General features: G+C 37.5%; 67 protein-coding genes and 1 pseudogene (2 of these 68 cut by a window edge). 65 read left to right on the top strand and 3 right to left on the bottom strand.

Translation table 11 applies throughout. The annotated features are described in order from the left end of the window. The 36 genes and pseudogenes from rpsC to OCV53_RS08015 form a co-directional block, all read left to right on the top strand. Positions 1–596, top strand: partial view of a 30S ribosomal protein S3 gene (rpsC, locus tag OCV53_RS08190; RefSeq protein WP_055197624.1) — the 3' portion only. Its footprint begins 55 nt before the window's first position; only the last 596 of its 651 coding nucleotides appear in the window; its start codon lies beyond the left edge, outside the window; its stop codon occupies positions 594–596. Further along, entirely contained in the window at positions 596–1,033 is a 438-nt protein-coding gene (gene rplP / locus OCV53_RS08185; protein ID WP_008393397.1) for a 50S ribosomal protein L16, read from the top strand. Before rpsC ends, rplP begins: the two co-directional genes overlap by 1 nt. Continuing rightward, entirely contained in the window at positions 1,023–1,226 is a 204-nt protein-coding gene (gene rpmC / locus OCV53_RS08180; protein WP_055197622.1) for a 50S ribosomal protein L29, read from the top strand. Before rplP ends, rpmC begins: the two co-directional genes overlap by 11 nt. Before the next feature lie 27 nt (positions 1,227–1,253). After that, the gene (rpsQ, locus tag OCV53_RS08175) at positions 1,254–1,508 is read left to right on the top strand and encodes a 30S ribosomal protein S17 (RefSeq protein WP_055197619.1); all 255 of its coding nucleotides are present in this window, start codon (positions 1,254–1,256) and stop codon (positions 1,506–1,508) included. A gap of 30 nt (positions 1,509–1,538) precedes the next feature. Next, positions 1,539–1,907, top strand: coding sequence for a 50S ribosomal protein L14 (gene rplN, locus OCV53_RS08170; protein WP_055197618.1), 369 nt, complete (start codon positions 1,539–1,541; stop codon positions 1,905–1,907). Between the two features lie 12 nt (positions 1,908–1,919). Beyond that, positions 1,920–2,231, top strand: coding sequence for a 50S ribosomal protein L24 (gene rplX / locus OCV53_RS08165; RefSeq protein ID WP_055197616.1), 312 nt, complete (start codon positions 1,920–1,922; stop codon positions 2,229–2,231). A 22-nt stretch (positions 2,232–2,253) separates the two neighbouring features. After that, complete coding sequence (gene rplE / locus OCV53_RS08160) at positions 2,254–2,793, top strand: 50S ribosomal protein L5 (protein WP_008393391.1); 540 nt, start codon at positions 2,254–2,256, stop codon at positions 2,791–2,793. 14 nt (positions 2,794–2,807) lie between these two features. Next, positions 2,808–2,993: a type Z 30S ribosomal protein S14 gene (locus OCV53_RS08155; protein WP_008393389.1), complete on the top strand. Its 186-nt coding sequence runs from the start codon at positions 2,808–2,810 to the stop codon at positions 2,991–2,993. Between the two features lie 24 nt (positions 2,994–3,017). Continuing rightward, positions 3,018–3,419, top strand: a complete 402-nt coding sequence (gene rpsH / locus OCV53_RS08150) for a 30S ribosomal protein S8 (protein ID WP_055197614.1) — start codon at positions 3,018–3,020, stop codon at positions 3,417–3,419. Positions 3,420–3,508: 89 nt separating this feature from the next. After that, positions 3,509–4,051 (top strand): 50S ribosomal protein L6, encoded by a 543-nt coding sequence (gene rplF, locus OCV53_RS08145; RefSeq protein ID WP_055197612.1) that lies wholly within the window; start codon positions 3,509–3,511, stop codon positions 4,049–4,051. A gap of 14 nt (positions 4,052–4,065) precedes the next feature. Further along, positions 4,066–4,434 (top strand): 50S ribosomal protein L18, encoded by a 369-nt coding sequence (gene rplR, locus OCV53_RS08140; protein ID WP_008393386.1) that lies wholly within the window; start codon positions 4,066–4,068, stop codon positions 4,432–4,434. Positions 4,435–4,448: 14 nt separating this feature from the next. Further along, complete coding sequence (rpsE, locus tag OCV53_RS08135) at positions 4,449–4,958, top strand: 30S ribosomal protein S5 (RefSeq protein WP_055197610.1); 510 nt, start codon at positions 4,449–4,451, stop codon at positions 4,956–4,958. Positions 4,959–4,971: 13 nt separating this feature from the next. Continuing rightward, positions 4,972–5,154, top strand: coding sequence for a 50S ribosomal protein L30 (gene rpmD, locus OCV53_RS08130; protein WP_008393384.1), 183 nt, complete (start codon positions 4,972–4,974; stop codon positions 5,152–5,154). A gap of 27 nt (positions 5,155–5,181) precedes the next feature. Continuing rightward, on the top strand, positions 5,182–5,625 hold the full coding sequence (rplO, locus tag OCV53_RS08125; protein ID WP_055197608.1) for a 50S ribosomal protein L15: 444 nt from the start codon (positions 5,182–5,184) through the stop codon (positions 5,623–5,625). 1 nt (position 5,626) lies between these two features. Then, complete coding sequence (gene secY, locus OCV53_RS08120) at positions 5,627–6,943, top strand: preprotein translocase subunit SecY (protein WP_055197606.1); 1,317 nt, start codon at positions 5,627–5,629, stop codon at positions 6,941–6,943. A gap of 128 nt (positions 6,944–7,071) precedes the next feature. Continuing rightward, positions 7,072–7,713, top strand: coding sequence for an adenylate kinase (locus OCV53_RS08115; RefSeq protein WP_055197604.1), 642 nt, complete (start codon positions 7,072–7,074; stop codon positions 7,711–7,713). 10 nt (positions 7,714–7,723) lie between these two features. Then, positions 7,724–8,479: a type I methionyl aminopeptidase gene (gene map, locus OCV53_RS08110; RefSeq protein ID WP_055197602.1), complete on the top strand. Its 756-nt coding sequence runs from the start codon at positions 7,724–7,726 to the stop codon at positions 8,477–8,479. A gap of 10 nt (positions 8,480–8,489) precedes the next feature. Continuing rightward, positions 8,490–8,708, top strand: coding sequence for a translation initiation factor IF-1 (gene infA, locus OCV53_RS08105; protein ID WP_008393377.1), 219 nt, complete (start codon positions 8,490–8,492; stop codon positions 8,706–8,708). Between the two features lie 78 nt (positions 8,709–8,786). Beyond that, a complete protein-coding gene (gene rpmJ, locus OCV53_RS08100) occupies positions 8,787–8,900 on the top strand; it encodes a 50S ribosomal protein L36 (protein WP_009203726.1) in 114 nt (37 codons plus the stop codon). 274 nt (positions 8,901–9,174) lie between these two features. Further along, complete coding sequence (rpsM, locus tag OCV53_RS08095) at positions 9,175–9,543, top strand: 30S ribosomal protein S13 (RefSeq protein ID WP_008393376.1); 369 nt, start codon at positions 9,175–9,177, stop codon at positions 9,541–9,543. A 122-nt stretch (positions 9,544–9,665) separates the two neighbouring features. Further along, positions 9,666–10,058, top strand: a complete 393-nt coding sequence (rpsK, locus tag OCV53_RS08090) for a 30S ribosomal protein S11 (protein WP_008393375.1) — start codon at positions 9,666–9,668, stop codon at positions 10,056–10,058. A 20-nt stretch (positions 10,059–10,078) separates the two neighbouring features. Continuing rightward, positions 10,079–10,672 carry a 30S ribosomal protein S4 gene (gene rpsD / locus OCV53_RS08085; protein WP_055197600.1) on the top strand — a complete coding sequence of 198 codons (594 nt, stop codon included), beginning with the start codon at positions 10,079–10,081 and terminating at the stop codon, positions 10,670–10,672. A gap of 39 nt (positions 10,673–10,711) precedes the next feature. Further along, positions 10,712–11,668, top strand: a complete 957-nt coding sequence (locus OCV53_RS08080) for a DNA-directed RNA polymerase subunit alpha (protein WP_008393371.1) — start codon at positions 10,712–10,714, stop codon at positions 11,666–11,668. Between the two features lie 66 nt (positions 11,669–11,734). Continuing rightward, entirely contained in the window at positions 11,735–12,271 is a 537-nt protein-coding gene (locus OCV53_RS08075; protein WP_055197599.1) for a bL17 family ribosomal protein, read from the top strand. Positions 12,272–12,498: 227 nt separating this feature from the next. Continuing rightward, positions 12,499–13,350, top strand: a complete 852-nt coding sequence (locus tag OCV53_RS08070; protein WP_022374216.1) for an energy-coupling factor transporter ATPase — start codon at positions 12,499–12,501, stop codon at positions 13,348–13,350. After that, on the top strand, positions 13,335–14,195 hold the full coding sequence (locus OCV53_RS08065) for an energy-coupling factor transporter ATPase (RefSeq protein ID WP_055197597.1): 861 nt from the start codon (positions 13,335–13,337) through the stop codon (positions 14,193–14,195). Before OCV53_RS08070 ends, OCV53_RS08065 begins: the two co-directional genes overlap by 16 nt. A 1-nt stretch (position 14,196) precedes the next feature. Beyond that, entirely contained in the window at positions 14,197–15,006 is an 810-nt protein-coding gene (locus OCV53_RS08060) for an energy-coupling factor transporter transmembrane component T family protein (protein WP_055197595.1), read from the top strand. Between the two features lie 6 nt (positions 15,007–15,012). Next, complete coding sequence (gene truA, locus OCV53_RS08055; protein ID WP_055197593.1) at positions 15,013–15,771, top strand: tRNA pseudouridine(38-40) synthase TruA; 759 nt, start codon at positions 15,013–15,015, stop codon at positions 15,769–15,771. Continuing rightward, positions 15,761–16,702, top strand: a complete 942-nt coding sequence (locus OCV53_RS08050; RefSeq protein ID WP_055197591.1) for an AEC family transporter — start codon at positions 15,761–15,763, stop codon at positions 16,700–16,702. The genes truA and OCV53_RS08050 overlap by 11 nt, the downstream gene beginning before the upstream one ends. A gap of 258 nt (positions 16,703–16,960) precedes the next feature. Continuing rightward, a complete protein-coding gene (gene rplM / locus OCV53_RS08045) occupies positions 16,961–17,395 on the top strand; it encodes a 50S ribosomal protein L13 (protein WP_008393360.1) in 435 nt (144 codons plus the stop codon). Between the two features lie 21 nt (positions 17,396–17,416). Then, the gene (gene rpsI, locus OCV53_RS08040) at positions 17,417–17,809 is read left to right on the top strand and encodes a 30S ribosomal protein S9 (RefSeq protein ID WP_022091912.1); all 393 of its coding nucleotides are present in this window, start codon (positions 17,417–17,419) and stop codon (positions 17,807–17,809) included. A 114-nt stretch (positions 17,810–17,923) separates the two neighbouring features. After that, the gene (locus OCV53_RS08035) at positions 17,924–18,373 is read left to right on the top strand and encodes a hypothetical protein (protein WP_055197589.1); all 450 of its coding nucleotides are present in this window, start codon (positions 17,924–17,926) and stop codon (positions 18,371–18,373) included. A 209-nt stretch (positions 18,374–18,582) separates the two neighbouring features. Beyond that, positions 18,583–19,506, top strand: coding sequence for a leucine-rich repeat protein (locus OCV53_RS08030; protein WP_055197587.1), 924 nt, complete (start codon positions 18,583–18,585; stop codon positions 19,504–19,506). 226 nt (positions 19,507–19,732) lie between these two features. Next, a complete protein-coding gene (gene eno, locus OCV53_RS08025; protein ID WP_055197585.1) occupies positions 19,733–21,031 on the top strand; it encodes a phosphopyruvate hydratase in 1,299 nt (432 codons plus the stop codon). Positions 21,032–21,352: 321 nt separating this feature from the next. Next, positions 21,353–21,532, top strand: a pseudogene (locus OCV53_RS12435) (metal ABC transporter permease); the annotation flags it as partial. 41 nt (positions 21,533–21,573) lie between these two features. Then, positions 21,574–21,747, top strand: a complete 174-nt coding sequence (locus tag OCV53_RS08015) for a hypothetical protein (protein WP_155492460.1) — start codon at positions 21,574–21,576, stop codon at positions 21,745–21,747. 92 nt (positions 21,748–21,839) lie between these two features. Here OCV53_RS08015 and OCV53_RS08010 read toward each other — a convergent pair whose 3' ends face one another. After that, the gene (locus OCV53_RS08010; RefSeq protein WP_055197581.1) at positions 21,840–22,946 is read right to left on the bottom strand and encodes a 5-methyltetrahydropteroyltriglutamate--homocysteine S-methyltransferase; all 1,107 of its coding nucleotides are present in this window, start codon (positions 22,944–22,946) and stop codon (positions 21,840–21,842) included. A 363-nt stretch (positions 22,947–23,309) separates the two neighbouring features. Between OCV53_RS08010 and OCV53_RS08005 the strand changes: the two genes are divergently transcribed. The 5 genes from OCV53_RS08005 to OCV53_RS07985 all read left to right on the top strand — a co-directional run bounded on the left by OCV53_RS08005 (position 23,310) and on the right by OCV53_RS07985 (position 29,705). Then, positions 23,310–24,755, top strand: a complete 1,446-nt coding sequence (locus tag OCV53_RS08005) for a 4Fe-4S dicluster domain-containing protein (RefSeq protein ID WP_055197579.1) — start codon at positions 23,310–23,312, stop codon at positions 24,753–24,755. Positions 24,756–24,981: 226 nt separating this feature from the next. Then, on the top strand, positions 24,982–26,142 hold the full coding sequence (locus OCV53_RS08000; protein ID WP_055197577.1) for an FprA family A-type flavoprotein: 1,161 nt from the start codon (positions 24,982–24,984) through the stop codon (positions 26,140–26,142). A gap of 1,078 nt (positions 26,143–27,220) precedes the next feature. Beyond that, positions 27,221–28,147, top strand: a complete 927-nt coding sequence (locus tag OCV53_RS07995) for a radical SAM protein (RefSeq protein WP_055197574.1) — start codon at positions 27,221–27,223, stop codon at positions 28,145–28,147. Positions 28,148–28,161: 14 nt separating this feature from the next. Then, positions 28,162–29,034, top strand: coding sequence for a pyridoxamine kinase (locus tag OCV53_RS07990; protein ID WP_055197572.1), 873 nt, complete (start codon positions 28,162–28,164; stop codon positions 29,032–29,034). Positions 29,035–29,057: 23 nt separating this feature from the next. Beyond that, complete coding sequence (locus OCV53_RS07985) at positions 29,058–29,705, top strand: chloramphenicol acetyltransferase (RefSeq protein WP_055197570.1); 648 nt, start codon at positions 29,058–29,060, stop codon at positions 29,703–29,705. Between the two features lie 72 nt (positions 29,706–29,777). Here OCV53_RS07985 and OCV53_RS07980 read toward each other — a convergent pair whose 3' ends face one another. Next, a complete protein-coding gene (locus tag OCV53_RS07980) occupies positions 29,778–30,353 on the bottom strand; it encodes a TetR/AcrR family transcriptional regulator (RefSeq protein ID WP_022374850.1) in 576 nt (191 codons plus the stop codon). A gap of 166 nt (positions 30,354–30,519) precedes the next feature. On the opposite strand from OCV53_RS07980, the gene glgB reads away from it, so the two are divergent. From glgB to OCV53_RS07895, 17 genes are all read left to right on the top strand, one after another. Continuing rightward, positions 30,520–32,322: a 1,4-alpha-glucan branching protein GlgB gene (gene glgB / locus OCV53_RS07975; RefSeq protein ID WP_055197568.1), complete on the top strand. Its 1,803-nt coding sequence runs from the start codon at positions 30,520–30,522 to the stop codon at positions 32,320–32,322. A 257-nt stretch (positions 32,323–32,579) separates the two neighbouring features. After that, the gene (gene trxB / locus OCV53_RS07970; RefSeq protein ID WP_055197567.1) at positions 32,580–33,500 is read left to right on the top strand and encodes a thioredoxin-disulfide reductase; all 921 of its coding nucleotides are present in this window, start codon (positions 32,580–32,582) and stop codon (positions 33,498–33,500) included. Between the two features lie 365 nt (positions 33,501–33,865). After that, positions 33,866–34,396, top strand: coding sequence for a ribosome hibernation-promoting factor, HPF/YfiA family (gene hpf / locus OCV53_RS07965; protein WP_055197565.1), 531 nt, complete (start codon positions 33,866–33,868; stop codon positions 34,394–34,396). Positions 34,397–34,633: 237 nt separating this feature from the next. Further along, complete coding sequence (gene secA, locus OCV53_RS07960) at positions 34,634–37,204, top strand: preprotein translocase subunit SecA (RefSeq protein ID WP_055197563.1); 2,571 nt, start codon at positions 34,634–34,636, stop codon at positions 37,202–37,204. A 14-nt stretch (positions 37,205–37,218) separates the two neighbouring features. Beyond that, positions 37,219–38,340 carry a peptide chain release factor 2 gene (gene prfB, locus OCV53_RS07955; protein ID WP_055197562.1) on the top strand — a complete coding sequence of 374 codons (1,122 nt, stop codon included), beginning with the start codon at positions 37,219–37,221 and terminating at the stop codon, positions 38,338–38,340. Between the two features lie 41 nt (positions 38,341–38,381). Further along, the gene (locus OCV53_RS07950; protein WP_055197560.1) at positions 38,382–39,017 is read left to right on the top strand and encodes a SanA/YdcF family protein; all 636 of its coding nucleotides are present in this window, start codon (positions 38,382–38,384) and stop codon (positions 39,015–39,017) included. Positions 39,018–39,122: 105 nt separating this feature from the next. Next, positions 39,123–39,563 carry an ACT domain-containing protein gene (locus OCV53_RS07945; protein ID WP_022374865.1) on the top strand — a complete coding sequence of 147 codons (441 nt, stop codon included), beginning with the start codon at positions 39,123–39,125 and terminating at the stop codon, positions 39,561–39,563. 37 nt (positions 39,564–39,600) lie between these two features. Next, entirely contained in the window at positions 39,601–40,800 is a 1,200-nt protein-coding gene (locus OCV53_RS07940) for a cofactor-independent phosphoglycerate mutase (protein WP_022374864.1), read from the top strand. Positions 40,801–40,825: 25 nt separating this feature from the next. Continuing rightward, positions 40,826–42,028, top strand: a complete 1,203-nt coding sequence (locus tag OCV53_RS07935) for an aspartate kinase (RefSeq protein ID WP_055197558.1) — start codon at positions 40,826–40,828, stop codon at positions 42,026–42,028. A 470-nt stretch (positions 42,029–42,498) separates the two neighbouring features. Further along, the gene (locus OCV53_RS07930; protein ID WP_022375368.1) at positions 42,499–42,978 is read left to right on the top strand and encodes a deoxycytidylate deaminase; all 480 of its coding nucleotides are present in this window, start codon (positions 42,499–42,501) and stop codon (positions 42,976–42,978) included. Positions 42,979–42,987: 9 nt separating this feature from the next. Next, a complete protein-coding gene (locus OCV53_RS07925) occupies positions 42,988–45,144 on the top strand; it encodes a Tex family protein (RefSeq protein ID WP_022375367.1) in 2,157 nt (718 codons plus the stop codon). A gap of 404 nt (positions 45,145–45,548) precedes the next feature. Next, entirely contained in the window at positions 45,549–47,060 is a 1,512-nt protein-coding gene (locus OCV53_RS07920) for a spore germination protein (RefSeq protein ID WP_055197556.1), read from the top strand. Beyond that, complete coding sequence (locus tag OCV53_RS07915) at positions 47,050–48,105, top strand: GerAB/ArcD/ProY family transporter (RefSeq protein ID WP_055197553.1); 1,056 nt, start codon at positions 47,050–47,052, stop codon at positions 48,103–48,105. The genes OCV53_RS07920 and OCV53_RS07915 overlap by 11 nt, the downstream gene beginning before the upstream one ends. Then, positions 48,092–48,607 (top strand): Ger(x)C family spore germination protein, encoded by a 516-nt coding sequence (locus OCV53_RS07910; protein ID WP_022375364.1) that lies wholly within the window; start codon positions 48,092–48,094, stop codon positions 48,605–48,607. Before OCV53_RS07915 ends, OCV53_RS07910 begins: the two co-directional genes overlap by 14 nt. A 157-nt stretch (positions 48,608–48,764) precedes the next feature. After that, the gene (nrdD, locus tag OCV53_RS07905) at positions 48,765–50,885 is read left to right on the top strand and encodes an anaerobic ribonucleoside-triphosphate reductase (protein ID WP_055197551.1); all 2,121 of its coding nucleotides are present in this window, start codon (positions 48,765–48,767) and stop codon (positions 50,883–50,885) included. Between the two features lies 1 nt (position 50,886). Continuing rightward, complete coding sequence (gene nrdG, locus OCV53_RS07900; RefSeq protein WP_055197804.1) at positions 50,887–51,378, top strand: anaerobic ribonucleoside-triphosphate reductase activating protein; 492 nt, start codon at positions 50,887–50,889, stop codon at positions 51,376–51,378. A gap of 148 nt (positions 51,379–51,526) precedes the next feature. Further along, positions 51,527–51,703: a hypothetical protein gene (locus OCV53_RS07895; protein WP_155492459.1), complete on the top strand. Its 177-nt coding sequence runs from the start codon at positions 51,527–51,529 to the stop codon at positions 51,701–51,703. Between the two features lie 324 nt (positions 51,704–52,027). Here the strand turns inward: OCV53_RS07895 and OCV53_RS07890 are convergent, their stop codons facing one another. Continuing rightward, positions 52,028–52,570, bottom strand: a complete 543-nt coding sequence (locus OCV53_RS07890; protein WP_055197549.1) for a stage V sporulation T C-terminal domain-containing protein — start codon at positions 52,568–52,570, stop codon at positions 52,028–52,030. 117 nt (positions 52,571–52,687) lie between these two features. On the opposite strand from OCV53_RS07890, the gene OCV53_RS07885 reads away from it, so the two are divergent. The 7 genes in view from OCV53_RS07885 to ispD are tightly spaced (at most 16 nt apart) and all read left to right on the top strand, a layout consistent with a single transcriptional unit that may run on beyond the window. After that, positions 52,688–53,266: a YcxB family protein gene (locus OCV53_RS07885; protein WP_055197546.1), complete on the top strand. Its 579-nt coding sequence runs from the start codon at positions 52,688–52,690 to the stop codon at positions 53,264–53,266. Positions 53,267–53,282: 16 nt separating this feature from the next. Continuing rightward, the gene (tsaE, locus tag OCV53_RS07880; RefSeq protein ID WP_022374174.1) at positions 53,283–53,708 is read left to right on the top strand and encodes a tRNA (adenosine(37)-N6)-threonylcarbamoyltransferase complex ATPase subunit type 1 TsaE; all 426 of its coding nucleotides are present in this window, start codon (positions 53,283–53,285) and stop codon (positions 53,706–53,708) included. Further along, complete coding sequence (gene tsaB / locus OCV53_RS07875) at positions 53,709–54,419, top strand: tRNA (adenosine(37)-N6)-threonylcarbamoyltransferase complex dimerization subunit type 1 TsaB (RefSeq protein WP_022374175.1); 711 nt, start codon at positions 53,709–53,711, stop codon at positions 54,417–54,419. Beyond that, a complete protein-coding gene (gene rimI, locus OCV53_RS07870; protein WP_055197544.1) occupies positions 54,406–55,140 on the top strand; it encodes a ribosomal protein S18-alanine N-acetyltransferase in 735 nt (244 codons plus the stop codon). Before tsaB ends, rimI begins: the two co-directional genes overlap by 14 nt. A gap of 10 nt (positions 55,141–55,150) precedes the next feature. Then, on the top strand, positions 55,151–56,065 hold the full coding sequence (locus OCV53_RS07865) for a ribonuclease Z (protein ID WP_022374177.1): 915 nt from the start codon (positions 55,151–55,153) through the stop codon (positions 56,063–56,065). A gap of 9 nt (positions 56,066–56,074) precedes the next feature. Next, a complete protein-coding gene (gene tsaD, locus OCV53_RS07860; protein WP_055197542.1) occupies positions 56,075–57,103 on the top strand; it encodes a tRNA (adenosine(37)-N6)-threonylcarbamoyltransferase complex transferase subunit TsaD in 1,029 nt (342 codons plus the stop codon). Between the two features lie 3 nt (positions 57,104–57,106). Continuing rightward, positions 57,107–57,164: the 5' end (the start) of a 2-C-methyl-D-erythritol 4-phosphate cytidylyltransferase gene (gene ispD / locus OCV53_RS07855; RefSeq protein ID WP_055197540.1), read on the top strand. 731 nt of this gene lie beyond the right edge of the window; only the first 58 of its 789 coding nucleotides appear in the window; the start codon lies at positions 57,107–57,109; its stop codon lies beyond the right edge, outside the window.

Genomic DNA, 57,164 nt, shown 5'->3' with positions numbered 1-57,164 from the left:
ATTCTAGATGGTATGCAGAAGACGCTTTTGCAGACAACCTTGTAGAAGACGACAAAATCAGAAAATATGTAAAGAAAAGATTATACAATGCTGGAATTTCTAAGATTGAAATCGAAAGAGCTTCCGACAGAGTAAAATTAATCGTATATACAGCAAAACCTGGAGTAGTAATCGGTAAAGGTGGATCTTCCATCGAAGAACTGAAAAAAGATCTTCAGAAAATGACAGACAAAAAATTACTGATCGATGTTAAAGAAGTAAAAAGACCAGACAAAGATGCTCAGTTAGTTGCAGAGAATATTGCACAGCAGCTTGAAAATCGTATTTCTTTCAGACGTGCAATGAAATCTTGCATGCAGCGTACAATGAGAGCTGGAGCTCTTGGAATCAAAACATCTGTATCCGGACGTTTAGGTGGAGCAGATATGGCACGAACAGAATTCTACAGCGAGGGAACAATTCCTCTACAGACACTTCGTGCTAACATTGATTATGGATTTGCAGAAGCAGATACAACATATGGTAAAGTCGGAGTTAAAACATGGATTTACCATGGTGAAGTACTTCCATCAAAAAAGGAAGGGGGAAATAAATAATGTTAATGCCAAAAAGAGTAAAACGTCGTAAACAGTTCCGTGGAAGCATGCGCGGAAAAGCATTACGCGGTAATAAGATCACTTACGGTGAGTATGGTATCGTAGCAACTGAGCCAGCATGGATCACAGCAAACCAGATCGAAGCAGCCCGTGTAGCTATGACTCGTTACATCAAACGTGGTGGTAAAGTTTGGATTAAAATTTTCCCTGACAAACCAGTAACAGCTCAGCCAGCTGAAACTCGAATGGGTAAAGGTAAAGGTAACTTAGAATATTGGGTAGCAGTTGTTAAACCAGGACGTGTAATGTTCGAAATTTCTGGTGTAAGCGAAGAAATTGCAAAAGAAGCATTACGTCTTGCAGTACACAAATTACCAATTAAGTGTAAGATTGTTTCTCGTGAAGCTTTAGAAGGCGGTGACAACAGTGAAAACTAGAGATTTTGTAAAAGAATTAAATAATAAGTCAGTAGACGAATTAAATAATGAGCTAGTAGCTGCGAAAAAGGAATTATTCAACTTAAGATTCCAGAATGCAACAAACCAACTTGAGAATACAAGCAGAATTAAAGAAGTTAGAAGAAATATTGCACGTATTCAGGGTGCAATTACAGCAAAAGCAAACGCTTAGTAATCATTTCGAAAGGAGGAATTTGTTGTGGAAAGAAATTTAAGAAAAACCCGTGTAGGGAAAGTCGTTAGTGATAAAATGGATAAAACAATCGTAGTTGCAATCGAAGACAACGTAAAACATCCTTTATATAAAAAGATCGTTAAAAGAACTTACAAATTAAAAGCTCATGACGAAAATAACGAATGTAACATTGGAGATAGAGTAAAGGTTATGGAAACAAGACCTCTTTCTAAAGATAAGAGATGGAGACTTGTTGAAATTATCGAAAGAGCAAAATAATTTTGCTTGGTTGGAAAGGAGAATAAAGGCATGATTCAGCAGGAGTCAAGACTTAGAGTAGCCGACAACACAGGAGCAAAAGAAATCCTTTGCATTCGTGTGTTAGGAGGATCTACAAGAAGATATGCTAACATCGGTGATGTTATCGTTGCTACAGTCAAAGATGCAACACCAGGCGGTGTTGTAAAAAAAGGTGACGTAGTAAGAGCAGTTGTTGTTCGTACAAAGAAAGGTGCCCGTCGTAAAGATGGTTCTTATATCAAATTTGACGAAAATGCTGCTGTAATTATTAAAGATGATATGAACCCAAAAGGAACTCGTATCTTCGGACCAGTGGCAAGAGAGCTTAGAGACAAGAAATTCATGAAGATTGTTTCATTAGCACCAGAAGTATTATAAGGAGGAAACACTGTGTCAGCAATTAAAATTAAAAAAGGCGATTTAGTTAAGATTATCGCTGGTAAAGATAAAGACAAAGAAGGAAAAGTAATTGCTGTTGATCATAAAAAAGGTACTGTAACAGTTGAAGGTGCCAACATGATCACAAAGCATACAAAACCAAGTCCTGCAAACCAGCAGGGTGGTATCGTAAGCCAGGAAGGCCCAATGGATGTTTCCAATGTAATGTTAGTGCACAATGGAAAAACAACAAAAATTGGATATAAAGTAGTTGACGGTAAAAAAGTTCGTGTTGCACGTGCAACAGGCGAAGTCATTGACTAATTAAGAGAGGAGGTTTACGCAAGTGAGTAGATTACATGAACAGTATAGCAATCAGATCAAAGATGCTATGATGAAGAAATTCGAATACAGCAATATTATGCAGGTACCAAAACTCGAGAAGATCGTAATCAACATGGGTGTTGGTGAAGCAAAAGAAAATAAAAAAGTTTTAGAATCTGCAGTAGCTGATCTTGAAAAGATCGCTGGACAGAAAGCAGTCGTAACAAGAGCAAAGAAATCTGTTGCGAACTTCAAATTAAGAGAAGGTATGCCTATCGGATGCAAAGTTACATTACGTGGTGAAAGAATGTATGAATTCGCTGATCGTTTAATTAACTTAGCATTACCTCGAGTACGTGACTTCAGAGGAGTTAACCAGAACTCTTTCGATGGAAGAGGTAACTATGCATTAGGTATTAAAGAACAGTTAATTTTCCCAGAAATCGAATACGATAAAGTAGACAAAGTAAGAGGTATGGACATCATCTTCGTTACAACAGCGAACACTGATGAAGAAGCTCGTGAATTATTAACTTTATTTGGTATGCCGTTTAAGAAATAGTTAGGAGGGTTCCCATGGCTAAGAAGTCAATGGTTGCAAAACAGAAAAGAAAAGCAAAATTCTCAACAAGAGAATACAGCCGTTGCAGAATCTGCGGACGTCCACATGCATATTTAAGAAAATATGGTATCTGCAGAGTTTGCTTCCGTGAATTAGCATATAAAGGACAGATTCCAGGTGTCAAAAAGGCAAGCTGGTAAGATTAAGGAAGGAGGAACACGAAAATGACAATGAGCGATCCTATTGCAGATATGCTTACAAGAATCCGTAACGCAAATACTGCGAAACATGATACAGTAGAAATTCCTGCTTCTAAGATGAAGACAGCGATTGCAGAAATCTTATTAAAAGAAGGTTTCATCAAAGCATATGACATCAAAGAAGAAGGTTCTTTCAGCACAATCGTAATCACATTAAAATATGGTGCTAACAAAAATGAAAAAATCATTACAGGACTTAAGAGAATCTCTAAACCAGGACTTAGAGTATACGCAGGAGCTGAAGAGCTTCCTAAAGTATTAGGAGGACTTGGTATTGCGATCATCTCTACAAACAAAGGACTGTTAACAGATAAAGAAGCAAGAAAACAGAACGTGGGTGGAGAAGTATTAGCATTTGTTTGGTAAGATTTACCTTACAAACACCGATATTCACAAATTCTGAAAACAGAAGGGACACCAACCCTGTCCCTTCCGACAATTTAAGGAGGTAACCTATGTCTCGTATAGGTAGATTACCAATCGCTATCCCTGCAGGAGTAGAGGTAAAGATTGAAGAAGGAAACAAAGTGACTGTAAAAGGTCCTAAAGGAACATTAGAAAAATGTTTACCAGTAGAAATGACAATCAAACAGGAAGATAATCAGGTTGTCGTAACAAGACCAAATGACTTAAAGAAAATGAAATCTTTACATGGTCTTACAAGATCTTTGATCGCAAACATGATCACAGGTGTATCTGAAGGATACGAAAAGAAGCTTGAAATCAACGGTGTTGGTTACAGAGCACAGAAAAAAGGAAAAGAAATCACTTTCAACCTTGGTTTCTCTCATCCGGTAGTTATGACTGATCCAGAAGGAATCGAAACAGAGATGGACGGACAGAACATTATTATCGTTAAAGGTATCGACAAAGAAAAAGTTGGACAGTACGCAGCTGAAATCAGAAGTCTTAGAAAACCAGAACCTTACAAAGGTAAAGGTATTAAGTATGCTGATGAAGTTATCAGACGTAAAGTTGGAAAAACTGGGGCTAAATAAAGGAGTGATATAGGATGATTAGAAAAGAATCAAGAAGCAAGATTCGTGCGAAAAAACACTACAAGCTTCGTAATCGAATCAATGGAACAAGCGAAAGACCTCGCTTAAGTGTATTTAGAAGTAATGATCATATGTACGCTCAGATTATTGACGACACTGTTGGAAATACATTAGTATCTGCTTCAACAACTCAGAAAGACGTAAAGGCAGAACTGGAAAAAACAAATGATGTTGCCGCAGCTAGCTACTTAGGTAAAGTAATCGCTGAAAGAGCTTTAGCAAAAGGTATCACAGAAGTTGTCTTTGACAGAGGCGGATTTATTTATCATGGTAAAATTGAAGCATTAGCAGATGCAGCTCGTGAAGCTGGTCTGAAATTCTAATAGGAGGAAGTCAAATGAAGCATACACTTATTGACCCTAGTCAGTTAGAGCTGGAAGAAAGAGTTGTATCCATCAAACGTGTTACTAAAGTAGTAAAAGGTGGACGTAACATGAGATTTGCAGCACTGGTTGTAGTAGGGGATAAAAATGGTCATGTTGGTGCTGGATTAGGGAAAGCAGCTGAAATTCCAGAAGCTATCCGCAAAGGAAAAGAAGCAGCTATGAAGAGCCTTGTTGAAGTACCAATCGATGAAAAAGGAACAACACCACACGACTTTACAGGAAACTTCGGTGGAGCATCTGTATTATTAAAAACATCTCCAGAAGGTACTGGTATCATCGCTGGTGGACCTTCCCGTATCGTTCTGGAACTTGCAGGATATACAAACATCCGTTCAAAATCTTTAGGTTCTAACAACAAACAGAATGTTGTATTAGCAACAATCGAAGGATTAAAGAACTTAAAAACTCCAGAGCAGGTAGCAAAACTACGTGGAAAATCAGTAGAAGAGCTCTTAGGATAGGAGGAATTTTGAAATGGCAGATAAATTAAAAATTACATTAGTAAAATCTACAATTGGTGCAATTCCAAAGCACAAAAAAACTGTTGAAGCATTAGGTCTTAAAAAACTTCACAAAACAGTTGAGCTGCCTGATAACGCAGCAACACGCGGAATGATTCACCAGGTGAAACATTTAGTTAAAGTAGAAGAAATCTAATAATATTCGGCAAGGAGGTGTAACGGAATGGAATTATCAAACTTACGCCCTGCAGAAGGATCTAAGCACAGCGACGCTTTCAGAAGAGGTCGTGGACATGGTTCAGGAAATGGAAAAACTGCAGGTAAAGGACATAAAGGACAGAAAGCTCGTTCAGGTGGTGGAGTAAGACCTGGATTCGAAGGTGGACAGATGCCTTTATACAGACGTCTTCCTAAGAGAGGTTTCAAATGCAGAAACTCTAAGGAAATCGTTGGTATCAACCTTTCAGCTTTAGAAAGATTTGAAGACGGAGCAGAAGTATCTGTAGAAGCTTTAATCGAAGCAGGAATCGTTAAAAATCCTAGAGATGGAGTTAAAATCTTAGGAAACGGTGAATTAACAAAGAAATTAAATGTAAAAGCAAATGCGTTTAGTGCTAGTGCTAAGGAGAAGATCGAAGCACTTGGAGGAAAAGCTGAGGTGATCTAGTATGTCAAACGCTGTTGTCAGCGCTTTTAAAAACAAGCAATTAAGAAAGAAGCTATTATTTACGACACTAATTCTTATTGTTGTACGTTTTGGATCACAATTACCAATTCCGGAGATAGATAGTGCACAGATCAGTGCCTACTTAAAGAGTACATTAGGTGATTCGTTCAACCTTTTGAACTCTTTTACCGGAGGCTCCTTCATGCAGATGTCAGTATTTGCATTAAGTGTAACACCGTATATCACATCTTCCATCATCATGCAGCTGATGACGATCGTTATTCCAGCGCTTGAAGAGATGCAGAAAGATGGAGAAGACGGAAGAAAAAGAATGGCAAAGATTACAAGATATGTAACGGTTGTACTCGCAGTGATTGAGGGTGCTGGTCTTGCGATCGGATTTGCCAATCAAGGTGCATTAGGCACCAATTATACAACGTTTACCATTTTTACAATGATCATTGCTTTAACCGCAGGTGCAGTTCTGGTTATGTGGCTTGGAGAACGTATCACAGAGAGTGGAATTGGAAATGGTATTTCCATTATCCTGCTCGTAAACATTGTATCCGGAATGCCGGGAGACTTTACTTCTCTTTATAATCAGTTTATGAAGGGAAAACAGATCGGACCAGCTCTGATCGCAGGATGTGTGATCGTAGGAGTTGTTCTGGCAGTTGTCGTATTCGTTGTCATTTTATCTGATGCGGAAAGACATATCCCAGTACAGTATTCTAAGAAGATGCAGGGAAGAAAACTGGTTGGCGGACAGCAGAGTAATATTCCACTGAAAGTCAATACAGCAGGTGTAATCCCAATCATCTTTGCATCATCCATTATGCAGTTCCCAATCATGCTGCAGAATGTCTTAAAATACGAAAATAACGGATTCATTGGAAAAGCATTAACAAGTTTGAACTCATCTACCTGGTTTGATGCATCCCATCCGAAGAGATCAATCGGTTTATTGATCTACATTGTTTTAGTAATACTGTTTGCTTATTTTTATACATCGATTACATTTAATCCATTAGAGATTTCAAACAATATGAAGAAACAGGGTGGATTTATCCCAGGAATCCGACCGGGAAAACCTACAGTAGATTATTTGAATAAAATATTAAAATATATTATATTTATAGGTGCTGCAGGACTGACAATCGTGGCAGTCGTTCCATTCTTCTTTAACGGAGTATTTGGAGCAAGCGTTTCATTTGGAGGAACATCCATCATCATCGTCGTTGGAGTTATCCTTGAAACGATCAAACAGATCCAGTCACAGTTGTTAGTACAGAATTATTCTGGTTTTTTAAGTGAGTAACTATAAGAAAAGCTGTAGTTTTGTGCTACAGCTTTTTGTGCTTTTATTAGATGTTTTTATAAAAGCACAAAAAAACGATTGTATGGTAACAAGGTGAAATGAAAGAAAGACAAGAAGGAGGATTTGTCATGAAAATTATTATGTTAGGAGCTCCAGGTGCTGGAAAAGGTACTCAGGCAAAACAGATTGCACAGGCGTACGATATTCCACACATCTCAACAGGTGATATTTTCAGAGCAAACATTAAAGAAGGAACAGAACTTGGAAAGAAAGCACAGGAATACATGGACAAAGGTCTGTTAGTACCAGATGAACTTGTATGTGATCTTGTTGTTGATCGTATCCACAAAGATGACTGTGAAAAAGGTTATATCTTAGATGGATTCCCAAGAACAATTCCACAAGCAAATGCATTAGATGAAGCACTTGCAAAAGACGGAGAAAAGATTGAATATGCAATTGATATCGAAGTTCCAGATGAAAATATCATCAACAGAATGTCTGGAAGAAGATCTTGTAAAGACTGTGGAGCAATCTTCCATGTTCAGTATAATCCTCCAAAGAAAGAAAACTGTTGTGACGTGTGTGGTGGAGAATTAGTTCTTCGCGATGACGACAAAGCAGAAACTGTAAAAAAACGTCTGGACGTTTATCATGAACAGACAGCTCCATTGATCGCACATTATAAAGAAGCAGGAAGCTTACATGAGATTGATGGAACACAGGATATCAAAGTTGTTTTTGAAGAAATCAAATCTATTTTAGGATAAGAGGCAGACCATGGCAGTTACGATCAAATCAAAAAAAGAAATCAAACTTATGCGGGAAGCTGGAAAAATGTTAGAAGAGGTTCACAATAAGCTAGCTGATTTCATAAAACCAGGAATCTCTACATTAGAGATTGACCAGTTTGGAGAAAAAGCGATCAGAGATCTTGGATGTGTACCAAACTTTTTAAACTATAATGGATATCCGGCATCCATCTGTGTATCTGTCAATGACGAAGTCGTACATGGTATTCCAAGAAAAGACCGGATTTTACAGGATGGAGATATTGTAAGTCTGGATGCAGGGCTGATCCATGAAGGATATCATTCCGATGCAGCAAGAACGCATGCTGTTGGAAATATTTCCGAAGAAGCAAAGAGACTTATTGAAGTTACAAAACAAAGTTTCTTTGAAGGAATCAAACTTGCAGTTCCAGGAAATCATTTGTTTGACATATCTGAAGCAATTCAGAAATATGTAGAAAGTAATGGATATTCCGTAGTCAGAGATTTGGTGGGACATGGAATTGGAACACATCTTCATGAAGACCCACAGATTCCGAACTTCAAACAAAGAAGAAAAGGAATGAAATTAAGACCGGGAATGACACTTGCCATTGAACCAATGGTAAATGAAGGTAGTTATGATGTCGTCTGGCTAGATGATGACTGGACAGTTGTTACAGAAGATGGAAGTCTGGCGGCACATTATGAAAACACGATCGTCATCACAGAAGATGGTTGTGAAATATTGACTTTGTCTGAATAGGAGGAGTAAAATGGCAAAATCAGAAGCAATTGAAGTAGAAGGAGTAGTGTTAGAGAAGTTACCAAACGCTATGTTCAAAGTAGAAATCGAAGGTGGACACGTAATTTTAGCTCACATTAGTGGAAAGCTTAGAATGAACTACATCAAGATTTTACCAGGTGACAAAGTAACATTGGCATTATCACCATATGATTTATCAAAAGGAAGAATTATCTGGAGAGACAAATAAATTTAGAAAAAAGTCTTGAAATATTCAGAATATGATGATATAATCATACCCGAACGTTTTTTGAAAGGAGATATTCAAGTGAAGGTTAGAGCATCTGTAAAACCAATTTGCGAAAAATGCAAGGTTATCAAGAGAAAAGGATCTGTCAGAGTAATCTGTGAGAATCCAAAACACAAACAGAGACAGGGATAATTACGACGTTCGATAAGAATATCGCAATAACCCTTGGTTTGTTGTGTATTCACCTATTTACTGCAAGAACAGTTTAGAGGTGTATTTTGTGATGTGTAGAGATACACACGCATAATTTAGGCGGCTGCAGTGTGAGTACAGGTACGCTCATACTGATTATTTATAGATAGAAAGATAATTTGAGGAAGAGACATATATATCATTTCACCGTACTGCGGATATATGGATTGCCCTTAATAGACAAGTAATTATTTATTTTGGAGGAAAGAAAAACATGGCTCGTATTTCAGGTGTTGATTTACCAAGAGAAAAGCGTGTAGAGATTGGTCTTACTTATATTTATGGAATCGGTCTTTCAAGCGCAAAACGTATTTTGGCAGAGGCAAATGTTGATCCTGATACTCGTGTACGCGACTTAACTGATGATGAAGTTAAAAGAATCAGTGCAGTCATCAATGATACACAGGTTGTAGAAGGTGATTTAAGAAGAGAAATCGCTCTTAACATTAAGAGATTAAAAGAAATTGGATGCTACAGAGGAAAACGTCATAGACAGGGACTTCCTTGCCGTGGACAGAAAACAAAAACAAACGCAAGAACACGTAAAGGTCCTAAGAAAACAGTAGCTAACAAGAAGAAATAATAAACACTAGATTTGTAGTGTTATGACACACCCGGCTGTATGGACAGTCCGGAATAGCATAAGATTTGCAGTATCGGCAATCTTTTTGGAATTGAAATGAAGAAAGAAAGGTATACGTAATTATGGCTAAAGTTACAAAGAAAAGTGCAAAAAAACGTGTAAAGAAGAATGTACAGCACGGACAGGCACATATTCAGTCATCTTTTAATAATACAATCGTTACATTAACAGATGCACAGGGAAATGCTCTTTCTTGGGCAAGTGCAGGTGGATTAGGATTCAGAGGATCCAAAAAATCTACACCATATGCAGCTCAGATGGCAGCTGAAACTGCAACAAAAGCAGCATTAGTGCATGGATTAAAATCAGTAGATGTAATGGTTAAAGGTCCAGGATCAGGAAGAGAAGCAGCAATCCGTGCTTTATCAGCAGCAGGATTAGAAGTTACAAGCATCAGCGATGTAACACCTGTTCCACATAATGGATGTCGCCCACCAAAACGTAGAAGAGTCTAATTATAGGAGGATAATTAAAGATGGCAGTAGATAGAACTCCAGTCTTAAAGAGATGCAGATCCTTAGGTTTAGATCCTGTCTTTTTAGGAATTGATAAAAAATCAAACAGAAGTTTAAATAGATCAAACAGAAAGAAAAGTGAATACGGACTTCAGCTTTGCGAAAAACAGAAAGCTAAATTCATCTATGGTGTATTAGAAAAACCTTTCCGTAACTACTATGCAAAAGCAGAAAGAATGAAAGGTCAGACTGGTACAAACCTGATGACATTATTAGAGCTTCGTTTAGATAACGTATTATTCCGTTTAGGATACGGAAGAACAAGAAAAGAATGCAGACAGATCGTTGACCATAAACATGTATTAGTTAATGGAAAACAGGTTAACATTCCTTCTTACCAGGTAAAAGCTGGGGACGTTATCGAAATTAAAGAAAAACACAGAACATCTCCAAGATACAAAGAGATCTTAGAAGTAACAGAAGGAAGAATGATCCCTTCATGGTTAGAAGCAGATCATGATAACTTTACAGGAACTGTAAAAGAACTTCCATCTAGAGATGAAATCGACGTACCAGTTAACGAAACATTAATCGTCGAGTTATATTCTAAATAATAACCCTCAAGTTAAACCTAAGCCAAAAGGAGGGCACGTATGTTTGAATTTGAAAAACCAAATATTGAGATTAATGAGATTTCAGAAGATAACCGTTTTGGACGCTTTGTTGTGGAACCTTTGGAAAGAGGTTATGGTACAACTTTAGGAAATTCCTTAAGACGTATCATGCTTTCTTCTCTGCCAGGTGCAGCAGTAAGTTCAGTAAAGATCAAAGGTGTTCTGCATGAATTCAGTTCCATCCCGGGAGTTAAGGAAGATGTACCTGAGATCATCATGAATATCAAATCTCTGGCAATTAAAAACAACAGCTCATCCGCTGAAACAAAGCAGGCTTATATCGAGTTTTCAGGAAAGGGTGTAGTAACTGCCGGAGATATTAAAGCGGACAGTGATATCGAAATCTTAAATCCAGAGCTTGTGATCGCAACATTAAGTGATGACAGCAGCAAACTGGATATGGAGCTTACAATCACAAACGGACGCGGATATGTAGGCGCAGACAAAGCAGACAAAGAAGGAAAAGCAATCGATGAGATCGCTGTTGATGCAATTTACACACCAGTAGAACGTGTAAACTTAAAAGTTGAGAATACTCGTGTAGGTCAGATCACAGATTATGACAAATTAACATTAGATGTATTCACAAACGGAACATTAACACCAGATGAGTCTGTAAGTTTAGCAGCGAAAGTATTATGCGAGCACTTAAACTTATTCGTTGATCTTTCTGAGAATGCCAAGACAGCAGAAGTCATGGTAGAAAAAGAAGACGACGAAAAAGAAAAAGTTCTTGAAATGAGCATTGACGAATTAGAATTATCAGTTCGTTCTTACAACTGCTTAAAGAGAGCTGGCATCAATACAGTAGAAGAATTAACAAATAAAACTTCTGAAGATATGATGAAAGTTCGTAACTTAGGACGTAAATCATTAGAAGAAGTTTTAGCTAAATTAAGTGAATTAGGATTATCCCTAAGTTCAGGAGAAGAATAGAAACCAAGACCCGCCTAGGCTGAAGGAATAAGTAAGCAAGGCGAAAAAACACAGGAGGTCATTATAATGGCAAAATATAGAAAATTAGGAAGATCAGCTTCCCAGAGAAAAGCACTGATCCGTGCAGAAGTAACAAATCTGTTACATCATGGAAAAATCATTACAACTGAAGCAAAAGCAAAAGAAATCCGCAAGGTAGCTGAAAAACTTATCGCTTTAGCTGTAAGAGAAAAAGACAACTTTGAAACAGTTACAGTTGACGCTAAAGTTGCTAAAAAAGATGAAAACGGAAAACGCGTGAAAGAAGTTGTAGATGGTAAGAAAGTTACTGTTTATGAAACAGTTCAGAAAGAAATCAAAAAAGATTTACCATCCCGCTTACATGCAAGAAGACAGATGTTAAAGGTATTATATCCTGTAACAGAAGTTCCTACAGCAGCAGCTGGTAAGAAAGCTAATACAAAGAAAGTTGATTTAACAGCTAAGTTATTCGACGAGTATGCACCAAAATATGCAGAACGTAACGGTGGTTACACAAGAATCGTTAAGATTGCTCAGCGTAAAGGTGATGCAGCATTAAAAGTAGTACTTGAATTAGTTTAATCAACAGTTCAGTACTGACTATATTATTTAAATTCCAAATCGACAACAACAACAAAGAGGTCTTATCTCGGAACCACCGGGATAAGACTTTTCTTTATTCTATAGGAAAATCCTAGGGAATCACTTATGAAATCTTGCGTCCGCTTCCAAGGTATACTATACTAACATTATTATGGCTTGAAATAGGTTTAAGAAATAAAAGCCAAAAATCAGATTGGAGGATATTTATGTCCATACTAAAAATCAAAGACTTAGTTCACAAATATGTGACTTATGGAGATACAGAAGAAGACAAACAAGAGATTGCAGCGATCGATCATATTGATATCAATGTCGAGAAGGGGGAATTTGTAGCAATCCTTGGAAAGAATGGTTCTGGTAAATCATCTCTTGCAAAACACATCAACGGATTGTTAATGCCAACAGAAGGAGCAGTCTATATTAAAGGGATGGATACAAAAGATGAAAGTACACTTTTAAATGTCAGACAAAGTGCAGGAATCGTCTTTCAGAATCCAGATAACCAGATCGTAGGAACGACTGTCGAAGAAGATACAGCCTTTGGTCCAGAGAATCTTGGAGTCGAACCAAAAGATATCTGGACAAGGATTACAGCAGCTTTGACAGGCGTAGGAATGATGGCCTACAAAGAAGCAAGTCCCAATCACCTCTCAGGAGGACAGAAGCAAAGAGTAGCGATCGCAGGAATCATGGCAATGGAACCAGAATGTATCGTATTAGATGAACCCACAGCCATGTTAGACCCAGAAGGCCGCAGACATGTTTTATCACTTGTCAAAGCATTGAATAAAGAAAAGAATATCACGATTCTTATGGTAACTCATCATATGGAAGAAGTGATTTTAGCTGACCGCATCATTGTGATGGATCAGGGTAAGATTGTTATGGATGGAAAACCAAAAGAAATCTTTTCAAGAGTCGATGAGATGAAAGCGTTAGGTCTGGAAGTTCCATACGCAACTGAACTTGCATGGGAACTCAAAAAAGAAGGTGTCAACTTGTCGGATACGATCACAACAAAGGAAGAGCTGGTGGAAGAATTATGTCAATTCGTTTAGAACATGTAAGTTACGCATATGAAGATAATTCCAGTAAGAAGAATTATGCATTAAAAGATGTAAATTTAGAAATAAAAAAAGAAGAATTTATCGCAGTGATCGGCCATACAGGCTCTGGAAAGTCAACACTGATTCAGCATCTCAATGGTCTGATCCGCCCAACATCAGGAAAGATTTATTTTGATGATGAAGATATCTATGCAGATGGATATCCATTACGGGAACTTCGAGGGAAAGTTGGAATCTGCTTCCAGTATCCAGAACATCAGTTGTTTGAGACAACAATCTTGGATGATGTATGTTTTGGACCAATGAACTTTGGTAAGACAAAAGAAGAAGCCAAAGAAATAGCTATTAAATGTTTAAAAGATGTCGGATTACCAGAAAAACTATATGAGAAATCTCCATTTGAGTTATCAGGTGGGCAGAAACGAAGAGTAGCGATCGCAGGAATTCTTGCAATGGAACCAGAATACTTTATTCTTGATGAGCCAACTGCAGGATTAGATCCAGTCGGAAAAGATCAGATATTAAATCTCTTAAAGAAACTTCATGAAGAAAAGAAGATCACGATCATCTTAGTCTCTCATAGCATGGAGGATGTTGCAGATTATGCACAGAGAGTTATTGTTATGAATCATGGTCAGGTCATGTATGAAGGAGATAAAAAAGAAGTATTTTCTCATAAGAAAGAATTGGAAGCGGCAGGACTTGCTGTACCATTTTATCGTCAGGTATGCGAAGAACTTGCAGACAGAGGTTTTCCAATTCAAAGAGACTTACTGACATTAGAAGAAACAAAAGGCGCGATCATACAAGGATTAAAGGAACTGAGAGGAAAATAAAATGCTCAAAGATATAACAATTGGACAATACTATAAAGAAGACTCTCTGATCCACAGATTAGATCCGAGAGTGAAATTATTTGCAGTCTTGATCTATGTCATTACATTATTTATGCATAAATCACCTGCAACTTATGTGATGTCACTGCTATTTTTAGTTTTAACGATCAAGATATCAAAAGTACCAGTAAAATATATTTTAAGAGGACTCAAAGCAATTGCAGTGATCTTGTTGTTCTCTGTGATGATCAATATGCTATTTATTCCAGGAAAGCCAGTGATCCAGTTTTGGATCATATCCATTTCTGCGGAAGGAATCAGGACAACGATCTATCTAGGAAGTCGTCTGATCATGTTAGTTTTAGGAACATCCTTACTGACATTTACAACAACACCAAATGAGCTGACAGACGGATTGGACAAATCCTTAGGATTTTTAAATAAGATCGGAGTGCCAGTTCACGAGATTGCAATGATGATGTCAATTGCCTTAAGATTTATTCCAATTTTGACTGAGGAATTAGAAAAGATCATGAAAGCCCAGACAGCCAGGGGAATTGATTTTGAATCTGGAGGACTTTTAAAACGAGTGAAAAGTATGGTACCGATCATCGTACCTCTGTTTGTTGCGGCAATCCGAAGAGCCAATGACCTTGCGATGGCAATGGAATCTCGTTGTTATCATGGCGGAGTTGGAAGAACCAAATTAAAACCATTAAAATATGAAAAAAGAGATAAAATGGCATACATTTTCCTATTTGCATTTTTAGCAGTGATGATCTATTTATCTTTTTTTAGTCCATGGAGGTAAGACACGATGAAACGAGTGAAATTAGTCGTAGCCTACGATGGAACAAATTATTGCGGATGGCAGGTACAGCCAAATGAGATTACGATCGAAGGTGTTTTAAATAAGCATATTTCAGAACTTACAGGAGAAGATATCAAAGTCATCGGAGCCAGCAGAACCGATTCTGGAGTACATGCCCTTGGAAATGTAGCAGTATTCGATACAGAAAGCCGTATTCCAGGAGAGAAGATGGCAAAAGCATTAAATGCAAGACTTCCAGAAGATATCATCATTCAGGGTTCCAAAGAAGTGCCACTAGATTACCATCCAAGATTTCAGGATACAAGAAAGACATACGAATATACATTTTATAATGCAAGATACGACAATCCTGTAACGAGTCGCCACCATCATTTTGTATATGTACCACTTGATGTAGAGAAAATGAAAAAGGCAGCTTCTTATTTTTTAGGAGAACATTGTTTTATCAGCATGTGCAGCAGCAAGGCCCAGGTTACATCCTATGTAAGAGAAATCTACGAATGTAATGTCACACAAAATGGCAGATATATCACCATGAGGGTCACAGGAAGCGGTTTTCTCTATAATATGGTACGATTAATGGCAGGAACACTTTTAGAGGTCGGAAGAGGTAAAAAAGAGCCAGAATGGGTCAAAGAAATCTTAGCATCCAAAGAAAGAGTCACACCAGGACCAAAACTTCCAGCCAAAGGACTGACATTAATTCAGATTGAATATCCGGAGGACAGAGCGAATGCAGAATAGCTTTATCATTTTTCAGAAATTATTAGTGCTGTTTGGGTTTATGTTCATTGGATATTTAAGTTACAAAAAAGAATGGATCACAGACCACACAGAATCACAATTATCAGGACTGGTACTTAATATATTTAATCCAGCTCTGATCATTTCAGGAGTCGTTGGATCTTCTGAAAATGGGAATTGGACAATGGTGCTTATAAATCTGCTTCTTGCAGTTATCTTATTTGCAATATTGATCTTCATTAGTCCATTGTTTGTGAGAATTCTAAGAATACCAAAGAATGAAAGAAATATTTATTCCGTGATGCTGATCTTTTCAAATCTTGGATTTATGGGAATCCCGATCATAGAAGAATTATATGGAAAAGGTGCGATCATTTATGTTGTACTGTATTCCTTTGTTTACAGCATTATTTTCTATTCATATGGAATTTATCTGTTTGAGAAAGAGAAGGCATTGCAGACAGGGGAAAAAGCAAAGATCAAGTTTGAATGGAAAAAGATGATCAATCCAGGGATTGCAGCGAGCTTGATTGCAATGGTTATTTTCCTATTTCAGATTAAGGTGCCGGCACCAGCAGTAAGTTTCGTGGATTATCTTGGAAATTCATGTATTCCATTGTCTATGATCCTGACAGGAGTATCGGTAGCAAAACTTCCATTGATAGAAGTTTTCAAGGATAAGAAAATGTATTTCTTTACATTTTTAAAGATGTTGGTGATTCCAATCATTGCAGCAGTTTTGATCAGAAACTTTCATCTTGATCCAGTACTTTCAGGAATCATGGTATTAATGTTTGGAATGCCGAATGGAAGTATGGCGGTAATGATGTCGATCGATTATGGTTTAGACAGTTCAATCTGTAGTCGAGGAATCGTACTGACAACACTGTTATCAATCATAACGCTGCCGATCGTGGCATATTTGATATAAAAAATAAGATTTATCAACACAATTTCAACATAGACAGGCATAATATACCCATATATTGTGGACAGAATATAAAAATACAGACCATCTTGTGGATAACATCAAAAAATTATCAAAAACAACGAGAAAAAATCTTGACACACCCGGCGCTGTATTATATAATAAGAAACTGTGACATGAGAGAGAATACTACCCCAATGCCCCGGTGGGAGTATTTAATATAGACACATATGATTGATAGAAATTTTAAGGAGGAACACCATGAAAAGTTTTATGGCCAGCCCATCAACAATTGAAAGAGAATGGTATGTAGTTGATGCTACAGGACATACATTAGGACGTTTAGCATCTGAGATCGCAACAATCTTAAGAGGAAAAAACAAACCAACTTATACACCACATATCGACACAGGAGATAACGTGATCGTTATCAACGCTGAAAAGATCAAAGTAACTGGTAAGAAATTAGACCAGAAGATCTACTATCATCATTCAGACTATGTTGGTGGAATGAAAGAACAGACATTAAAAGAAAAATTAGCTAAGAAACCTGAAGACGTAATCTATCTTGCAGTTAAAGGAATGCTTCCAAAAGGACCTTTAGGAAGACAGATGATTAAGAAACTTCACGTATATGCAGGTGCAGAGCACAATCATGCAGCTCAGCAGCCAAAAGCATTAGAGATCAAGTATTAATTTTTGAAGGAGGAAGAAGCAGTGGCTACAGCAAAATATTACGGAACTGGTAGAAGAAAACACAGTGTTGCCAGAGTATATTTAGTACCTGGAACAGGAAAAATCACAATCAACAAAAGAGATATCGATGAATATCTTGGATTAGAAACATTAAAAGTAGTTGTACGTCAGCCATTAGTTGCAACAGATACAATTGACAAATATGATGTATTAGTAAACGTTCATGGTGGTGGATTTACAGGACAGGCTGGAGCAATCCGTCATGGTATTTCCAGAGCTTTATTACAGGTTGATGGAGAATTCCGTTCAACATTAAAGAAAGCTGGATTCTTAACAAGAGACCCAAGAATGAAAGAAAGAAAGAAACCAGGTCTTCGCAAAGCACGTCGTGCACCACAGTTCTCAAAACGTTAATCATACGTTACGGAAGATACAAAGAATATACAGAGCCTTTCAGTGGAGAAATCTACTGGAAGGCTTTTCTTTTTGTATTCAAAAATGCTACAATATTCCAGATGGAGCAATTCTATGAAGTCATACCTAACAGCATTGGACGATGGTTCATTTATGAGGGTACAGTATGGAAGTAAGATTATAGGTAAGGAATTACCAGTTTTTGGTGGATTTTATGCAACAAAAGATAATTATTATGTCGTAACAGGAGAGAATAACACAGACGAAGACAATACAAAAGAAGTATATCGAATTACAAAATACGATAAACACTGGAACAAGATAACATCAACAGGATTAACAAACTGCAATACAACAAAACAATTTAATGCAGGATCATGTAGAATAGATGTTTCAGGAAATTCTATGATCATTCATACATGTCATGAAATGTACAAAAGTGATGACGGATATAACCATCAGGCAAATGTTACGATTCAAGTAGATATTGATAAGATGAAGATCACAGATTCTTATACAGGAGTTATGGACCAGAGGGGATCAAGGATACTACACAATGGTTGATAATAATGGAGATTATCAGTCAACCATATAACAGAGATTCATAATGGACATCAGTATGCCTATGATCCAGATTCTGACACAGATGATACGATCACATTCCGCTGTACAGCATGTGATGCCCAAAAGATAGAAAAGAAAATTGTATTAGATCAAGTGTATTGGAGAAACAGTGAGGCAACCGATGATTCTTATTGGTGGTATGAAAGAGGATGGAAACAGAAGGCAGGAACAATCTAAAAGATTATCTTCCTTCCGATATTTCCAATACATCTTATGAAGCAAAGATAACAAATGTATCTAATGAAATTGTGACAGAAGCACAGAAAACAGATGCAAGCTATAGCTATAATGTAAGCAAAAATGGAAATATTGGTAATCAGGCAGAGATTGAATTTACGATCCACAGCAATAATTATGAAGATATTACATTTAAAGTTTATATAACATTAACTGATAGAATCACAGTAACTCCAAAAGAAGGCACAGAACCTGCAATTGAAGGAAGTAATGAACTATATTATGGACAAACAATTTCTGAATTAAAATTAAATACAAAAAAAGCAAAGTTTGTAACACCAGACGGAACAGAAGTATCTGGAATATTAAAATTTAACACTCCAGATGAGATGCCAGAAGTTGGTACCAAAACAGTAGAATATACATTTACACCGGATGAGGAACAATATAAATCATACATAGGAAACATAGCAATCAATGTAACCAAACAGACTCCAAAATTAGAAGGTATGAGATTGGATGGAAGTATCTATGATTCACAAAAGACATTTAAGGAGATTGCTATTGATACAGGTGTTGCTTCCGTAATGATCAATGGAATTACCTATAAAGTTACAAAAGTAGTAAATACTAAAAATGCACAGGTGATGATCAAGAGCTTGAATAAAAAGAAATCATCCATCGTGATTCCAGATTATGTCACAGTAAAAAGAGTAAAATGTAAAGTTGTATCTATCAATAAGAAAGCTTTGTATAAAGACACAAAACTAAAGAAACTTACGATAGGAAAGAATGTACAGACAATAGAAGATAATGCATTTAATGGATGTAAGAATTTAAAATCCATTACGATCAAATCCACAGTTCTTAAGAAACCAATGAAATTAAAAAAATAATCAACCAGGGGATATATGATAATTATTATCATATATCCCCATTGATTTTTTCAGACAAATCTAGTATCATAAATATCAGTTAGACAACACTAACTAAAACGTGAATGAATCATGTGGACTCCTCGATTGAGATCGACACCTGCAACAAAACGATCTCAAACTGGAAGCTTACTCTTCTTCCAGCGAGGAGTACTGCTATGTATAGGGAAAGGAGTCACAATCGAAAATGAATTATTTAGAAATTGAAAAAGTAGTCGGAAGAGAAATCTTAGATTCCAGAGGAAATCCAACAGTTGAGGCTGAGATCACATTGGTAGACGGAACAGTCGCAAGAGGAACAGCTCCAAGTGGTGCATCGACAGGAGAATTTGAAGCACTGGAATTAAGAGATGGAGATAAAGAAAGATATTTAGGAAAAGGTGTTACAAAAGCCGTAGAAAATATCAATACAAAGATCAGTGAAGCAATCATCGGATTAGACGCTTCTGATACATATGCAGTAGACAAAGCAATGATTGATGCAGATGGAACAAAAGATAAATCAAACTTCGGAGCAAATGCAATCTTAGCTGTATCTATCGCAGCAGCAAGAGCAGCAGCTACATCTCTTGAAGTACCTTTATACAGATTTTTAGGTGGGGTGTCAGGAAACAGACTTCCAGTGCCAATGATGAACATCGTAAATGGTGGATGTCATGCATTATCATCAGGACTTGATGTACAGGAATTCATGATCATGCCAGTTGGAGCTCCATCCTTCAAAGAATGTTTAAGATGGTGTGCTGAAGTATTCCACGCATTAGCAGGAATCTTAAAAGAAAGAGGACTTGCTACATCCGTAGGTGATGAAGGTGGATTCGCACCAGCATTAAAATCAGATGAAGAAGCAATCGAAACTATCTTAGAAGCAGTGAAAAAAGCAGGATACGAGCCAGGAAAAGACTTCAAGATCGCTATGGATGCTGCATCTTCAGAATGGAAGAGCGAAAAAGGAAAAGGATATTACAAACTGCCAAAAGCAGGAACAGAGTATACAGCTGAAGAACTGATCGAGCACTGGGCTGCATTATGTGAAAAATATCCAATCATCTCAATCGAAGATGGATTAGATGAAGAAGACTGGGAAGGATGGCAGAAACTTACGGAAAGACTTGGAGATAAAGTACAGTTAGTTGGAGACGACTTATTTGTAACAAATACAGAAAGACTTTCCAAAGGAATCGAAATGGGAGCAGGAAACTCTATCCTGATCAAATTAAACCAGATCGGATCTATCTCTGAAACATTAGAAGCGATCAAGATGGCACACAAAGCTGGATACACAGCCGTAACATCTCATCGTTCTGGTGAAACAGCAGATACAACGATCGCTGACTTAGCCGTTGCATTAAATACATGCCAGATCAAGACAGGAGCACCTTCAAGATCTGAACGTGTTGCAAAATACAATCAGTTATTAAGAATTGAAGAAGCTTTAGGAGACAGTGCAGTATATCCTGGAATCAAAGCATTCAACGTAAAATAATAAATAATAAGAACACAATTATAAAAAATGTAAATAATAGCCCTTTTAAGCCTCTGGATGTTATTGTCCAGAGGCTTTTTTCAATCGTGACAGTTCAATAATTTAACAATAAAATGAAAATCATTTTCAAATTAGGATATACGGAGGAAGACCAATTGCCAAGGAAATCACAATATAGAACCAAACAAATGATACAGTTATTAGAATATTAAAAAAGCATTCCAAGAGAACATCTGGATAAAAGATGCTACAGAGAATTGTCTGGTGGGCAGCAGCAAAGAGTTTTATTTCCAATATCCGTTTGTATGGTATGCATTGATCGTAGGAACACTTGCTATTGGATATCTTTTGATGAATATATTTTCGACAGGACCGAATCTCTCTGGCGATGTATGTAGTACATTATTTGGATCAACATCCATCCTTACGTTAACACACGAGGAAGTTTTATTATGTGCGGTTCTTTCAATCACGGTTGTGATATTATTCATCCTGCTGTATTTGGCAAAAAATATATAAGACTCATGGCGGGAATCTTCCTGATGATAGTTATATTTACAGGATGTGGAAATCATACGATATCGAAGAAAACATCAAAAAAGGAAATAGATTATGATCTGGTAAAGATGGATAAAGATGAAGTATATGCAACAGTTTATCAGATTGATGGGGATAATAATAAATATTGCAGATTAGCCAATGCAGTTATAAAATAGTTGTTAAAGATAATAGAGGATGTATCATCAAGTTTATGATACATCCTCTATTATTTTTGATATATTATTATGAAATATGCTTTACGGATATCCTATCCCCAGACTTCCTCAGCAATCTCCTTGATCAGAGCCATCTTTTTCCACTGATCGTCATCTGTTAAGATATTTCCTTCCTCTGTAGAAGAGAAACCACACTGAGGGCTTAAGCAAAGCTGATCAAGAGCAACATACTGTGTAGCTTCTTTGATACGCTCTTTGATCTCTTCTTTATCTTCAAGCTGAGGATCTTTAGAAGTAACAAGACCTAATACAACTTTCTGATCTTTGATGAAACGTAAAGGTTTGAAATCACCAGCACGATCACTGTCATACTCTAAGAAGAAACCATCAATCTTGCATCCGCCAAATAAAGTTTCAGCAACTGGCTCATATCCACCAGAAGAGAACCATGTAGAACGGAAGTTACCACGGCAGATATGCATTGTGATCGTCATATCCTCAGGTTTTGCTTCTAAAGCTTCATTAATCATCTTCACATAATTTTTTGCAATCTGGTCAAGATCAAGCCCACGGCTTGCATAATCATCACGTTTGCTCTGGTCACAGAATTCTCCCCAAGATGTATCATCAAACTGTAAATAACGGCATCCACGAGCGTAGAATGCTTTGATCGCTTTCTGATAAGCAAGAGCAATCTCATGATACAGATCATCTTCATTTTTGTAACGATCGATTGGCTGATAAGATTCACTTCCACGAACACAGCAGATTAAGTGAAGCATTGTAGGAGAAGGAATTGTCATCTTGCAGTCAATATCTCCAGCAACTTCTTTTAAATAAGAAAAATGATCTAAGAATTCACTGTTCTCATCAAAATCAACTTTATCAACGATCTCAAGAGTTGCAGCTTTTGGCTGATGTCCTTTAAAAGCAACAGACCAGTGATCTGCTTTGATCTCTTCAACCCCAACTAAAGAAGCAAGGAAATCAAGATGCCAGTAACGACGTCTTAATTCTCCGTCTGTCACTGCTTTTAATCCAGCAGCTTTTTCTTTTTCAACTAATTCTTTGATCGCTTTATCTTCCACTTCACGTAACTGGTCAGCAGATAAAGTCCCCTCTGCATATTCCGTACGTGCATCTTTTAAATAATCTGGTCGTAAAAAACTACCAACGATATCATATCTGTAAGGTCTCATAAGTATAAATCCTTTCTATATTAAATATTTTATTATTTGCCTACTAATATTATATAGAATATCAAATATAAATAAGAAAGTGAAATAACTATAAATAACAGTTTGCCATAACCTGAAGCTATAATGAGAATAATTTTCAGATAATTATGTCTTTCTTTTAACAATGATTGTATGCAATGTACGGACAATGTTTCTGATAAGAAATTGTTAATTGTACAATATTAAAAAAATTGCATATTTTTTGTACTTTTCTTTAAGCATTGTAGAGAAAAAAGAAAATATTTGTTATAATGCACATAGATAAAAAAATAACAATATCTAGGGTGTTTTAGTTAAGTGTTTTATAAGGAAGGGTAAACTATTATGTATGATGTAACAAGCATTCAGAATCTGAAAAAAGATGTACTGTATTTAGTAGCAAAGGCATCGTTTGAAGGAACATTAGAAGAAGAACGCGATCACATTCCAGAGAAGATGATCGAAGGACCAGAACCAACATTCCGTTGCTGCATCTACAAAGAGAGAGAAATCGTAAGACAGAGAATCCGTTTAGCAGAGGGAAAAGCTCCAGGAGCAGAAGACGATGGAAATATCGTGCAGGTGATCAAATCTGCATGTGCAGACTGTCCAATCTCAAGCTATGTTGTAACAAACAACTGTCAGAACTGTCTTGGAAAAGACTGTATCAAAGCATGTCGTTTCGGAGCAATCGAACCAGGACATACAAGATCAAGAATCGATTCTCAGAAATGTAAAGAATGTGGTATGTGTGCGAAAGCCTGTCCATACAATGCGATCGCTCATGTATCAAGACCATGTAAAGACAGCTGTCCAGTAGACGCAATTTCTTATGATGAATACGGAGTATCAGTGATCGATGAAGAAAAATGTATCCGTTGCGGACAGTGTGCAGCAAAATGTCCATTCGGTGCGATCGGAACAAAGACATGGATCACAAATGTAATCGCAGACTTAAAAGCAGGTAAGAAAGTCTATGCGATCCTTGCACCAGCAACAGAAGGACAGTTCGGAAAAGACATTACAATGGAAAGCTGGAGACAGGCAGTAAAGAAAGCTGGATTTGAAGATCTTATCGAAGCAGGTTTAGGTGGAGATATGACAACATGCAGCGAAGCAGAAGAATGGTTAGAAGCTTACAGAAATGGTGAGAAGAGAACAACTTCATGTTGCCCAGGATTCGTAAATATGATCCGCAAACATTATCCAGATCTTGCAGATCTTATTTCTACAACAGTATCTCCAATGTGTGCAGTATCAAGAATGATCAAAGCAAAAGATCCAGAAGCTGTCACAGTATTCGTTGGACCATGTGTAGCTAAGAAGTCAGAAGTAGCAGATCAGAAGATCGAAGGAAATGCAGATTACGCATTAAACTACAACGAGATCTTAGCAATCCTGAAAGCAAAAGACGTAGAATTAGAACCAGCAGAGAATACATACCAGGATGCTACAACATTCGGTAAATTCTATGGAAACTCTGGTGGAGTTACAGATTCTGTATTAGAATACATGAAAGAAACAGAACAGAACGAAGATATCAAAGTATGCAAAGCCAACGGAGCAGCAGAATGTAAGAAAGCATTAATGTTCTTACAGAGAGGAAGATTACCAGAAGACTTCATCGAAGGTATGGCATGCGAAGGCGGATGCGTTGGTGGACCAAGCCGTAACGAAGAGATCATCAAAGCACGTAAAGTCAGAGAAAATCTGATCAAATCCGCAGATGATCGTAAGATCACAGACAACTTAAAACGTTATGATATGGACAGCTTCTCAATGCATAGATAATCATGCAGTTAGTAAGTATATGAAGCATTAAAGTAAGATAAATAACATTCTGAGTAGAACATAATTATTTTATGACTCAGAATGTTATTTTGTTTTATGGGAAAGTTTTATAAAATAAGTGTAAATTGTATTAAAAACAGTAACTATTACTACTAGATATTTCCATAAAACTATGTTATAGTAAGAACAGTTAAAATAAAAACAATCTTATTTTGGAGGTAATACAATGAAAGATATTAAAGTTACAGATTCAGTAAAATATATTGGTGTAGATGATCATGATATTGACTTATTTGAGAGCCAGTATGTAGTACCAAACGGTGTTTCTTATAACTCTTATGTAATCTTAGATGAGAAAGTAGTCGTTATGGATACTGTAGATGCACGCAAGACAGATGAATGGCTTGCAAACTTAGAAGAAGCATTAGAGGGAAGAAATGTAGATTACATTGTAGTATCTCATATGGAGCCAGACCATGCAGCAAGCTTACAGGTATTAGCAGAAAAATATCCAGAAGCACAGATTGTTGGTAATGCCAAGACATTTAATATGATCCCTCAGTTCTTCGCATTCGATCTAGAAGGACGTAAAGTGGTAGTAAAAGAAGGAGATACATTATCTCTTGGATCACATACATTACAGTTTGTTATGGCACCAATGGTTCACTGGCCAGAAGTTATGGTAGCTTACGAAACATCAGAGAAGATCTTATTCTCAGCAGATGGATTTGGTAAATTCGGTGCTTTAGATGCAGATGAAGACTGGGCATGTGAAGCAAGACGTTATTACTTTAACATCTGTGGTAAATACGGAGTACAGGTACAGAATCTGTTAAAGAAAGCAGCAGGATTAGATATCGAGATCATTTGTCCATTACACGGACCAATCTTAAAAGAAAACCTTGGATATTATATCGGATTATATGATACATGGAGCAAATACGAACCAGAAGATAAAGGAATTCTGATCGCATACGCATCTATCCATGGAAATACAGCAGCTGCAGCAAAGAAATTAGCAGAGATCTTAGAAGCAAAAGGAGCTCCAAAAGTCGTAGTAGCAGATCTTTCAAGAGATGACATGGCAGAAGTGATCGAAGATGCTTTCCGCTATGACAGACTCGTATTAGCAGCAGCAACATACGATGCAGGAATCTTCCCATGCATGGAAGACTTCTTACATCACTTAAAAGCTAAGAACTATCAGAAACGTAAAGTAGCATTCATGGAAAATGGATCTTGGGCACCAATGGCTGCGAAGATTATGAAGGGTATCGTAGAAGGATTTAAGAATATTGAGATCGTTGATCCTGTTGTTACGATCAAGTCTACGATGAATGATGAGAATGTTAAGACTATGGAAGAATTGGCTGATAACTTACTTTAAATTCTAATTTGTGAGTTGGTTGGCCAACTGTAGATTTCGAGTATATGATAAAAAATAAATAAGCAACCGAACGCGATGCGGTGGAATTTTGCTCATATTTTGAACAAATCGCTGATCCGCCCAATTTCCTACGAAAACTCGCTTTGAAGTTTTGTTTAAGACAAAAATCTTTGAAGCTCAGACATTCGTCCAATTGGGCTGCGAATTTGTTCAAAATATGGCAAAATTCCAATGCATCGTGTTCGGTTGCTTATTTATTTTTTATCATATAGCTGAAGTCTATAGAGTGGACAATTCACAAGATTGGAAAATTTGAGGTGGTGTGTATGGAAAATAATATTGTATGGGGTTTCAATCATTCGCTATCTCCTTCGTTTTATCAAAAATTGACTGTTTTATCAGTAACTTCCGCTGTTCCTTTCATATTTCCCATCTAATTCTTCTTTTCTCAATTCAGCATATATTGTCCCCGAAGCTTCGAAATATACTGCCTGCAGTTTAAAAGTTTCTGGCACAGTTTCATCGAAAGAAGCTGAGGAAGTCTGGTATCCCGCTTCATTCTTGGAACAAGATCCTGATCCCATGGGATGTGCAAGACATATTTGTATAAAAAAGCAAGGTTTGTAGCCAAGATATTTCATAAATAGACTGATAAAAACCTCCATGATGATAACGACATAAAAAAGAAGCTACCAGTCTCATGGAGGTCCTCGTAAGAAAGAAAATCTTTTGTCAGTGAATACAAAAATTATTATCCAATACCGTTTAACATACACATCTCTAGTGGTTTCGATAACTGAAATTATTGAATATTATAAAAAGGGTTATATGTCGGCAGACCGTAGGAACACGTTGGCACTTAATGAGCAGTGATGATTTATCATCGCTGTCGAATTTAGTGTCCACTACGTGTGAGTCGAGCGAGAGCGCGTCACAGACATATAACCCTTTTTATAATATTCCACCAATAACTTCAGCTTATCAAACTACCTACAAATCACAATTTTTATAGACAAATTTTGTATACCTGCCGTATAATAAGAATTATACAAAATTAATAGGAAAAGGAAACATCAACATGAGCGATTTTAAATATGTATTCGGTCCAATTCCATCCAGAAGATTAGGAAGATCTTTAGGGATCAGTCCATTGCCTAAAAAGACTTGCAACTATTCTTGTATCTACTGTCAGTTAGGAAGAACCGATAAAATGACAAATAAACGTCAGGAATTTTATAAAACAGAAGATATCATTGCAGAATTTAAACAATATCTGAAAGACTCTGATAAATTCGATATCGTAACCGTGGTTGGAGAAGGAGAGCCTACGTTAGCATCGAATCTTGGTGAATTAGTAGATGCATTAAAAGCATTAACAGACAAGCCTGTTGCAGTGATCACAAATGGTGCATTACTTTCTGATCAACAGGTCAGAGAAGAATTGTGTCATGCCGATATGGTATTGCCATCCTTAGATGCTTATGATCAGAAAATTTCCAAGAAGATCGACCGTCCTTATGGAACGATTAAATTTGAAGAAGAATTTGATGGTCTTAAAAAGTTCACTCACATGTATGAGGGAGAACTTTGGTTAGAAATCATGTTAGTTGACGGAATTAATGATGATGAGCATTCTATTCTTGAATTTAAAAAGTTATTAAAAGAATTAAAATATGACAGATTATACCTAAACACACCAGTTCGTCCGCCAGCAGAAGCAGATGTGAATGTTGTATCAGAAGAACGTATGCGATATGCAGTTGAGACGCTTGGTGGTATTTCTATCGAGATGATGAGTTCAGGTGCATTTTTTAGTGAGATTGAAGATGACTATGAAGCGGTCAAATCGATTATCGGAAGACATCCAATGAATCAGTTTGAAGTAAGAGGATTCTTAGAAAGCAGAGATGTCAAAGATCCAGAAGCAATGATGGAGCAGATGAAACAAGATGAAGAAATCAATGTGATCGATTATAAAGGAATCTTGACATTCCGCTTAAAATAGTAAGGAGAAATAATATGAAACACAGTGTAAAAAGAGTGGCAGCGATCCACGATCTTTCAGGATTCGGAAGAGCCTCACTGACAGCGATCATACCAATCCTTTCATCCATGGGAATTCAGGTTTGTCCATTGCCAACAGCAATCCTGTCTAATCATACTGGTGGATTTGATACTTTTAGTTTTGTAGATTTTACAGATCATATGCAGGACTATATCGATCACTGGAAAGAATTAAAGATTGATTTTGACTGCATTTATTCTGGATTTTTAGGGTCTGAACGTCAGATTGAGATTGTTTCTGGATTTATTGATGATTTTGGAACGAAAGATAACATGGTCGTGATCGATCCAGTACTTGGAGATAATGGAAATTTATATTCAACGATGGATCAGGGATTGGTTGAAGGAATGAAACATCTGGTGACAAAAGCAGATATCATTACACCAAACTTTACTGAAGTAAGCCTTCTGTTAGGAGAAGAATATAAACAGACAACGACCGATGAAGAGATCAAAGAATGGGTAAAACGCCTGTCAGATATGGGACCAGATATTGTGGTTGTGACAAGTGTTCCAGATAAAGAAAAAGATAAAGATTCTAATGTAATCGCCTATGATAGAAGTTGTAATACATACTGGAAGATTAAATGTCGCTATATCCCAACATTCTATCCGGGAACAGGGGATGCTTATACTTCTGTTATGATCGGAAGTCTGTTAGACGGAGACAGTCTGCCAATTGCATTGGATAAGGGTGTACAGTTTATCACACAGGCAATTAAAGCAAGTTATGGATTTGATTATCCAAACAGAGAAGGAGTATTGCTTGAGAGAGTACTGGAAGTGCTGAAAATGCCAGTAGTTTTGGGCGGATATGAGATGATCTAGAAAACAGACAGGAGGTGTCTGATATGTTTCATTTACTAGATTCAGATAAATGGGAACGACAGAAACATTTTGAATATTATATGCAGATGATACCATGCGGTTATACCGTCACAGTACGTTTAGATGTGGAAAATCTGTACCAGCAGGTCAAAAAATGTGGATTAAAGTTTTATCCATCATTTATTTACTGCGCAGGGAAAGTCATTAACGAGAAAAAAGAATTTAAGATGGGAGTCGATCAGGAAGGAAGACCTGGCTATTTTGATGTGATGCATCCAAACTTTACGATCTTTCACAAAGACGACCATACATTTTCAGACATCTGGTCTTATTATGATGACGACTTTCAGATATGTTATCAAAATATCATAAATGATATGGAAACTTACAAAGATGTCAAAGGACCAAAAGGAAAAGAAGGGCAGCCACCAAACTTCTTCTGTATTTCCTGTGTGCCATGGATGGATTTTACAGGATACAGCACATGGGTACCAACCGGAAGACCAAATCTATTTCCAATTATTACATTTGGAAAATATGTGGAAGAAGATGGAAGAAGAAAATTATCTGCTGCCTTGACGATATCCCATGCATCGGCAGATGGATATCATGCTAGTATGTTTTTTGAAAGATTGCAGGAAGTATTGAATGAGTTTGTAATTCATTTTTAAGTGAAAAAATTGATGATTATAACAGCAGTATGTATTATGAAAAAAATAGCTTTTAAGAATAAAAAGATAAAATTATTTCCCTTGCAAAAATCCTACCGAAGTAGAAGCAGACAATTTCTCCAACATCAAAGATACTTCCTCTTCAGACTCCTGAAAACCACCCGTGATCCACTGCCGGATCACAGCCATACAGCCACTCACAATATAAATATGCAAAGAAGATAAAGTCTCTGCATCATAATCCGGTCTTCGGCTCTGCCACATCGGCATTGTCCAGCGCTGTGTGGCAAACAGAAGTTTATTCTGAAATCCAGGATCACCATGATCTGAAAACAGAAGCCTTACTAACTGCTTATGCTCGCTGATATAAAAGATAATCGAATTCATCAGCTGAGAAATCGAATTTTCCTTTTCAAACTGGATCATATCTTCTTCCAGCGTATTCAAAATCTCATCCTCAATGGATTCCAAAAGATCCATCGGACTGGAATAATAAGTATAAAATGTACTGCGGTTAATATCTGATTTCTCACACAGAAGGGAAACGGATATTTTCTGTATTGGCTGCTCTTTTAATAAATAAAGCAAGCTCTCCCTGAGCACACGTTTCGTCTTTAAAATACGACGATCAGTTTTCTTCTCTACCATATCAAAAACTCCTTTAAAATCATATAAAAAGATAATCTACAAAACAATAAAAAATGTTTGATACCCGCCAAAAACTCTATTTTTGTGGTTGTTCTATATACATATATTTATTATAATATACATATGAATGAAAAACAACAGTTGTAGGATAAAAGGAGGCACAGACATGAACCGGCAAGATTTTTATGATGGAAAATTATTTGACGCATATCGTTATATGGGTGCACATAAAGACGGTGACAAGATCCGTTTTGTAACCTATGCACCAAGAGCCTCCAGGATATCGATCATTGGAGAATTTAATGACTGGAATGAAGAATTTATGGAACAGGACGCACAAAGCGGTTTCTTTTTATTCTACTCAGACAAAGCCAAGGAAGGCCAGATGTACAAATACTGCATCTACGGACCTGATGGAAATAGGCAGGAACATTGTGATCCTTATGGATTTGAGATGGAATTAAGACCAGGAGCATGTTCTATTATTCGTGACATTACGACATATCAGTTTCATGATGATTCATGGATGCAGATGAGAAGTGTTGGCATGGAAGATGCTGTCAATGTCTATGAGATGCATATGGGATCGTGGCGAATGAACGAAAAGGATGAAAATGGCTGGTATCAGTATGACGAGATTGCCGAGATGCTTGTGCCTTATTTAAAGAAGAATAACTATACCCATGTAGAATTAATGCCGTTATCTGAACATCCATTTGACGGATCATGGGGATATCAGAATACTGGATTTTTCGCACCGACCAAGCGTTATGGAACCCCGGATAAATTAATGAAATTTGTTGATATGATGCATCAGGCGGGAATTGGAGTCATCATGGATTTTGTACCAGTTCATTTTGCAGTGGATGGATACGGATTGAAATTATATGATGGAACACCGCTATATGAATATGATAATAAAGACACTGGGGAGAGTGAATGGGGAAGCTGCAACTTTATTCATTCCAGAAGAGAAGTCCAGTGTTTCTTACAATCAGCTGCTAACTACTGGCTGGAAGAATATCATTTTGATGGAATCCGTATGGACGCAGTGAGCCGTCTGATCTACTGGCAGGGAGATGAAAACAGAGGAGTCAATGACACAGCAATTGACTTTCTAAAAGCATTGAATTTAGGTTTAAAACAACGCCATCCAACAGCTATGCTGATCGCAGAAGATTCTACCTCATATCCCGGAGTGACAGAACCTGTATGGAAAGGTGGTTTAGGATTCGATTACAAATGGGATTTAGGATGGATGCACGATACCTTGGAATATTTCCAGACCGGGCCAGAATACCGAAGCCGTGATTATCATAAGCTGACATTTTCCATGGTATATTTCTGGAATGAACGTTATATGCTGGAATACTGCCATGATGAAGTTGTCCATGGTAAGGCAACGATCTTACAGAAAATGTACGGAGATTACGAAGACAAATTTCCACAGGCAAGGGCAATGTATATGTATATGATGATCCATCCCGGCAAGAAATTAAACTTCATGGGAAATGAATTTGGTCAGTTAAGGGAATGGAGCGAGGCAAAGGAACAGGACTGGATAATCTTAAAATATCCGATCCATGATGCTTTCCATAAATATATGATCAAATTAAATGACATTTATAAGAAAGAAAAAGCATTCCATTACGACTACCATAAGGAAAACTTTGAATGGCTTGACTGTCATCAGGAAGAGAGATGTATCTATGCGATCGGAAGAAAGACAGCTGACCATATGATCGTTGGAATCTTTAATTTCTCTGACAAAGAACAGGAAGATTATAAATTAATACTTGAAGGCCATTATACAAGAAGAACCTTGTTACATACTGAATGGGAACAGTATGGTGGAACGATGAAGAAACGCAAAGAAAATATCCATTTAAAGAAAAAAGGCAAGAACAGTGAATTGACGATCACACTTCCAAGATACAGTGGAGTTTTATTAAAACTAACATACAAATAAGAAAGATAAAAATAAATACAAAGGGGAGAAACAGCAAGAGTTTTTTATGGATGGAGCACTCAACATCATTTATTGAGATACAAAATATAATATAGACTTCCTATATACAGCCTTTGTTCTGCAGGAGAAGAAGATCATGGAAGATTATGTAAATAATCATTCGGAATGCAGAAGAAGGGATTTTTTGCAGAGCATATGCAGATACTTTTTACATCTGCATGCCAGCGAGTAGGAAATTTTATAAGGAGATGAAAATTATGAAAATATACGATTTAGTGATCATAGGTTCTGGACCAGCCGGAATGTCAGCAGCAATCTACGCACAGAGAGCTATGCTTGATTTTATTGTGATCGAGAAAGAATATATGCCAGGAGGTCAGGTTGTACAGACGTATGAAGTCGACAACTATCCAGGAATTCCAAAGACTAATGGAATGGATCTTGGAATGAAATTTTCGGAACATGCCAAAGAACTGGGAGTCGAAAGCATTACAGCGGAAGTAAAAGAAATTAATGCAGACAATGAGATCAAAGAGATTATCTTGAAAAATGGTGATATTCTTAAAACAAAGACGATCATCCTTGCAACCGGAGCAGTCCATCAGACGTTAGGAGTTGAAGGCGAAGAAAAACTAAAAGGAATGGGAGTATCCTACTGTGCAACATGTGATGGAGCATTTTTCAGAAATAAGGTCACAGCAGTTGTTGGTGGTGGAAATGTTGCATTAGAAGATGCATTATTTCTAAGCCGTATGTGTGAAAAGGTTTACCTGATCCATCGAAGAGATGAATTTCGAGGTGCAAAGATCCTTCAGGATGAAGTAAAGAAGAACGATAAGATTGAAATTTTATGGAATACGATCGTGACAAAAATCGAGGGTGATGAGGTTGTTCAAAGTATACAACTACAAGATGTAGATAACCATGTGGATAAGTCACTAGATGTTGATGGAATCTTTATCGCAGTTGGGACAAAACCAGCTTCCAAACTTTTATCTGGAAAGTTATCAACAGATGAAAAAGGATATATTATTGCAGGAGAAGACGGTGTTACAAATATTCCGGGAATCTTCGTAGCAGGGGATGGAAGAAGCAAAAATCTGCGACAGGTAGTGACTGCAGTGTCCGACGGGGCAAATTGCGTGTACTCTGTCGAGCGATATCTCCAGAATTCCTAATTTTCAGACAATTTAAGCCATTTTTTAATAGTGACTCATAAATTAAAAATCAACCGCTTTTTGACGATTTGTGCTAGTTGTATAACAAAAAGCAGGTTGATTTTTTTATGGAAAAATTACACACATATTGCTAACAAAATACCCACAAAGTTATCAACATACAGAAATGGCATATTTTAGCCAAAAATAAGTTACCCACAGAGTTATCCACATTGTCCACATCCATAATTCGACAAAATTAAATTGTGGATAACTCGAAAAAGAAACATATGTTTTGTTCACTATTTATAAAAAGATTTTGTTTTCTTAAGAAGAATTATATGTTATAATGAATGCATACAAAAAAGGTAAAGGAGATGGGAGCCATGAAATTCATTATTAGTGGAAAGAACATTGAAGTTACAGAAAGTATCAAAGCAGCAATCGAAGAGAAACTCGGACGTCTCGACAAATATCTTGTAGATGATACAGTCGTAAACGTAACGTTAAGTGTTCAGAAGGGAAGACAGAAGATAGAAGTTACCATTCCTATGAAAGGGCACATTATCCGTGCTGAAGAAGGCAGTGAAGACATGTATGTATCTATTGATCTGGTTGTTGATGTCATTGAACGCCAGATTCGCAGATATAAAACAAGACTTATGAATCAGAAACATGATGGAACAAGCTTCAAACAGGAATTTATGGAGCAAGAAGATGAAGTGGAAGATGATGAGATCAGAATCATCCGAAGCAAGAAGTTCGCCATCAAACCAATGGATGTAGAAGAAGCTTGTGTACAGATGGAATTATTAGGACATGATTTCTTTGTATTCCGCAATGCTGATACATTTGAAGTCAATGTTGTATATAAGAGAAAAGGAAATACATACGGACTGATCGAACCTGAATTTTAGAAGATCGGAAGATAGAGGAGATCCTTAATGATAAGGATCTCCTTTTTCATGCATAAAATTATAAAAAGTTTATATTTTATTGATAATTTTTACAATTAGTTAACTTGCACCTTATAATGTTAAGTGTTACAATAACAAAGATTATATAATTGATATAAGTCTACCCTGATGTCATCGAAGACAGGCAGAAGAATCGGGGATATAGTAAATGTAAAAAGAAACTTAGGAGATTAATTTATGGGTTTATTTGATAAAGTATTTGGTTCTCACAGTGATAAAGAACTGAAACGAATCAGCAAGACAGTTGATAAGATCGAGGCACTGGATGCATCCATGCAGCAGCTATCTGATGAAGAATTAAGACATAAGACCGTTGAATTTAAAGAAAGACTTGCAAATGGAGAGACATTAGACGATCTGTTACCAGAAGCATACGCAACAGTAAGAGAAGCCAGTAGCCGTGCGATCGGATTAAAACATTATCGTGTTCAGCTGATCGGTGGTATCATCCTGCATCAGGGACGTATCGCTGAGATGAGAACTGGTGAAGGTAAAACTTTAGTGTCTACTTTACCTGCATATTTAAATGCATTAGAAGGAAAAGGTGTTCACATTGTAACAGTCAACGATTATCTGGCTACCCGTGATGCGGAGTGGATGGGAAAAGTTCATAACTTCCTTGGATTAACCGTTGGTGTCGTTACAAATGATATGGAGAACGATGAACGTCGTGAAGCTTATAACTGTGATATTACTTATATTACAAACAATGAATTAGGATTTGACTACTTAAGAGATAACATGGTCATCGAGAAAGAAGATCTGGTACAGAGAGATCTTCATTATGCGATTGTCGATGAGGTCGATTCCGTATTGATCGATGAGGCGAGAACACCACTGATCATTTCCGGTGAGAGTGGAAAGTCTACAGAATTATACCGTGCATGTGATATCTTAGCACGCCAGATGGAACGAGGAAGTTCTGACGGTGAGTTATCTAAGATGGATATTTTAATGAATGAGGATATCGAAGAAGACGGAGATTTCCTTGTCAATGAAAAAGACAAACAGATCATGCTGACTGCAGAAGGTGTGAAGAAAGTTGAGAAATTCTTCCATATTGAGAATCTTGCAGATCCAGAAAATCTTGCGATCCAGCATAATATCATCTTAGCACTTCGTGCACATAACTTAATGTTTAAAGACAAAGACTATGTCGTAAAAGATGATGAAGTACTGATCGTCGATGAATTTACAGGACGTATCATGCCAGGTAGACGTTATTCAGACGGCCTGCATCAGGCAATCGAAGCGAAGGAAAATGTAAAAGTTAAGAGAGAATCCAAGACTCTTGCAACGATCACATTCCAGAACTTCTTCAATAAATATGATAAGAAAGCAGGTATGACAGGTACTGCGCTTACAGAAGAACAGGAATTCCGTGAAATTTACGGAATGGACGTTGTTGTAATTCCAACAAACAAACCTGTCCAGAGAATCGATCATGACGATGCGATCTATAAGACAAAACGTGAGAAGATGAATGCTGTTGTCGAAGACATCATCAAATCACATGAAAAAGGACAGCCAGTCTTAGTTGGTACGATCACAATTGAGATGTCCGAAGAATTAAGCGCAATGCTTAAGAAACGTGGCATCAAACATAACGTATTGAATGCGAAATTCCATGAAAAAGAAGCAGAGATCATTTCTCATGCAGGTGAGATCGGTGCTGTAACGATCGCTACAAACATGGCTGGTCGTGGTACTGACATCGTGCTTGAAGATGGAGTTGCTGAACTTGGTGGATTAAAGATCATTGGTACAGAACGTCATGAATCCAGACGTATCGATAATCAGTTGCGTGGTCGTGCCGGACGTCAGGGAGATCCAGGTGAATCTAAGTTCTATTTATCTCTGGAAGATGATCTGATGAGATTATTTGGATCTGAAAGAATGATCAGCATATACAATGCACTAGGAATTCCAGAAGGAGAAGAAATCCAGCATAAGACGATCAGCAAGACAATTGAAAAAGCACAGAAGAAGATCGAGAATAACAACTTCGGTATTCGTAAGAATCTGTTAGACTATGATAGAGTTAATAATGAACAGAGAGAAGTCATGTACAAAGAACGTCGTCGTGTTCTTGATGGAGATGACATGAAAGAATCTGTTTTAAATATGATGAAAGAAACAGTTGCAAACCATGTATATCAGGTGATCAGTGATGAACTTCCACCAGAAGAATGGGATCTTGCAGCACTGAATGCAGAGTTGCTTCCAATTGTTCCTTTAAATAAGATCGTATTAACAGATGCAGAGAAATCTTCTGGAAGAGTTGATGATCTAGTAGCAAGATTACAGGAAGAAACTGTTGCATTATATGAACAGAAAGAAAAAGAATTTGAAGATTTCGATCTTCGTGAGATTGAGCGTATCATCTTACTGAAAGTTATCGACCGCAAGTGGATGGATCATATCGATGATATGGATCAGTTACGTGAAGGAATCGGACTTCAGGCATATGGACAGAGAGACCCAGTTGTTGAATACCGTATGGCTGGATTTGAGATGTTCAATGAGATGACAAAGGCAATTCAGGAAGAAACAACAGGTGCATTGTTCCATGTACAGGTTGAGCAGAAGATTGAGAAAGAAGAAGCTCCAAAGATCACAGGAACAAACAAAGATGCTGAAGTTGAGAAGAAGCCTTATGTTAGAAAAGGAGCTAAAATCGGCAGAAATGATCCTTGCCCATGTGGAAGTGGTAAGAAATATAAGAACTGCTGCGGAAGAAATAAATAAGGAGTTGTTTGTAAATGATTGAAGCAGAACAATTACAATATAAATTAAACTCTTTTCAGGAACCACTAGAAGATCTTAGTGGTTCCCTTGCGTTAGAAGCAAAAAAAGAGAGAATCGATCAGTTAGAACTGAATATGGAAGAACCAGGATTCTGGGATAATGTCGAGGAATCCCAGAATGTTATGAAAGAAGTCAAAAGCTTAAAAAGTGTTGTGGAAGAATATGATGATCTGAAAACAAAATATGAAGATATCGAGACATTGATCGATATGGCACAGGAAGATGAGGATACAGATCTGATCGAAGAAGCAACGGCATTGATGGATGAATTTGAGACAAAATATGAAGAATTACGCATTTCAACGCTGTTAACCGGTGAATATGATAAGGACGATGCAATTCTTACGTTACATGCCGGGGCAGGTGGAACAGAATCTTGTGACTGGGCAGGAATGCTTTACCGTATGTTTACAAGATGGGCATACAAGAAAGGTTATGGAACGGAAGTTTTAGACTATCTTGACGGAGATGAAGCAGGAATCAAATCTGTCACAGTGAAGATTTCAGGGATGAATGCTTATGGATATTTGAGATCAGAGAAAGGTGTTCACCGTCTTGTCCGAATTTCGCCATTCAACGCAGCAGGAAAGCGACAAACATCATTTGCATCCTGTGATGTCATGCCAGATATTAAAGATGATATCGAAGTTGAGATTGCAGATGAAGATATCCGAATCGACACATATCGTGCGAGTGGAGCTGGTGGACAGCATATCAATAAGACAGATTCAGCAATCCGTATTACTCATTTACCAACAGGAATCGTTGTACAGTGCCAGAATGAGCGATCACAGCACAAGAACAAAGATCAGGCGATGAAGATGTTAAAGACAAAGTTATATCTGTTAAAACAGCAGCAGCATTTGGAGAAACTATCAGACATCCGTGGAGATGTTGGAGATAACGGATGGGGCAACCAGATCAGATCTTATGTACTGCAGCCATACACCATGGTAAAAGACCACAGAACAAATTTTGAAAGTGGAAATCCGAGTGCAGTATTAGATGGGGATCTGGATGGATTTATGAATGCTTATCTTGCGTGGAACAATAACCGTAAACAAGAAGAAAATTAAATAAAAACCATATAAGATTAAAAAAACAAAAGGGTGAGGATATGGCAGGAAAAATAATGAAAGCAATGATTGCGATGGGAGTATCACTTGGAATCGTAGGTTTACTATTTACGATATATTGCAATGTACAATTAAAGACGGCAAAATGCCAGACATATTCTGTAGATCATACAGAGAAGATCAAAGAAGTGGACTATGTGATCGTGCCAGGGTGTCTTGTATACAAAAGTGGGAAACCATCGTATGCACTAGAAGACCGCTTAAATGGTGCATTAAGATTATATCAGGAAAAGAAAGTACCGAAGATCATCTTATCCGGTGCAGCAAGAGAAAATAAGACAGGAAAAATATTTTTGACAAATCGTAATGTAGCCGAAGAAGATATTTTGATCGATGATGGAGGACTTGATACCTATTCAACGATCTATCGTTGCAAAGAAGCATTTCCAAATAAGAGATTTATTGTATGCACACAGCAAAAATACTTTAAAAGAACGGGTTATCTGATCAGCAAGCTTGGAATGAATGGGTATTGTATGGGTATTGACAAACATCAGTACAAAAAAGAAATTTATGAAAAATTTCGTGATTTTTTTGCATCAGATAAGGCATGGATCGAGTGTAATATCACAAAACCAGAACCAGTGTATTCTTTAGAAAAACTTCCAATTAAGTAATGTATTTATTTTAAAACTCAATTTTCTATTGCATCCTAAAAATATCTGTGGTAGTATTTTGCACAAAGACAACTGTACACCACAGAAGAACAAAAGGAACGAAACATGAAAGAAACAAACTATTATGTAATTAAAAAGAAAGCAGTTCCAGAAGTGTTATTAAAGGTCTTAGAGGTCCAGAAACTGTTAGATTCCAAGAAAGCAGTTTCTGTATTAGAAGCCACAGAGAAGGTTGGAATCAGCAGAAGCTCTTATTACAAGTACAAGGATGATATCTTCCCATTTTATGCTGGTAAGAAAGGCCGAAGTATCACATTTGTGATCGAAGTTGATGACCAGCCGGGCGTTATGGCCTCGATCCTTAACATTTTTGCACTTTATAAGGTAAACATCCTGACAATTCATCAGAGTATCCCGATCAATGGAAAGGGACTTTTAACAGTCAGCGTTGATATCGAAGACAGCCAGACGGATGTCTCGGCAATGATCCAGGATGTTGAGAAGATAGAAGATGTATCTTATGTAAAAGTGATTGCAATGGAATAGATGTATAAATATACATGACACATTTTTGGAGGGCAGAATGAAATATGTTATCGTTTTAGGAGATGGAATGGCCGATGAGCCGATCGAAGCAGCAGGTGGAAAGACACCACTGCAGTTAGCAGATAAACCAGTGATGGATGAGATGGCGAAAGTTTCCGAACAGGGAATTGCATACACCGTACCATCCAATTTACCAGCAGGAAGTGATGTGGCGAACCTTTCTATGTTAGGTTATGATCCACAGGTTTACTATTCTGGAAGATCACCACTGGAAGCGTTAAGTATCGGTGTTGATATGAAAGATACAGATATTGCACTTCGATGTAACGTTGTAACCGTATCTGAAGACGAAGACTATGAAGATAAGACGATCATCGACCACAGTGCAGGAGAGATTACTTCCGAAGAAGCAGCGATCCTGATTGAAGCTGTGAGAAAAGAATTAGAAGATGATGAATATAAGTTTTATCCTGGAGTCAGCTATCGCCATTTAACGATCTGGGATCATGGAGAAGTGGTTGAACTTGTACCACCACATGATGTTCTGGGACAGAAGATCGGGCAGTATCTCCCAAAACAGGAGAAATTAAAAGAGATGATGAAGAAGAGTTTTGATATCTTAGATCATCATCCGATCAATGAAGCAAGAGCCAAGAGAGGTTTAAACAAAGCAAACAGCATCTGGTTCTGGGGAGCAGGAACGAAACCGGCACTGGATGATTTTAAAGAGAAGACTGGAATGAACGGAGCGATGGTATCCGCAGTTGATCTGTTAAAAGGAATCGCAGTCGGAGCGAACATGAGAAATCTTGATGTTGAGGGGGCAAATGGTGGTCTTGACACGAATTATCATGGAAAAGCAATGGCAGCAGTCGAAGCACTACTTGAAAAAAATGACGATTTCGCTTATATTCATGTAGAGGCACCTGATGAGATGGGGCATCAGGGAAGTCTCGAGAATAAGATCAAAGCAATCGAACATCTTGATAAGGAAGTTGTAAAGGTTGTCAAAGAAGAATTAGAGAAAGCTGGAGAGGATTTCAGAATTTTGATCGGACCGGATCATCCGACACCAATTGCGATCCGTACCCATTCCAAAGAACCGATACCATTTATGATCTATGACAGCACAAAAGATTATGAAGGTCAGGAAGAGTACAGCGAAGAAGCAGCGAGAAAGACAGGACTTGTCATTTCCCACGCTTATGATTTAATGAATCGGTTATTACAAAAATAAGAGAAATAATTTTAGGAGGCACAAGATGCTAGTAGTTAAGAAATTTGGTGGTACTTCTGTAGGAAATAAAGAACGTATCATGAACGTAGCAAAAAGATGTATTGAAGACTATAAAAAGGGAAATGACGTTGTCGTAGTTTTATCAGCAATGGGTAAAATGACAGATGAACTGATTGCAAAGGCAAAAGAGATCAATCCAAATCCATCCAGAAGAGAAATGGATATGTTATTAACAACAGGAGAACAGACTTCTGTATCTTTAATGGCAATGGCAATGGATTCCCTTGGAGTTCCAGCTGTATCCTTAAATGCGTTTCAGGTAGCAATGCATACAACATCTGTATACAGTAATGCAAGAATCAAGAGAATTGATACAGATCGTATCATGAACGAATTAGAGCAGAGAAAGATCGTTATCGTTACAGGATTCCAAGGAGTTGACCAGTTCGATAACTACACAACACTTGGACGTGGTGGATCTGATACAACAGCTGTAGCACTTGCAGCAGCACTACATGCAGACGCATGTGAGATCTACACAGACGTAGACGGAGTTTACACAGCAGACCCAAGAAAAGTACCAAATGCTAAGAAATTAGATGAGATCACATACGATGAGATGTTAGAGATGGCAACACTTGGAGCCGGAGTACTTCACAACCGTTCTGTAGAACTTGCCAAGAAACACGGAGTTGCTTTAGTTGTTAGATCAAGTCTTACAACAGAAGAAGGAACAGTCGTAAAAGAAAATGTAAAATCAAAACAGAATGAGATCAGCGGTGTAGCAGGAGACGACGATGCAGCAAGAATCGCAGTTATGGGAATTGAAGATACACCAGGTATGGCATTTAAGATTTTTAATGTATTAGCAAAGAAAAATGTAAATGTAGATATGATCCTTCAGTCAGTAGGACATAATGACAAGAAAGATATCTCCTTCACAGTCAAAGAAGAAGAATTAGATATCGCAGTAAAAGCATTAGAAGATTACCTTCCAGACAGCTATTATGAAGAAATCAAAGCAAGCAAGGAAGTTGCCAAAGTATCTATCATCGGAAAAGGATTATTAAATCACTATGGAATGGCAGCTCGTATGTTTAATGCATTATACAAAGCAGATGTGAATATCCGAATGATCTCAACATCTGAGATTCGTGTGACTGTGTTAGTAAACCAGGAAGACATGGTGAAAGCAATGAATGCAGCACATGAGGAATTTGAGGCTTAAATTTTAATTTGCTGGTTTGATGACGGAAGTTATTGGTGGAATATTATAAAAAGGGTTATCTGTCTGCGACGCGCTCTCGCTCGACTCAGACAGATAACCCTTTTTATAATATTCAAATAATTTACGCAATCGAAACCACTAGTGGGTGTTCGTAGGTTCCTTTCATCTTCTGTCAACAAACACAAAACTTATTAGCCAATACCGTTTAACATACACACTGTGTAGTGATTTGAATAGCGTTCCGTTGTATGAGATAGAAATAAGATAAGAACAAGTATTTATAATATATCGGTGGCAACACGCAGATTTTAAGAGCGTTTTTTGCTAATCGTTGCCACCGATATATTATAAATACTTGTTCTTATCTTATTTCTATCTCATACATGAAACACTATTACAAATCAGAAGTTGACGATATGGCAGAAACATGACAAAATATACCTACATAGATTCAGAAAGGAATATACATTATGAAACGTAAAGATTATATTTCATGGGACCAGTATTTTATGGGAATTGCCATTTTATCTGCCCAGAGAAGTAAAGACGATCACACACAGGTGGGAGCATGTCTTGTGAATGATCATAATAAAATTTTATCTGTCGGTTATAACGGAATGCCAACAGGATGTAACGATGATGATATGCCATGGGAGAGAGAAGGAGATCCTCTTCATACCAAATATTTTTATGTTTGCCACGCAGAATTAAATGCTATTTTAAATTATGGTGGTGGTTCTCTTGATGGTGCGCGTGTTTATGTAACATTATTCCCATGTAATGAATGTGCAAAAGCAATCATTCAGAGTGGTATGAAAGAAGTTATCTATATGCAGGATAAATACGCAGATAGTGATGCGACAAGAGCATCAAAGAAGATGTTTGACATGGCAGGTGTCAAATACCGTCAGTTTGTGCCAAAAGGACAGACAATAGAAATTGATTTATAAGGTGAAGACATGGATATTATTAAAATTTTACAAGAAGAATTAGGAATCAGACGAGGACAGGTAGAGACAACGATCAAATTGATCGATGAAGGCAATACGATCCCATTTATTGCAAGATATCGAAAGGAAATGACAGGATCATTAGATGATGAAACACTCCGTAATTTTCATGAGAGATTATTATATTTAAGAAATTTAGAAGACCGCAAAGAAGCGATCAAGAAGAATATCGAAGAACAGGGAAAACTTACAAAGGAACTGGCAAAGCAGATCGAAGAAGCCAAAACACTGGTAGCAGTAGAGGATTTATATCGTCCATACAAACAGAAGAAACGTACCAGAGCTATGATCGCAAAGGAAAAAGGATTAGAACCATTAGCAAATCTGATCCTGCTTCAGATGACAAATGAGCCATTAGAGAAAGAAGCCAAAGCATTTATCAATGAAGAAAAAGATGTAAAGACTGTAGAAGATGCATTAAAAGGTGCAAATGATATCATTGCAGAGCATATCGCAGATGATGCTGAATATCGTACATGGATCCGCAAGGCAACATGGGATCATGGAAAGATCACATCTACAGCGAAGAAGCCAGATGAATCATCTGTATTTGAGATGTATTATGATTTTGAAGAACCGATCAAGAAGATCGCAGGATATCGTATTCTTGCGATTAATCGCGGGGAAAAAGAAGGAATCCTTCAGGTAAAGATCGAGCCAGATATGCAAAAGATCGCATCATATCTAGCAAGAAAGATTGTAACAAAGAAGAATCCAAATACAACAAAAGCTCTATTTGCAGCCATCGAGGACAGTTACAAACGTCTGATCGCACCATCAATTGAACGTGATATCAGAAACGAATTAACTGAAAATGCAAGTACAGAAGCAATCAAAGTTTTTGGAAAGAATTTAACACAGCTCCTGATGCAGCCACCGATCGCAGGCCAGGTAGTTCTTGGATGGGATCCGGCTTTTCGTACAGGATGCAAGTTAGCGGTTGTTGATGAAACAGGGAAAGTGTTAGATACAGTAGTCGTTTATCCAACAGCACCTCAGAATAAAGTGGAAGAAGCCAAGAAAGTAGTCAAAGGACTTATTAAGAAATACGGAATCACCCTGATCTCTATCGGAAATGGAACTGCATCCAGAGAATCCGAACAGATTGTCGTTGATATGTTAAAAGAGATTAAAGAGCCAGTACAGTATGTCATTACAAATGAAGCAGGAGCATCCGTATATTCTGCAAGCAAATTGGCAACAGAAGAATTTCCAAACTTCGATGTAGGACAAAGAAGTGCAACATCCATCGCAAGACGAGTTCAAGATCCACTAGCAGAATTAGTAAAGATTGAGCCAAAAGCGATCGGAGTTGGACAGTATCAGCACGATATGAATCAGAAACAGTTATCTGAAGCTCTGGGAGGTGTTGTTGAAGCAACAGTAAATAAAGTCGGAGTTGATCTTAATACAGCATCTGCATCTCTTTTGGAATATGTATCCGGAGTATCCAAAGCAGTAGCAAAAAATATCGTAGCATATCGTGAAGAAAATGGAACATTTAAGAACAGAAAACAGCTGTTAAAAGTAGCAAAACTAGGACCAAAAGCCTTTGAACAATGTGCAGGATTCTTAAGAGTATCCGGAGGAGACGAGCCACTTGATGCAACTGGCGTACATCCAGAGACATACAAAGAAACAGGGATGTTACTAAAGAATTTAGGATATTCAACAAAAGAATTATCCAAAGAAGGATTCCGAGGAATCAGCAAAAAGATCACAGATTACAAGAAATTATCAGAAGAACTTGGAATCGGAGAGATCACACTCAAAGATATTGTAAAAGAACTGGAAAAACCAGGACGAGATCCACGAGAAGATCTTCCAAAACCAATCCTTAGAACTGATGTCCTAGAAATGAAAGATCTAAAACCAGGAATGAAATTAAAAGGAACAGTAAGAAATGTTATAGATTTTGGAGCGTTTGTAGATATTGGAGTACATCAGGATGGATTAGTACATATTTCACAGATGGCAGATCGGTTTATCAAGCATCCTCTGGAAGTTGTAAGTGTTGGGGATGTGGTAGATGTTACAGTAATTAGCGTCGATATGGATAAAAAAAGAATACAGTTAAGCATGAAAAATTGTGATTTACGACAATAGTCTTTTGTATATGTTAAAGGGGATTGGCTGATAAGTTTTGTATTCGTGAATTGTCCACTCTATAGACTTTAGGTATATGAAAAAATAAATAAGCAACCGAAAGCGATGCATTGGAATTTTGCCGTATTTTGAACAAATTCGCAGCCCAATTGGACGATTGTCTGAGCTTCAAAGACCTTGGCCTTAGACAAAACTCCAGAGCGAGTTATCGTAGGAAATTGGGCGGATCAGCGATTTGTTCAAAATATGAGCAAAATTCCACCGCATCGCTTTCGGTTGCTTATTTATTTTTTATCATATACTCAAAATCTACAGTTGGCCAACTCCACAACTTAAAAATTCAGTATATAATCAACTCAAATCCCACATACTATCTCCAAAAAAGAAAAGAGGGTAAAAACTCCATGGACCATTTCCACACAAAAACTCACAAACTGAAAGGCAGTATCTCCCCAAACATCCAAGAAAACATAAAATATACAAAAAAGGTCATGCAAAACTGCAATGACTTAGTACAAAAACAATTCAAAATCGGAATTAACCATGAAATCAGCTTATATATTGTGTACATGGACGGCTTAGTAGATACAGAAAGGCTTCAAGAATCCGTCATAAGGCCATTACTTCAAGACTCTTTTCCACAAGAAAGAACAGCAATTGATCAATATGTAATTGAATCCGCAGACTGGAAATGGATCAATACAATGGAAGATGCCATGACGGCAATCTTATCTGGCAATACAGTCTTATTTCTGGATAAAGAAGCAAGGGCAATCTTATTTTCCAGTAAATCATTCCCAACAAGAGGTGTGCAAAATGCGGATCAGGAAGTGGCGATCGTTGGTCCCAAGGATAGTTTTACGGAGAGTTTGAGAACGAATACAGCGTTGATCCGCAGGAGAATCAGGGATACAAGGTTAAAAGTGATTCAGAAGCAGATTGGAACGAGAAGCAAAACGGATTATGCATTGATGTATATTGATGATCTGGTTCAAATAGATATCTTAAATAAAATTAAAAAACAAATGGATAAAATCTGTGTGGATGGAATTTTTGATAATGGAATGTTGCAGCAATATCTTGAAAAAGATAGTAGAACTCCATTTCCGCTTTATCAACTGACACAGCGGCCAGATAAGGTAGCGAGCAGTATTATGGAGGGGCGGATTGCGGTTGTATTGGATAATTCTCCAATGGTTTTATTGCTTCCAGTGACGTTAAATGTATTTTTTCAGGCGAGTGATGATTACTATAATCGTTGGGAAATTACGACATTCGTAAGAATCTTAAGGTATATGGCAGCAATTATTTCTATAGGGTTGCCAGGATTTTATGTAGCAATTGCGGGATTTCATCCGGAAGTGCTGCCAACACCATTTTTGCTGGCATTGATATCAGCTAGGGAAGGGGTCCCATTTCCAGTGATCGTAGAGGTTTTGCTGATGGAATTGTCTTTTGAATTATTAAGAGAAGCAGGAATCAGACTTCCGGGGCAGCTTGGAGGGACGATGGGAGTTGTTGGAGGCCTGATTGTTGGACAGGCGGCAGTGGATGCACATCTTGTCAGCACAATCGTGGTAATTGTGGTGGCGTTGACTGCGATCGCTACATTTTCGATTCCGAATGAGTTATTTACAAGTGCATTTCGGTTGATGAAATTTTTCCTGATCATGATGTGTGCTTTTTGGGGATTATATGGTTTTTTCTTAGGGTTTCTGGCAATATTTATTCATTTATTTTATCTGGAAAATTACGGAGTGCCATATGCACATCCGATGGTCGAAGAAAAAGGAAAATTATCCGCAGCTTTTCAGGATTTTATGGTACGTTATCCATTAAAGCGGATGAAATACCGCCCAGAATTTACAAAAGAGGGGGCGAGGGTAAGGCAAAAGGAGGAACAGGATGAAAAATAAAGCACAAACGATCACGGCAAGACAGGGAAATCGAATTATGATTCTTGAAATATTTTCAGCGGCTGCGATGTTTCTCCCGCAGATCGCGTTGAAAAAGTCATATCATTCAGGGATTATCGTAGTGATCATAGCAAGTGTGATGACAGGAATTTATTTATGTATCACAGATTGTGTAGCACAAGGAATTTCAATTGAAAATATATTAAAAAAATATCGTCTCGCAGCCATCATTTATTATGTAAGATTTTTACTAAATGGAGCTTTTTTTTATTTGTGTATTTTATATCTTACAAAAAAATATCTCCTTCCAGACAAATCATCATTTCTTATTGGGGCTCCATTAATTTTACTGGCTTATCTGATGAATCAAGGAGGATTAACAAAAAGGGGCAGAGTAATGGAAGGGATTTTCTGGTTCGTGTTACTACCGATGATCTTTGTTCTGATCCTAAGTGTGACAAATCTATCATGGAATGAGTTAATGGTCAATGGCTGGAAAGGCAGGGAAATGTTCAATGGAAGTATCCTTACGTTTGCTCTGATGCATCCGATAGAACTTGTCTGGTTTTATCGTGGAGATATGAAAGATGGAGCAATCCATTTTAGATCATTTGCAGGGCTAACGCTTCTTTTTCTTGGAGTATTTGTAAGTACTGTAGGTTCTCTTGGAAAGAAACTTACAATGATCGATCTAGAACCTGTGATGTCTATGGCACAGGGAGTCGCAATGCCAGGAGGAATTATGGCAAGACTGGATTTGTTTTTGATCGCATTTTGGATCGTAGGAGTATTTTGTGTGTTCAGCGGCTATTTATTTTATGGAAATGAAAGCATCAAACATGCATTTTCAAAAGGAAGGACTGCGGGATTGATCTTGTCGTATGGAGGAATTTATGCTATCAGTCCATGGATCATGACAATATTTGCAACATGGATCAGGCGATATTTTTCTATTTTTATTTACGGAAATTTAATTGTTGGATTGGTTTTGCCGCTTATTTTATTCATGCTGTGGAGAAAGGAAAAGAAAGATGAGAAAATATAGGCTATGTCTTCTGGTAATACTGATTGCATTTTGCATACAAGGATGCAGCAAACAACAAGATGTGGAAGATCACAGTTTTGTACTGGCAATGGGATTTGAACGGATCAATGAAAAGAAATTGCTAGTGCGTTATTCTTATGCGGATTTCGACAAAGTACAGAGCGATTCCGGGACCAAAATACCATCAAGATCGGTGACAGTTTTAGCAACGTCTCTAAAAGATGCTAATAAAAAATGGAAACAATACAAAAGCCAGCAGTTAAATTTTGGACATCTAAAAGTTGTGATTTTTGGAAATGGAAAAAAGAATGTAAAGATCATAAAAGAATTAGTGGAAGAACCGCAGATTGCAAAATCTGTATACGTGTTAAAAACAGATCATAATCTGTCAGATATTTTTGGAAAAGAAGACAAATTGTCAATCTCATTTGGAGAATATCTGTCAAAAAAACTGGAAATAAAGGACAGTCAAAATCTTACTCTTGGAAGGATTTACAGATAAAGGGAAAGTAATAAAAAGTTAACATTGACTTTGCTGTATAGGGGTGTTAAACTTGAAAAGCTACACTATCTAGTGTGTAAAAGAAAAAGAAAATACTACATCTAGTATACAATATAATGAGTAAAGAATAAAAGAATCTGATAGGGAAGGGAGAATTATGATCAAGGTAATTAAAAAAGACGGAACAAAAGAAGAATTCAATGTACAGAAAGTTATTGTAGCAGTGAATAAATCTGCATATCGTGCATTAGTAAAATTTACAGATGAAGAAATTGATTTTATCTGCAAATTTGTGACTGAAAAAGTAGAACAGATGCGCAAGAAAGAAGTTACGATTTCTGATATGCATAATGTGGTCGAAAGTGCATTGGAACAGACAAATCCATTGGTAGCGAAAAGCTACAGAGATTACCGTAATTACAAACAGGACTTTGTACAGATGTTAGATGAAGTATATAAGAAGAGCCAGTCTATCATGTATATTGGAGATAAAGAAAATAGCAACACAGACAGTGCACTGGTTTCTACCAAACGAAGCCTGATCTTTAATGAACTTAATAAAGAACTCTATCAGAAATTTTTCATGACAACTGAGGAAATTCAGGCATGTCGTGATGGATATATTTATATTCATGATATGTCTGCACGACGTGATACAATGAACTGCTGTCTATTTAATGTGCAGGAAGTATTAAAAGGCGGTTTTGAGATGGGAAATCTCTGGTACAACGAGCCAAAGACATTAGATGTCGCTTTTGATGTCATCGGAGATATTGTATTAAGTGCAGCCAGTCAGCAGTATGGTGGATTTACAGTACCAAATATCGAACTGATTTTGGAACCATATGCAGAGAAATCTTACGCAGCAGGGATCGAGAGATACGAAGAACTTGGATTGTCCAGAGAACGTGCCGAAGAAGAAGCAATGAAAGATGTCAAACGTGAATTTGAACAGGGATTCCAGGGGTTAGAATACAAATTTAATAGTGTATCATCAAGCCGTGGAGACTACCCATTTATCACAATGACAGCAGGAACTGGAACAGGAAGATTTGCGAAGATGGCAACGATCTCCATGTTAGATGTCAGAAGAAAAGGTCAGGGAAAAGATGGACATAAGAAACCAGTGTTATTCCCAAAACTTGTATTCTTATATGACAAGAATCTACATGGACCAGGATGCAAATTAGAAGATGTATTTGAGGCAGGAATCCGTTGCTCCAGACAGACAATGTACCCAGACTGGTTATCACTGACCGGAGAAGGTTATATTGCAAGCATGTACAAGAAATATGGCAAGATCATCAGCCCAATGGGATGCCGTGCATTCTTATCTCCATGGTACAAAGAAGGCGGAATGAAACCAGCAGATGAAAATGACGAACCAATTTTTGTCGGAAGATTTAACATCGGTGCCGTCAGTCTTCATTTACCAATGATCTATGCGAAGGCAAAACAGGAAGGAAAAGATTTTCACGAAGTATTAGATTACTATTTAAATCTGATCCGTGAATTACATATCAGAACATACGAATACTTAGGAGAAATGAAAGCATCAACGAATCCACTTGCATACTGTGAAGGGGGATTTTTAGGTGGACATTTGGGAATCCATGATAAGATCAAACCGATCTTAAAGAGTGCAACAGCTTCCTTTGGGATCACGGCATTAAATGAATTACAGCAGCTATACAATCATAAATCTTTAGCAGAAGATGGCGAGTTTGCGTTAGAAACTTTGCGTTATATTAATGAGAAAGTAGAAGAATTTAAGGAAGAAGATGGAAATTTATATGCAATCTACGGAACACCAGCCGAGAACTTGTGCGGTTTACAGGTCAAACAGTTCCGCAAGAAATATGGTGTCATTGAAAATGTATCTGACAGAGAATATGTGAGCAATTCGTTCCACTGTCATGTTACAGAAGACATCACACCAATCGAGAAGCAGGATCTTGAAGGACGTTTCTGGGAATTATGCAATGGTGGAAAGATTCAGTATGTAAAATATCCGATCAATTATAACAAAGAAGCAGTAAAGACATTAGTAAGAAGAGCAATGGACAAAGGGTTCTATGAAGGAGTTAATTTATCCTTAGCTTACTGTGATGACTGCGGACACGAAGAATTAGAGATGGACGTATGCCCAGTGTGCGGAAGCGAAAACCTAACAAAGATCGATCGAATGAACGGATATCTCTCTTACTCCAGAGTCAAAGGAGACACAAGACTTAATGATGCCAAAATGGCAGAAATTGCAGAAAGGAAATCCATGTAAAATGCGTTACCATAATATTACGAAAGATGATATGTTAAATGGAGACGGCTTAAGAGCCGTCCTATGGGTTGCAGGCTGCACCCACAAATGCAAAGGCTGTCACAATCCAGTCACATGGGATATCGAAGGAGGAATTCCTTTCGATGAGGCAGCAAAAGAAGAATTATTTGAAGCCTTAAAACCAGACTATATCACAGGTGTCACATTCAGCGGAGGAGACCCACTGCACCCGGCAAATCATGCAGAAGTTGCGGTATTAGCAAAAGAGATCAGAGAAACATTTCCAGAGAAAACCATCTGGTTATATACAGGATTTTGCTGGGATGAAATTAAGACATTAGATGTTGTAAAGTATTGCGATGTGATCGTTGATGGACCTTTTGTACAGGAAGAATTTGATGGAAAGCTTCATTGGAAAGGAAGTAAGAATCAGAGAGTAATAGATGTACAGGAAACTTTGAGAGGGAATGAGATAGTGTTGCATGAATTCTAATTTGTGAGTTGGTTGGCCAACTGTAGATTTCGAGTATATGATAAAAAATAAATAAGCAACCGAACACGATGCTTATTTATTTTTTATCATATAGCTGAAGTCTATAGAGTGGACAATTCACAAGATTGGAAAATTTGAGGTGGTGTGTATGGAAAATAATATTGTCCCCGAAGCTTCGAAATATACTGCCTGCAGTTTAAAAGTTTCCGGCACAGTTTCATTGAAAGAAGCTGAGGAAGTCTGGTATCCCGCTTCATTCTTGGAACAAGATCCTGATTCCATGGGATGTGCAAGACATATTTGTATAAAAAAGCAAGGTTTGTAGCCAAGATATTTCATAAATAGACTGATAAAAACCTCCATGATGATAATGACATAAAAAAGAAGCTACCAGTCTCATGGAGGTCCTCGTAAGAAAGAAAATCTCTAGTGGTTTCGATAACTGAAATTATTGAATATTATAAAAAGGGTTATATGTCGGCGACCGTAGGAACACGTTGGCACTTAATGAGCAGTGATGATTTATCATCGCTGTCGAATTTAGTGTCCACTACGTGTGAGTCGAGCGAGAGCGCGTCACAGACATATAACCCTTTTTATAATATTCCACCAATAACTTCAGCTTATCAAACTACCTACAAATCACAATTTAATTTTCCAACTGTTTTCCAAGAAATCCAGCTCCAACCCGTGCCACCATCAATTCCTGTTCTGTAAGTTTCTCATCAATCGAGAGGATACAAACAAATCCAACAGCATCTCCTTCCGATATGATCGTAGCTAGACATACATATTGGAAAACTTCAGGAAAGTCTGATATAAAAGGAAAAAAGTTTTTGCTTTCACGATGCATAAGTAAATTTTTACGTTCCGACAGTGCTTCTTCTGATTTTTCATGTAATAATTTTCCAAGTAGCTTTTTAGCATTAGGGCCTGCAGCAGCGATTACAGAATCCTGGTCACAAATGCAGACTGTATGAGGAAGCTGTGATGCGATAGATTCAGCACATTGCTGGGCATTGCTGCCCATTTCTCCGATTGGAGAGTATTTTTTTAAGATGATACTTCCATCTTTTTCTGTAAATATTTCTAAAGGATTACTTTCTCTGATATGCATGGTTTTTCGTATTTCTTTCGGTATAACGATCCGGCCAAGGTCATCGATTCTTCGTATAATACCTGTAGCTTTCATTTTTTATGATCCTCCATAGGTTGATTTTTCTTGTATGTCTGTAGTATTTGTAAAATCATTGGTTTTATACCCGGATTATGGTATAATATTTGATTAACAAAGAAAAGGAGAATCAATATGAAATTTTATACACAATTGAAGGCAAATGATATATTTAAATTTTCATTAGCATACACATATTCAGGGCTTCAGCTGATTCTGACAATTGCTATGGTCGCAGTGGGAGTATACATGTGTGTTACAGGAATGGGTGCAGCAGATGGACAGTCTAATATGATATTTGGAATTGTTTTGATCGTATTATTTGTTGTAGTCAATCCGCTGATGTTATATGTAAAGGCTAAGAAGCAGGCGATTGAGAATCCTGTGTATAAAATGAAGACATATTATACATTGAATGAAGATGGTATTTTTGTAGAACTTGGAGAAGACAGCGCAACGATTGAATGGGCAAGAGTCTTAAAGATTTCACATGTTATTGGATTGAATATTTTATATACAGGAAGAAAACAGGCCTTTGTATTTCCAGATTATGCGCTTGGAGAAGATAAAGACAAGATGCTGTCATATATGAAAGAACATATGAAAGCAGCAAGAAGAACTCCGAAGGCATCTGATGGACAGGATATTTCAAAATATTCAAAAGTGCCTGTGAAAGAAGAAAATAAAGAACAGGATGAAAAAACAGAAAAATAGAAGGAGAAATTATAAGATGATCGTACAAAGTTTTTGTGCAGAAGATACTTATGAGATTGGGAAGAAGATCGGACAGGAAGCAGTTCCTGGGCAGGTCATCTGTTTATATGGAAATCTTGGAGTAGGAAAGACAGTATTTACAAAAGGTCTGGCAGATGGTTTAGGAATCACAGAACCAATTCAGAGTCCGACATTTACGATCGTAAGAGAATATGAGGAAGGAAGACTTCCATTATACCATTTTGATGTTTACCGGATTGGTGATATTGAGGAGATGGATGAGATCGGATATGAAGATTACGTTTATGGAGAAGGAGTCTGTCTGATCGAATGGGCGAATCTGATTGAAGAGATTCTGCCAGATCATTATCAGAAGATTACGATCCGCAAAGATTTAGAAAAAGGATTTGATTATCGAGAAATTGAGATGGAGGAACAATAGATGAAATTATTAGTACTGGATAGTTCAGGGCTGGTAGCTTCTGTGGCACTGATCGAGGATGACCGCCTGATCGCGGAATATACGACTGGGAACAAATTAACACACTCTCAGACATTGCTTCCAATGTTAAATGAAGTGATCAAAAGAACTTCATTTGAGATGGAAGATATAGATGCAATTGCAGTTGCCAAGGGGCCTGGTTCATTTACAGGGCTTCGTATTGGGGCAGCAACGGCGAAAGGACTTGGACTGGCACTTAATAAGCCAATCGTACCGGTTCCAACAGTTGATGGACTGGCATATCAATTATTTGGAACATCTAAGATCATCTGTCCGATGATGGATGCCAGAAGGAAACAAGTATATACAGGATTTTACCGCTTCGAAGGCGGTGAAATGAAAGTGTTAAAAGAACAATGTGCACAAAGCGTAGAGGATACTCTTGATCAGTTGAGGAAATATAATGAACCGGTTATTTTCTTAGGAGATGGTGTGCCGGTATATCATGATGAGATCATGGAGAAGATGGGAGAATCAGCCATTTTTGCACCAGCACATGCAAACCGTCAGAGAGCGGCCGCAGTCGGTGCACTGGCACAGGTTTACTTTGCACAGGGAATTTATGAAAGTGCAGATGAATTTGTACCAGATTATTTAAGAAAATCTCAGGCAGAACGAGAGAGAGAAGAGCGGCTTCATGGACAAAAATAGTGCATCAGCAAGAGAATGGCATGTAAGGAAAGCTCTTCCAGAAGAACTTAAGATGGTAGCAGAGATTGAGAGACTTTCATTTAGCAGACCATGGAGTCTTGAAAGTATAGAATCTTTTTATTACAGAAAAACAAGTGATATTTATGTATGGAGAGACAGGAATCGTATCAGTGGATATATTATTGCTGAACATGTTCTTGATCAGGCAGAGATACATAGAATTGCAATTGTCCCATTTATAAGGAAAATGGGAATCGGAACCCTTTTGTTTCAAGAATTTGAACGAAGATATCAGAAACTTGGGGTAGAAACGATTTATCTGGAAGTAAGAGAATCAAATGAGGCAGCCTATCAGTTTTATTTAAAAAATGGATTTGAAGAATATGGCCGCAGAGCTAAATATTACAAAGATCCGATTGAGGATGCTGTGCTAATGTTCTGCGATGCTTCAGTGAATAACCAATCATTACCACTGGATTCTTCAGATACGACTTCTTATAATGAAGAACATAAGGAGGAGAATGAGATGAAGTGTAATGTATGTGGACAGTTATTGAAAGATAAATCAGATTATATAGAAATCAAAAAAGAATGGGGATATTTCTCTGATAAGGATACACAGATTCATGAATTTAGGATTTGTGAGAAATGCTATGATCGTATCGTAAAACAGTTTGAAATACCACCGAGAGTAACTGAAAAAAATGAGATATTATCATAAAAGGTGATTTATGTTAGATATATGTTTACTGGGAACTGGTGGAATGATGCCGCTCCCATACAGAAGATTAACCGCATGTATGACAAGATTTAATGGGCACAGTCTGCTCATTGACTGCGGAGAAGGAACACAGGTAGCGATCAAAGAGCGTGGGTGGAGTGTAAAGCCGTTAGATGCAATATGCTTTACACATTTTCATGCAGATCATGTTAGTGGTCTGCCAGGGCTTTTACTGACTCTTGGCAATGCAGAGCGGACAGAACCGCTTTTGATCATAGGACCAAGGGGTGTGGAGAAGGTTGTAAATTCATTGCGAGTGATCGCACCAGAACTTCCATTTCCAATTGAGTTTTATGAATTAAATGAAAAAGAGCATGTAATACAGATGGATGGCTATAAGATAGAAGCCTTTCATGTAAAACACAATGTACCATGCTATGGATACAATGTGATAATTCCAAGAGCAGGAAAATTTGATCCTGTCAAAGCGAAGGAAAATGAAATACCGATGAAATACTGGAACAGACTCCAGAAGGGAGAAACTGTGGAAAGTGAAGATGGGCGTGTATTAACAAGTAATATGATCCTTGGGGAACCAAGACCAGGCATTAAATTGACATATTGTACAGATACAAGGCCTGTTCCGGCAATTTCAGAGCATGCGAAGAATGCAGATTTATTTATATGTGAAGGAATGTACGGAGAAGAAGGAAAAGAAAAGAAAGCAAGAGAATATAAGCACATGACATTTTACGAAGCGGCACACCTTGCAAAAGATGCTGACGTAAAACAAATGTGGTTGACACATTACAGTCCGTCATTGGTTCGCGCTGAAGAGTTTATGGGGAAAGTAAAATCTATTTTCCCAAGAGCCAAGGCTGGAAAAGATGGTAAGACAATAACATTAGATTTTCAGGAAGAATAGGAGAATACGATGAGTGATAAGATTAAGATTCTGGCAATCGAATCTTCCTGCGATGAGACAGCAGCAGCAGTTGTTGAGAATGGAAGATGTGTAAGATCCAATATTATTTCATCTCAGATTGAATTGCATAAATTATATGGAGGAGTTGTCCCAGAGATTGCCTCAAGAAAACATGTGGAGAAAGTGAACTTTGTAGTAAGAGAAGCCTTAAAAGAAGCAGGAGAGACATTAGACAGTATTGATGCGATCGCGGTCACATATGGACCGGGTCTTGTTGGTGCACTTTTGGTAGGGGTAGCAGAAGCAAAAGCATTAGCATTTGCTAAAAATAAGCCATTAGTAGGGGTACATCATATCGAGGGGCATATTTGCGCTAACTATATAGAACATCCAGATTTAGAGCCACCATTTTTATGTTTAGTTGTATCAGGAGGACATACACATCTTGTAGATGTCAAAGATTATGGCAAATATGAGATAATTGGATGCACAAGAGATGATGCTGCAGGGGAAGCATTTGATAAAGTAGCACGAGCTATTGGCCTGGGATATCCAGGAGGACCAAAGATTGAAGCTTTGGCAAGAGAAGGAAATAAAGATGCAATTGCATTTCCTAGAGCTAAGGTAAGTGATTCTAAAATGGATTTTAGTTTTAGTGGATTAAAATCATCTGTATTGAATTATTTGAATAAATGTGAAATGAAAGGCGAGGAAGTAAACCGTGCAGATGTAGCAGCATCTTTTCAGGAGGCTGTTGTAGATGTGTTAAGTTCTCATGGAGTTGAAGCGGCAAAAGAACTTGGGTATAAGAAACTTGCGATTGCGGGTGGAGTTGCGTCTAATGGTGCATTTCGTGCCAAAATGATTGAACGTTGTAAAGTGGCTGGAATTGAATTTTATTATCCATCACCAATCTTTTGTACAGACAATGCAGCGATGATCGGTGTATGTGGATATTATGATTATATGAATGGTGTGAGAAGTGGTTTGGATTTAAATGCGGTGCCAGGATTAAAGATCGGTACCAGACAGGGGTAATACATGGAAGAAAAAATTGCGGCAATTGTTTTAGCGGCAGGAGAAGGAAAAAGAATGGGGA

It is taken from the genome of Anaerostipes amylophilus (assembly GCF_025567365.1).
Taxonomy (GTDB): domain Bacteria; phylum Bacillota; class Clostridia; order Lachnospirales; family Lachnospiraceae; genus Anaerostipes; species Anaerostipes amylophilus.
The sequence above is the reverse complement of the archived record's forward strand: the minus strand, read 5'-3'. Positions and strand labels throughout refer to the sequence as shown.

Excerpts from the sequence above, each read along its gene's own strand:
- rimI (WP_055197544.1), top strand. The coding sequence starts at position 54,406 with ATGGACAAAAATAGTGCATCAGCAAGAGAATGGCATGTAAGGAAAGCT.
- secA (WP_055197563.1), top strand. The coding sequence starts at position 34,634 with ATGGGTTTATTTGATAAAGTATTTGGTTCTCACAGTGATAAAGAACTG.
- OCV53_RS08015 (WP_155492460.1), top strand. The coding sequence starts at position 21,574 with ATGATAGTTATATTTACAGGATGTGGAAATCATACGATATCGAAGAAA.
- rplF (WP_055197612.1), top strand. The coding sequence starts at position 3,509 with ATGTCTCGTATAGGTAGATTACCAATCGCTATCCCTGCAGGAGTAGAG.
- OCV53_RS08065 (WP_055197597.1), top strand. The coding sequence starts at position 13,335 with ATGTCAATTCGTTTAGAACATGTAAGTTACGCATATGAAGATAATTCC.
- infA (WP_008393377.1), top strand. The coding sequence starts at position 8,490 with ATGGCAAAATCAGAAGCAATTGAAGTAGAAGGAGTAGTGTTAGAGAAG.
- OCV53_RS07890 (WP_055197549.1), bottom strand. The coding sequence starts at position 52,570 with ATGAAAGCTACAGGTATTATACGAAGAATCGATGACCTTGGCCGGATC.
- OCV53_RS08035 (WP_055197589.1), top strand. The coding sequence starts at position 17,924 with ATGAAGTCATACCTAACAGCATTGGACGATGGTTCATTTATGAGGGTA.
- rpsK (WP_008393375.1), top strand. The coding sequence starts at position 9,666 with ATGGCTAAAGTTACAAAGAAAAGTGCAAAAAAACGTGTAAAGAAGAAT.
- OCV53_RS08060 (WP_055197595.1), top strand. The coding sequence starts at position 14,197 with ATGCTCAAAGATATAACAATTGGACAATACTATAAAGAAGACTCTCTG.
- rplP (WP_008393397.1), top strand. The coding sequence starts at position 596 with ATGTTAATGCCAAAAAGAGTAAAACGTCGTAAACAGTTCCGTGGAAGC.
- hpf (WP_055197565.1), top strand. The coding sequence starts at position 33,866 with ATGAAATTCATTATTAGTGGAAAGAACATTGAAGTTACAGAAAGTATC.
- tsaD (WP_055197542.1), top strand. The coding sequence starts at position 56,075 with ATGAGTGATAAGATTAAGATTCTGGCAATCGAATCTTCCTGCGATGAG.
- rpsE (WP_055197610.1), top strand. The coding sequence starts at position 4,449 with ATGAAGCATACACTTATTGACCCTAGTCAGTTAGAGCTGGAAGAAAGA.
- tsaB (WP_022374175.1), top strand. The coding sequence starts at position 53,709 with ATGAAATTATTAGTACTGGATAGTTCAGGGCTGGTAGCTTCTGTGGCA.
- OCV53_RS08070 (WP_022374216.1), top strand. The coding sequence starts at position 12,499 with ATGTCCATACTAAAAATCAAAGACTTAGTTCACAAATATGTGACTTAT.
- rpsH (WP_055197614.1), top strand. The coding sequence starts at position 3,018 with ATGACAATGAGCGATCCTATTGCAGATATGCTTACAAGAATCCGTAAC.
- nrdG (WP_055197804.1), top strand. The coding sequence starts at position 50,887 with ATGCGTTACCATAATATTACGAAAGATGATATGTTAAATGGAGACGGC.
- OCV53_RS07915 (WP_055197553.1), top strand. The coding sequence starts at position 47,050 with ATGAAAAATAAAGCACAAACGATCACGGCAAGACAGGGAAATCGAATT.
- rpsD (WP_055197600.1), top strand. The coding sequence starts at position 10,079 with ATGGCAGTAGATAGAACTCCAGTCTTAAAGAGATGCAGATCCTTAGGT.
- rplM (WP_008393360.1), top strand. The coding sequence starts at position 16,961 with ATGAAAAGTTTTATGGCCAGCCCATCAACAATTGAAAGAGAATGGTAT.
- OCV53_RS08010 (WP_055197581.1), bottom strand. The coding sequence starts at position 22,946 with ATGAGACCTTACAGATATGATATCGTTGGTAGTTTTTTACGACCAGAT.
- trxB (WP_055197567.1), top strand. The coding sequence starts at position 32,580 with ATGAAAATATACGATTTAGTGATCATAGGTTCTGGACCAGCCGGAATG.
- rplO (WP_055197608.1), top strand. The coding sequence starts at position 5,182 with ATGGAATTATCAAACTTACGCCCTGCAGAAGGATCTAAGCACAGCGAC.
- rpsM (WP_008393376.1), top strand. The coding sequence starts at position 9,175 with ATGGCTCGTATTTCAGGTGTTGATTTACCAAGAGAAAAGCGTGTAGAG.
- OCV53_RS07990 (WP_055197572.1), top strand. The coding sequence starts at position 28,162 with ATGAAACACAGTGTAAAAAGAGTGGCAGCGATCCACGATCTTTCAGGA.
- OCV53_RS08075 (WP_055197599.1), top strand. The coding sequence starts at position 11,735 with ATGGCAAAATATAGAAAATTAGGAAGATCAGCTTCCCAGAGAAAAGCA.
- secY (WP_055197606.1), top strand. The coding sequence starts at position 5,627 with ATGTCAAACGCTGTTGTCAGCGCTTTTAAAAACAAGCAATTAAGAAAG.
- OCV53_RS07925 (WP_022375367.1), top strand. The coding sequence starts at position 42,988 with ATGGATATTATTAAAATTTTACAAGAAGAATTAGGAATCAGACGAGGA.
- OCV53_RS07940 (WP_022374864.1), top strand. The coding sequence starts at position 39,601 with ATGAAATATGTTATCGTTTTAGGAGATGGAATGGCCGATGAGCCGATC.
- map (WP_055197602.1), top strand. The coding sequence starts at position 7,724 with ATGGCAGTTACGATCAAATCAAAAAAAGAAATCAAACTTATGCGGGAA.
- eno (WP_055197585.1), top strand. The coding sequence starts at position 19,733 with ATGAATTATTTAGAAATTGAAAAAGTAGTCGGAAGAGAAATCTTAGAT.
- OCV53_RS08155 (WP_008393389.1), top strand. The coding sequence starts at position 2,808 with ATGGCTAAGAAGTCAATGGTTGCAAAACAGAAAAGAAAAGCAAAATTC.
- truA (WP_055197593.1), top strand. The coding sequence starts at position 15,013 with ATGAAACGAGTGAAATTAGTCGTAGCCTACGATGGAACAAATTATTGC.
- prfB (WP_055197562.1), top strand. The coding sequence starts at position 37,219 with ATGATTGAAGCAGAACAATTACAATATAAATTAAACTCTTTTCAGGAA.
- OCV53_RS08050 (WP_055197591.1), top strand. The coding sequence starts at position 15,761 with ATGCAGAATAGCTTTATCATTTTTCAGAAATTATTAGTGCTGTTTGGG.
- OCV53_RS07885 (WP_055197546.1), top strand. The coding sequence starts at position 52,688 with ATGAAATTTTATACACAATTGAAGGCAAATGATATATTTAAATTTTCA.
- OCV53_RS07865 (WP_022374177.1), top strand. The coding sequence starts at position 55,151 with ATGTTAGATATATGTTTACTGGGAACTGGTGGAATGATGCCGCTCCCA.
- OCV53_RS08115 (WP_055197604.1), top strand. The coding sequence starts at position 7,072 with ATGAAAATTATTATGTTAGGAGCTCCAGGTGCTGGAAAAGGTACTCAG.
- OCV53_RS07945 (WP_022374865.1), top strand. The coding sequence starts at position 39,123 with ATGAAAGAAACAAACTATTATGTAATTAAAAAGAAAGCAGTTCCAGAA.
- rpmD (WP_008393384.1), top strand. The coding sequence starts at position 4,972 with ATGGCAGATAAATTAAAAATTACATTAGTAAAATCTACAATTGGTGCA.
- OCV53_RS07910 (WP_022375364.1), top strand. The coding sequence starts at position 48,092 with ATGAGAAAATATAGGCTATGTCTTCTGGTAATACTGATTGCATTTTGC.
- OCV53_RS07980 (WP_022374850.1), bottom strand. The coding sequence starts at position 30,353 with ATGGTAGAGAAGAAAACTGATCGTCGTATTTTAAAGACGAAACGTGTG.
- OCV53_RS07930 (WP_022375368.1), top strand. The coding sequence starts at position 42,499 with ATGAAACGTAAAGATTATATTTCATGGGACCAGTATTTTATGGGAATT.
- OCV53_RS08030 (WP_055197587.1), top strand. The coding sequence starts at position 18,583 with ATGGAAACAGAAGGCAGGAACAATCTAAAAGATTATCTTCCTTCCGAT.
- OCV53_RS08080 (WP_008393371.1), top strand. The coding sequence starts at position 10,712 with ATGTTTGAATTTGAAAAACCAAATATTGAGATTAATGAGATTTCAGAA.
- OCV53_RS08000 (WP_055197577.1), top strand. The coding sequence starts at position 24,982 with ATGAAAGATATTAAAGTTACAGATTCAGTAAAATATATTGGTGTAGAT.
- OCV53_RS08005 (WP_055197579.1), top strand. The coding sequence starts at position 23,310 with ATGTATGATGTAACAAGCATTCAGAATCTGAAAAAAGATGTACTGTAT.
- OCV53_RS07935 (WP_055197558.1), top strand. The coding sequence starts at position 40,826 with ATGCTAGTAGTTAAGAAATTTGGTGGTACTTCTGTAGGAAATAAAGAA.
- OCV53_RS07920 (WP_055197556.1), top strand. The coding sequence starts at position 45,549 with ATGGACCATTTCCACACAAAAACTCACAAACTGAAAGGCAGTATCTCC.
- rplN (WP_055197618.1), top strand. The coding sequence starts at position 1,539 with ATGATTCAGCAGGAGTCAAGACTTAGAGTAGCCGACAACACAGGAGCA.
- OCV53_RS07950 (WP_055197560.1), top strand. The coding sequence starts at position 38,382 with ATGGCAGGAAAAATAATGAAAGCAATGATTGCGATGGGAGTATCACTT.
- nrdD (WP_055197551.1), top strand. The coding sequence starts at position 48,765 with ATGATCAAGGTAATTAAAAAAGACGGAACAAAAGAAGAATTCAATGTA.
- OCV53_RS07995 (WP_055197574.1), top strand. The coding sequence starts at position 27,221 with ATGAGCGATTTTAAATATGTATTCGGTCCAATTCCATCCAGAAGATTA.
- glgB (WP_055197568.1), top strand. The coding sequence starts at position 30,520 with ATGAACCGGCAAGATTTTTATGATGGAAAATTATTTGACGCATATCGT.
- OCV53_RS07985 (WP_055197570.1), top strand. The coding sequence starts at position 29,058 with ATGTTTCATTTACTAGATTCAGATAAATGGGAACGACAGAAACATTTT.
- tsaE (WP_022374174.1), top strand. The coding sequence starts at position 53,283 with ATGATCGTACAAAGTTTTTGTGCAGAAGATACTTATGAGATTGGGAAG.
- OCV53_RS07895 (WP_155492459.1), top strand. The coding sequence starts at position 51,527 with ATGGAAAATAATATTGTCCCCGAAGCTTCGAAATATACTGCCTGCAGT.
- rplR (WP_008393386.1), top strand. The coding sequence starts at position 4,066 with ATGATTAGAAAAGAATCAAGAAGCAAGATTCGTGCGAAAAAACACTAC.